The sequence below is a fragment of the Variovorax sp. CF079 genome (assembly GCF_900101545.1).
Taxonomy (GTDB): domain Bacteria; phylum Pseudomonadota; class Gammaproteobacteria; order Burkholderiales; family Burkholderiaceae_C; genus Variovorax.
The window spans coordinates 1-49,833 of the sequence record NZ_FMZU01000035.1 but is presented as its reverse complement, the minus strand read 5'-3'; the positions used below and the strand labels follow the sequence as shown (position 1 = coordinate 49,833).

The 49,833-nt window shown below is 65.1% G+C and carries 41 protein-coding genes and 3 pseudogenes; 27 read left to right on the top strand and 17 right to left on the bottom strand.

The features are described 5' to 3' along the window. From BLS74_RS34175 to BLS74_RS32025, 5 genes and pseudogenes are all read left to right on the top strand, one after another. Positions 1-130 (top strand): annotated as a pseudogene (locus BLS74_RS34175) (electron transfer flavoprotein subunit alpha/FixB family protein); the annotation flags it as partial. A 4-nt stretch (positions 131-134) separates the two neighbouring features. Beyond that, entirely contained in the window at positions 135-800 is a 666-nt protein-coding gene (locus BLS74_RS32040) for an alpha/beta hydrolase (protein ID WP_093111814.1), read from the top strand. 17 nt (positions 801-817) lie between these two features. Beyond that, on the top strand, positions 818-1,669 hold the full coding sequence (locus tag BLS74_RS32035) for an HpcH/HpaI aldolase/citrate lyase family protein (protein ID WP_093111812.1): 852 nt from the start codon (positions 818-820) through the stop codon (positions 1,667-1,669). Between the two features lie 6 nt (positions 1,670-1,675). Beyond that, positions 1,676-3,226, top strand: coding sequence for a citrate lyase subunit alpha (gene citF / locus BLS74_RS32030; RefSeq protein ID WP_093111810.1), 1,551 nt, complete (start codon positions 1,676-1,678; stop codon positions 3,224-3,226). A gap of 127 nt (positions 3,227-3,353) precedes the next feature. Next, the gene (locus tag BLS74_RS32025) at positions 3,354-4,172 is read left to right on the top strand and encodes an alpha/beta fold hydrolase (RefSeq protein ID WP_093111808.1); all 819 of its coding nucleotides are present in this window, start codon (positions 3,354-3,356) and stop codon (positions 4,170-4,172) included. 118 nt (positions 4,173-4,290) lie between these two features. Here the strand turns inward: BLS74_RS32025 and BLS74_RS32020 are convergent, their stop codons facing one another. Genes BLS74_RS32020 through BLS74_RS32010 form a run of 3 tightly spaced genes read right to left on the bottom strand, consistent with a single transcriptional unit; the run spans position 4,291 to position 8,183 of the window. Then, positions 4,291-6,138, bottom strand: a complete 1,848-nt coding sequence (locus tag BLS74_RS32020) for a tannase/feruloyl esterase family alpha/beta hydrolase (protein ID WP_093111806.1) — start codon at positions 6,136-6,138, stop codon at positions 4,291-4,293. A 28-nt stretch (positions 6,139-6,166) separates the two neighbouring features. Next, positions 6,167-7,189 carry an alpha/beta fold hydrolase gene (locus BLS74_RS32015; protein ID WP_093111804.1) on the bottom strand — a complete coding sequence of 341 codons (1,023 nt, stop codon included), beginning with the start codon at positions 7,187-7,189 and terminating at the stop codon, positions 6,167-6,169. A gap of 1 nt (position 7,190) precedes the next feature. Then, entirely contained in the window at positions 7,191-8,183 is a 993-nt protein-coding gene (locus BLS74_RS32010) for a Bug family tripartite tricarboxylate transporter substrate binding protein (RefSeq protein ID WP_244504120.1), read from the bottom strand. A gap of 92 nt (positions 8,184-8,275) precedes the next feature. Here BLS74_RS32010 and BLS74_RS32005 point away from each other — a divergent pair, with 92 nt between their 5' ends. The 6 genes from BLS74_RS32005 (at position 8,276) to BLS74_RS31980 (ending at position 14,540) form a co-directional block, all read left to right on the top strand. Continuing rightward, on the top strand, positions 8,276-9,280 hold the full coding sequence (locus tag BLS74_RS32005) for a LysR family transcriptional regulator (protein ID WP_170855794.1): 1,005 nt from the start codon (positions 8,276-8,278) through the stop codon (positions 9,278-9,280). Positions 9,281-9,429: 149 nt separating this feature from the next. Further along, positions 9,430-10,407, top strand: coding sequence for a Bug family tripartite tricarboxylate transporter substrate binding protein (locus BLS74_RS32000; RefSeq protein ID WP_093111798.1), 978 nt, complete (start codon positions 9,430-9,432; stop codon positions 10,405-10,407). Beyond that, positions 10,376-11,386: an SMP-30/gluconolactonase/LRE family protein gene (locus BLS74_RS31995; protein WP_139191801.1), complete on the top strand. Its 1,011-nt coding sequence runs from the start codon at positions 10,376-10,378 to the stop codon at positions 11,384-11,386. Before BLS74_RS32000 ends, BLS74_RS31995 begins: the two co-directional genes overlap by 32 nt. A gap of 40 nt (positions 11,387-11,426) precedes the next feature. Continuing rightward, positions 11,427-12,509 carry an NAD-dependent epimerase/dehydratase family protein gene (locus BLS74_RS31990; RefSeq protein ID WP_093111794.1) on the top strand — a complete coding sequence of 361 codons (1,083 nt, stop codon included), beginning with the start codon at positions 11,427-11,429 and terminating at the stop codon, positions 12,507-12,509. Positions 12,510-12,542: 33 nt separating this feature from the next. After that, positions 12,543-13,526: a Bug family tripartite tricarboxylate transporter substrate binding protein gene (locus BLS74_RS31985; protein WP_093111792.1), complete on the top strand. Its 984-nt coding sequence runs from the start codon at positions 12,543-12,545 to the stop codon at positions 13,524-13,526. A gap of 45 nt (positions 13,527-13,571) precedes the next feature. Further along, positions 13,572-14,540, top strand: a complete 969-nt coding sequence (locus BLS74_RS31980) for a D-2-hydroxyacid dehydrogenase (RefSeq protein ID WP_093111790.1) — start codon at positions 13,572-13,574, stop codon at positions 14,538-14,540. A gap of 80 nt (positions 14,541-14,620) precedes the next feature. Here BLS74_RS31980 and BLS74_RS31975 read toward each other — a convergent pair whose 3' ends face one another. From BLS74_RS31975 to BLS74_RS31950, 6 genes are all read right to left on the bottom strand, one after another. After that, entirely contained in the window at positions 14,621-15,760 is a 1,140-nt protein-coding gene (locus BLS74_RS31975) for a serine hydrolase domain-containing protein (RefSeq protein WP_170855793.1), read from the bottom strand. Next, positions 15,757-16,725, bottom strand: a complete 969-nt coding sequence (locus tag BLS74_RS31970) for a Gfo/Idh/MocA family protein (RefSeq protein ID WP_093111786.1) — start codon at positions 16,723-16,725, stop codon at positions 15,757-15,759. The genes BLS74_RS31975 and BLS74_RS31970 overlap by 4 nt, the downstream gene beginning before the upstream one ends. After that, complete coding sequence (locus tag BLS74_RS31965; protein WP_093111784.1) at positions 16,718-17,689, bottom strand: Gfo/Idh/MocA family protein; 972 nt, start codon at positions 17,687-17,689, stop codon at positions 16,718-16,720. The genes BLS74_RS31970 and BLS74_RS31965 overlap by 8 nt, the downstream gene beginning before the upstream one ends. 5 nt (positions 17,690-17,694) lie before the next feature. Further along, complete coding sequence (locus BLS74_RS31960) at positions 17,695-18,393, bottom strand: RraA family protein (RefSeq protein ID WP_093111782.1); 699 nt, start codon at positions 18,391-18,393, stop codon at positions 17,695-17,697. Between the two features lie 71 nt (positions 18,394-18,464). Then, positions 18,465-18,932: a cupin domain-containing protein gene (locus BLS74_RS31955; RefSeq protein ID WP_170855792.1), complete on the bottom strand. Its 468-nt coding sequence runs from the start codon at positions 18,930-18,932 to the stop codon at positions 18,465-18,467. A 45-nt stretch (positions 18,933-18,977) separates the two neighbouring features. Further along, positions 18,978-19,532: a cupin domain-containing protein gene (locus BLS74_RS31950; RefSeq protein ID WP_170855791.1), complete on the bottom strand. Its 555-nt coding sequence runs from the start codon at positions 19,530-19,532 to the stop codon at positions 18,978-18,980. A gap of 115 nt (positions 19,533-19,647) precedes the next feature. Here BLS74_RS31950 and BLS74_RS31945 point away from each other — a divergent pair, with 115 nt between their 5' ends. The 3 genes from BLS74_RS31945 (at position 19,648) to BLS74_RS31935 (ending at position 22,830) form a co-directional block, all read left to right on the top strand. Then, the gene (locus tag BLS74_RS31945; protein ID WP_170855790.1) at positions 19,648-20,733 is read left to right on the top strand and encodes a tripartite tricarboxylate transporter substrate binding protein; all 1,086 of its coding nucleotides are present in this window, start codon (positions 19,648-19,650) and stop codon (positions 20,731-20,733) included. Positions 20,734-20,786: 53 nt separating this feature from the next. Further along, positions 20,787-21,761 (top strand): LysR family transcriptional regulator, encoded by a 975-nt coding sequence (locus BLS74_RS31940; protein ID WP_093111775.1) that lies wholly within the window; start codon positions 20,787-20,789, stop codon positions 21,759-21,761. Between the two features lie 118 nt (positions 21,762-21,879). After that, the gene (locus BLS74_RS31935) at positions 21,880-22,830 is read left to right on the top strand and encodes a tripartite tricarboxylate transporter substrate binding protein (RefSeq protein WP_093111773.1); all 951 of its coding nucleotides are present in this window, start codon (positions 21,880-21,882) and stop codon (positions 22,828-22,830) included. A 436-nt stretch (positions 22,831-23,266) separates the two neighbouring features. Here the strand turns inward: BLS74_RS31935 and BLS74_RS31930 are convergent, their stop codons facing one another. The 6 genes from BLS74_RS31930 to BLS74_RS31905 form a co-directional block, all read right to left on the bottom strand. Continuing rightward, entirely contained in the window at positions 23,267-27,676 is a 4,410-nt protein-coding gene (locus BLS74_RS31930) for a LamG-like jellyroll fold domain-containing protein (RefSeq protein ID WP_093111771.1), read from the bottom strand. A 152-nt stretch (positions 27,677-27,828) separates the two neighbouring features. Beyond that, positions 27,829-28,686 (bottom strand): class I fructose-bisphosphate aldolase, encoded by an 858-nt coding sequence (locus BLS74_RS31925; RefSeq protein WP_093111769.1) that lies wholly within the window; start codon positions 28,684-28,686, stop codon positions 27,829-27,831. Between the two features lie 43 nt (positions 28,687-28,729). Then, the gene (locus BLS74_RS31920; RefSeq protein WP_093111767.1) at positions 28,730-29,710 is read right to left on the bottom strand and encodes an aldo/keto reductase; all 981 of its coding nucleotides are present in this window, start codon (positions 29,708-29,710) and stop codon (positions 28,730-28,732) included. After that, positions 29,707-30,738 carry an ABC transporter permease gene (locus BLS74_RS31915; protein ID WP_093111765.1) on the bottom strand — a complete coding sequence of 344 codons (1,032 nt, stop codon included), beginning with the start codon at positions 30,736-30,738 and terminating at the stop codon, positions 29,707-29,709. Before BLS74_RS31915 ends, BLS74_RS31920 begins: the two co-directional genes overlap by 4 nt. Next, positions 30,735-32,261 carry a sugar ABC transporter ATP-binding protein gene (locus tag BLS74_RS31910; RefSeq protein WP_244504118.1) on the bottom strand — a complete coding sequence of 509 codons (1,527 nt, stop codon included), beginning with the start codon at positions 32,259-32,261 and terminating at the stop codon, positions 30,735-30,737. The genes BLS74_RS31915 and BLS74_RS31910 overlap by 4 nt, the downstream gene beginning before the upstream one ends. Continuing rightward, on the bottom strand, positions 32,258-33,304 hold the full coding sequence (locus BLS74_RS31905) for a substrate-binding domain-containing protein (protein ID WP_093111763.1): 1,047 nt from the start codon (positions 33,302-33,304) through the stop codon (positions 32,258-32,260). The genes BLS74_RS31910 and BLS74_RS31905 overlap by 4 nt, the downstream gene beginning before the upstream one ends. A gap of 483 nt (positions 33,305-33,787) precedes the next feature. On the opposite strand from BLS74_RS31905, the gene BLS74_RS31900 reads away from it, so the two are divergent. After that, positions 33,788-35,554 (top strand): glycerol-3-phosphate dehydrogenase/oxidase, encoded by a 1,767-nt coding sequence (locus BLS74_RS31900; protein ID WP_093111761.1) that lies wholly within the window; start codon positions 33,788-33,790, stop codon positions 35,552-35,554. Positions 35,555-35,567: 13 nt separating this feature from the next. Further along, positions 35,568-36,219 (top strand): annotated as a pseudogene (locus tag BLS74_RS35680) (GntR family transcriptional regulator); the annotation flags it as partial. Positions 36,220-36,246: 27 nt separating this feature from the next. On the opposite strand, the gene BLS74_RS31890 reads toward BLS74_RS35680, so the two are convergent. Next, positions 36,247-37,893 carry a GMC family oxidoreductase gene (locus BLS74_RS31890; RefSeq protein ID WP_093111820.1) on the bottom strand — a complete coding sequence of 549 codons (1,647 nt, stop codon included), beginning with the start codon at positions 37,891-37,893 and terminating at the stop codon, positions 36,247-36,249. 401 nt (positions 37,894-38,294) lie between these two features. Between BLS74_RS31890 and BLS74_RS31885 the strand changes: the two genes are divergently transcribed. The 5 genes and pseudogenes from BLS74_RS31885 to BLS74_RS31865 all read left to right on the top strand — a co-directional run bounded on the left by BLS74_RS31885 (position 38,295) and on the right by BLS74_RS31865 (position 43,561). Further along, complete coding sequence (locus BLS74_RS31885) at positions 38,295-39,782, top strand: FGGY family carbohydrate kinase (protein ID WP_093111759.1); 1,488 nt, start codon at positions 38,295-38,297, stop codon at positions 39,780-39,782. Beyond that, the gene (locus BLS74_RS31880) at positions 39,779-41,542 is read left to right on the top strand and encodes a glycerol-3-phosphate dehydrogenase/oxidase (RefSeq protein WP_093111757.1); all 1,764 of its coding nucleotides are present in this window, start codon (positions 39,779-39,781) and stop codon (positions 41,540-41,542) included. The genes BLS74_RS31885 and BLS74_RS31880 overlap by 4 nt, the downstream gene beginning before the upstream one ends. Position 41,543: 1 nt before the next feature. Continuing rightward, the gene (locus BLS74_RS31875; protein WP_093111755.1) at positions 41,544-42,302 is read left to right on the top strand and encodes a GntR family transcriptional regulator; all 759 of its coding nucleotides are present in this window, start codon (positions 41,544-41,546) and stop codon (positions 42,300-42,302) included. 297 nt (positions 42,303-42,599) lie between these two features. Further along, positions 42,600-42,797, top strand: a pseudogene (locus BLS74_RS31870) (hypothetical protein); the annotation flags it as partial. Between the two features lie 56 nt (positions 42,798-42,853). Next, complete coding sequence (locus BLS74_RS31865; RefSeq protein ID WP_093111818.1) at positions 42,854-43,561, top strand: autoinducer binding domain-containing protein; 708 nt, start codon at positions 42,854-42,856, stop codon at positions 43,559-43,561. A 6-nt stretch (positions 43,562-43,567) separates the two neighbouring features. Here BLS74_RS31865 and BLS74_RS31860 read toward each other — a convergent pair whose 3' ends face one another. Continuing rightward, positions 43,568-44,191 (bottom strand): acyl-homoserine-lactone synthase, encoded by a 624-nt coding sequence (locus BLS74_RS31860; protein ID WP_170855789.1) that lies wholly within the window; start codon positions 44,189-44,191, stop codon positions 43,568-43,570. 307 nt (positions 44,192-44,498) lie between these two features. Here BLS74_RS31860 and BLS74_RS31855 point away from each other — a divergent pair, with 307 nt between their 5' ends. From BLS74_RS31855 to BLS74_RS31830, 6 genes are all read left to right on the top strand, one after another. Next, positions 44,499-45,446, top strand: coding sequence for a Bug family tripartite tricarboxylate transporter substrate binding protein (locus tag BLS74_RS31855; RefSeq protein ID WP_093111753.1), 948 nt, complete (start codon positions 44,499-44,501; stop codon positions 45,444-45,446). Further along, positions 45,443-45,817, top strand: coding sequence for a chorismate mutase (locus BLS74_RS31850; RefSeq protein ID WP_093111751.1), 375 nt, complete (start codon positions 45,443-45,445; stop codon positions 45,815-45,817). Before BLS74_RS31855 ends, BLS74_RS31850 begins: the two co-directional genes overlap by 4 nt. 233 nt (positions 45,818-46,050) lie before the next feature. Beyond that, positions 46,051-46,599, top strand: coding sequence for a helix-turn-helix domain-containing protein (locus tag BLS74_RS31845; protein WP_244504121.1), 549 nt, complete (start codon positions 46,051-46,053; stop codon positions 46,597-46,599). Between the two features lie 25 nt (positions 46,600-46,624). After that, positions 46,625-47,230, top strand: a complete 606-nt coding sequence (locus BLS74_RS31840) for a type 2 periplasmic-binding domain-containing protein (protein WP_093111747.1) — start codon at positions 46,625-46,627, stop codon at positions 47,228-47,230. Between the two features lie 576 nt (positions 47,231-47,806). Further along, entirely contained in the window at positions 47,807-49,201 is a 1,395-nt protein-coding gene (locus tag BLS74_RS31835; RefSeq protein ID WP_093111745.1) for an NAD(P)-binding protein, read from the top strand. A 138-nt stretch (positions 49,202-49,339) separates the two neighbouring features. Continuing rightward, entirely contained in the window at positions 49,340-49,783 is a 444-nt protein-coding gene (locus BLS74_RS31830) for a helix-turn-helix domain-containing protein (RefSeq protein WP_093111743.1), read from the top strand. Positions 49,784-49,833: the final 50 nt, after the last annotated feature.

Here is a 49,833-nt window from a genome sequence, read left to right as displayed (position 1 = left end):
CATGAAGGACTCGAAGGTGATCGTGGCGATCAACAAGGACCCGGAAGCGCCGATCTTCTCGGTGGCCGACTATGGGCTGGAAGCCGACCTGTTCAAGGCCGTGCCGGAACTGGTTGCATCGCTGGGTTAGGACGATGGACACGGCGGCGCACAGCCTTGAGCTTCGCCAGAGCGGCCCCCGGCTGCTGCAGGGCGCTGCGGGCGACATGGAGGTCATCTTCGATGTCCCCGTCCGTTCGCCAGTGGGCATGGCGATCGTGGCCCATCCGCAGCCACTGCTGGGTGGCCATGCCATGCACAAGGTGCCTCATTTGCTCGCCCGGGCGCTCTGTGAGGCCGGATGGATCGTCGCGCGGCCGAACTTCCGGGGCGTAGGGCGCAGTGCAGGCGCCCATGCCGCAGGCATCGGCGAGACGGAAGACGTGCTCGCGTTGCGCGAGCACCTGGTCGATGGTTACCCGTCGTTGCGCCTCGGACTGCTGGGCTTTTCTTTTGGCGCCTTCGTCCAGGCGCGCGTCGCGCGCGCACTTGCCGAGGGCGGAACCCCTGCGTGGCGGGTCTGCCTGGCGGGCATGCCGGCGGGCGAGGTCGCAGGGCAGCGCCACTACGACACGCCCGCGAATGTTCCCGATGCGCTCGTCGTCCACGGCGAGAGCGACGAGCGCGTGCCGCTGGCCTCCGTCTTCGAATGGGCGCGGCCGCGGGCGCAGCCCGTCGTCGTGGTGCCGGGCGCCGACCATTTCTTCACCGGACGCCTGCATATCCTGCGCGCCCTGGTGCTGTCCCATTTCGCAGGCTGAGCGGCCTGACTAGATCCATGACACCGAACAACTCCCTTGCCACGGCAAGAACCTTCCTGTTCGTTCCAGGCAACCGCCCCGAGCGCTTCGAGAAGGCATTCCAAAGCGGCGCGGATGCCGTTGTGATCGACCTCGAGGACAGTGTGCCGCCGGCGGCCAAGGCCAGCGCACGCGAGGCCATTGCCCGAGCCTGGCAGGGCCTCAGGAAGTATCCAACTCCGCTCGTGCTGCGCATCAATTCGGCCGACCAGCTGGGGGGACGCGAAGACCTCGGATGGCTGGCTCAACTGGAGGCGCCCGATGCGGTCATGGTGCCGAAGGCGGAGTCCGTGGGAACCCTGTCTCTCGTGGCTGGGAGCGCGCCTGCGGCGGCAATCCTTCCGCTCATTGAAAGCGCGGCGGGATACGCTGCACTTGATTCGCTTGCCGGCGCGGCGAATGTGCTTCGCCTGGTGGTGGGGCATATCGATTTCATGGCCGACACCGGCTTGCAGTGCTCCGAGGGGGAGCCCGAGCTGATGCCCCTGCGCTTCGCCATCGCCATGGCAACGCGTGTCCACAAGCTGGCACCTGCCGTGGATGGCGTCACCGTCGACATCGTGAACGAGGAACTGCTGCGCAGCGATACGCGGCGCGCGCTTCGGCTGGGCTTCGGCGGCAAGCTTTGCATCCACCCGAACCAGATTGCAATGGTTCACGAGGCAATGTCGCCCAGTGCAGCGGAGGTGGCATGGGCCGAACGCGTGCTTGCCGCAGATGCGGCCTCGGGTGGCGCGGCCGTGCAGCTCGACGGGCGCATGGTGGATCTCCCCGTCGTGCTCCAGGCCCGCCGCACGCTCGCGCGAGCCGGCGGCCGGCCGGGAGGGTGAGTTGCCATGAGCTCCCGCGAACTTCCTGCTTTCATCGAGGGATTCGGTCCGGTACGGCCGTTCCAAGGGCTGGTGCAGCCTCCAGCCCAGGTCACGCGGGCAGCGGCACGGGTCTGTCCCGCCGTCGCCGGCCGGGACAAGATGCTGCGCGACATCGAGGCAGCCTTCGATGCCTGCAACATCGGCCATGGCGCGACACTGTCGTTCCACCACCACCTGCGCAACGGCGACCAGGTGTTGAACCAGGTGCTTGCCGTCGCAGCGCGGCGCGGGTTGAAGGATCTCAGGATCGCCGCAAGCTCGCTGTTCCCGGTGCATGCGCCGCTTGTCGAGCACATGCGCAGCGGCGTTGTCTCGCGGCTCGCAACCGCCTACGTTGCCGGGCCGGTGGCCGTCGCCTTGTCGCAAGGGGCGTTGACGACGCCCGTCGTCATGCAGACGCACGGCGGCCGGGCGCGTGCGATCGAGTCCGGCGAACTGCATATCGATGTCGCTTTCATCGCCGCGCCGGCGGCGGACCGGCAGGGTAATCTGAGTGGCGCCCAGGGGCCGGCGGCATGTGGGCCGCTCGGCTATGCGATGGTCGACGTCCAGTACGCCGATCGTGTCGTCGCCGTCACGGACCACGTGCTTCCGCACCCGGTGTGCCCGATCGATATCTCTCAAGAACAAGTCGACTTCGTCGTCCGGGTCGATTCGATCGGGGACCCGGCGGGCATTCTCTCGGGCAGCACGCGGCCGACCACCGAGGCGGTGGGTTTGCAGATTGCCTCCACCGCCGCCCAGGTGATCAGGGCTTCCGGGCTGCTGCGCGAAGGCTTCTCCTTCCAGACCGGCGCCGGTGGCGTGTCGCTCGCCACCTCGATCTACGTGAAGTCGCTGATGATCGAAGGCAAGGTACAGGGTAGCTTCGGGGCGGGGGGAGTCACCGGCTACCTCGTCGACATGCTGGAGGCAGGGCTCTTCCGGACCGTTTTCGACGTGCAGTGCTTCGATCTGAAGGCCGTCGAGTCCTACAGGACGGACCGCAGGCATCAGGCGATGTCTGCGTCGCTGTACGCCAATCCGCACAACCGCGGTCCTGTGGTCGATCAGCTCGATGCGATGCTGCTTGGCGCCGCCGAAATCGATCTCGACTTCAACGTCAACGTGACGACCGGGACGGACGGCATCATCCTCGGCGGTTCTGGGGGGCACGCCGACACGGCGGCCGGCGCCAAGCTGGCTCTGGTGGCAACCCGACTCGCCGCGACCGCGGGGCCGAAGATCGTGGAACGGGTGGGCTGCATCACGACGCCCGGCGCGACCATCGACGCCGTGGTGACCGAAGCCGGCGTCGCAGTGCATCCGTCTCGCGAGGACCTTCGTGGCCGCTTTCGCGCCGCCGGACTCGAGGTGCTCGGCATCGAACAGCTGCGGGCACGCGCACTCTCGATTTCCAATGGCGCGCAGCTACGCGCTCCTGATCAAAAGGACACGCGCATCGTTGGCGTCGTCGAATACCGCGACGGCAGCGTGATCGATGTGATCCGTCAGAGTGCGAGAGCATCCCTCTAACGATAGGTTTGACATATGGAAAGGTTCCAGCGAACGGAATTTACAGAAGAGAAGTAGGGCACGACAGTGTTGCCACCCGTGGTGGCGCGATCAAGCGCTTCAGCCCATCGCAACACCAAGGAAAGACATGCCGACACACGATCAGATCGCAAAAGAGACCGTGACATTGCACGTGCAGGGCGTCGAGCTCGAAGTAGCCACGGTGCACCGAGCAGGCGAACTGGCACCGATCGTGTTCCTGCATGGATTCGGCTCGACCAAAGAGGACTACGTCGACATCGTCCGTCACCCGGCGTTCGCGGGACGTCCGTTCATCGCGTACGACGCTCCAGGCTGTGGAGCCACACGCTGCGGCGATCCATCGAAGGTTTCGATCCCTTTCCTCGTGGCAACCGCGAAGGCGGTGCTCGAGCGCTTCGGGATCGGTAATTTCCACCTCGTTGGGCATTCGATGGGAGGTCTGACAGCGCTCATGCTGGCTCATGAACAGTCGCATCGTCTGTTGAGCTTTGTGGACATCGAGGGCAATGTGGCCCCCGAGGACTGCTTTCTGAGCCGGCAGGTGGTCGACTATCCTGCGGACACTGCGGATGCCTTCTTCGAAGACTTCATCGAGCGGACTTGGCGCTCGCCGTTCTATTCGAGTGCGCTCTATGCGTCGAGTCTGCGTCACAAGGTGCGGGTGGAGGCGGTGCGCGGCATCTTCACGTCCATGGTCGAGTTGTCGGACCATGGTGACCTGATGACGAAATTCTTGTCCATGCCGTTCCCGCGGATGTTCATGTATGGTGAGCAGAACGCGTCCCTGTCGTACCTGCCGCATCTGCGCGCCAATGGCGTCAAGCTGGCAGAGATCTCCCGCAGCGGACATTTCCCGATGTACTCGAACCCTGTCGAGATGTGGGAGCGATTAGCCGGCTTTCTCACACCAGCATCGGCTGAATGAGGCCTTGCTCGGTGCTCGGCACCGACCCATGCGCCAGCGCGGCGCAGCAGCGTATCGACGCAGGACAAGCTGGCCGTAGTGCTGGTCCCATGTCGCCCCTCAAGGAGCGGCGCCACGTTCATTTGCATTCATAGTTGTTGGCCACCGCGAGCGAGCCGCTGCCCGAATAGCTCGCCTTCTGCGGATACAAACACAAGGGCATGCCCACGCTGCCATCGGAGGAGGCCAAGTTGATCCGCGTTGGCGCAACACCGTTCTCGACCCAGTTTCGAAGCGCGGCGAACAACTCGTCGCGTCCTCCCGCGGGCTGCGGCAGCGGCACCCGCCGGGCCGCTAGGTTGGCGCCGGTCGCGGAATCGATGGACGCGCTGCTCGCGAAAGTGCTGTCGTGCGCCAGGCCGGGGATGAGGAAGAGACGATTGAACGTCTGCACCTCGGCGTTGCCGCCCATCGCGGCGGAGACGCGGGTGAAGTAGTTGATCGAACCCTGCGGCATGATCTTGTCGTCGGCCAGGCCGTGGTAGGACAGGATCTTGGTGCCGGCGTCGCGCGCCCCGGCCAGGTTCGGATCGTCGGTGTTGATGGAGCTGAACTGCGGCTGCAAGACGATGCCCTGCGCATAAGCATTCGCGAGGCCTGCATAGTCCAGCGCCTTCCACTTGCTCGTGCCGTTGCCACTCGCGTTGGTGAAGCTGGGTCCGGCATAGCTCGGATCCTGGAACTCCAGCGCCACCTGGTCGGTCGCGATCGGGAACGGGTTGCTGCCGGCGAGCGACACGGCCAGGTTGGTGCCGCGCGTCAGGCCCCACCACAGGTGATCCGCGCTGCCGAGGGCCGTGCCGCTGCCGTTGTCGCCGGCCGGGTCCGGTGTGCTGCCGCTCGCCGTCTGGCCGTACCAGATCTGGTTGATCACGCGGGCTTCCGCCAGACTCACGCAGGACGCGCTGGTGCTCGCGCCGGTCACGCCGTTGCCGGCGACGCCCGCGCACAGCACATCGGCATCCTTGGTCGGGTCGTAGCGGCACTGCAGCGGGTCGAGCAGGAAGCCCAGGCCCAGGGTGTCGCAGGCCTTGACGGCCGCGCCGCTCGCGAAGTTCAGCTTCGCCGCGGCCATCGGCGCGCCGAGCTCGCGCTGCATCGCCACCTGCGGGTACAGCTCTGCAGTGATGAACTTGCTCCAGTTGAAAGCCGGCGCGCCGGCCAGGATGCCGTTGAAGTCCGCCGGATACTTCTGCGCGATCTTGTAGCCCTGGCGTCCGCCGGTGGAGAATCCGTCCCAGTAGGCATAGGCCTGCGCCTCGCCGTAGTAGGCCTTCACCAGGGCCTTGGTCTTGAGCGCCATCTCGTGCATGCTGCGCTCGGCGAAGTCCTGCCACAGCACGGTGTTGATGGTGCCGTCGGGGTTCATGGCGAAGGAGCCGTTGTTCAACAGTGCATGGCCGTGGTCGGAGGCGCCGATCGCGTAGCCGGCGTTGAGCGCCGGGATGAACTGGGCGCGCGAGCCGATCTGCGTGGTGTCGGCATGGACGCCGCCGGCCCAGCCGCCGCTGCCGAAGGCGCGGACGATCTTGTTCCAGGCGCTCGGCTTGGGCAGCCAGACCTCGATGCCGATGCCGGCGGAGGTCGAGGGCGCGCCGGCGGGGCCGGGGTTGCCGGGGCCCACCAGCAGCTTGACCAGGCAGGTGTCGATGCCGGCCACGGGCGGTGCGGGCGTGGCGGGCGTGTTGGCGAGCTTCAGGGCGTCGCCGGCCTTGAAGGCCTGGACCAGCGTGACGGTGGTGTGCGCGTCCGGCTTGAAGGCGGTCTTCATGTTGTCGTCGCAGCTCAGCGTCGTGGCTTGCTGTGGCGGAGCAGGGGGCGTGAAACGTATGCCACCGCCACCGCCGCCGCAGCCGGCGAGTGCGGCGAGCAGGCCGAGTGCGGCCCACGGCGCGGGGCGCTTCTTCGTGCGCGAGTCGTTCTTCATCGTCTTGTCTCCTGTGTTGTGTATTGGTCTATCGATTCACTGGCTTGGCGGGGTTGGCGAGCAGCCATCGCAGCTCGGGCTCGAGCCGGCGCCATTCGATGCCGGACGCCATGTGGCCGTAGGGGCTGTCCAGTTCGAGATAGCGGTGCACGCTGCGCGTGCGCTGCAAGAGCAAGCGCACCTGTGGATCGGGCGGGAAGATCGCGTCGGTGGTGCAGACGACGAACAGCAGCCGGGCGCGGATCTGCGCCATGCGCGCGCGTACGTCGAAGCGCTCGGCCGCGCCGGCCAGCACCACCATGCTGTGCGGATCGAAACGCGCAGCCCATTCACGGGCCGGCCGCTCGAGCGCGGCCTGGCGCTCCTGCGGATCGGGCATGCGGTCCTCGTAGAGCCGCTCCAGGCCATAGGAGCGCAGCGTCTGCAGGCGCATCTGCAGCAGGTCCTGGTACATGCCGCCGTGCTCGTAGTAGCGGCCGCCATGCCACTGCGGGCTTTCGGTGAACCGGGCGCGCACGGAAGCGGCGCTCAGGCCCGGCGGATGCGTCAGGCCCGACATCAGCACGCCGATGGCGTCGACCATGTCGGGGTGGTCGAGCGCCCACTGCAGCGCCTGCCAGCCGCCATAGGAGGGCCCGACCACCGCCTTCAGGTGCCTGACACCGAGTTGCGCGAGCAGGCGATGCTGCACGCCGACGATGTCGCCCAGCGTGATCGCGGGGAAATCGCCGCCCCATGATCGGCCCGTCGCCGGGTCGACGCTGGCCGGTCCGGTGGTGCCGAAGGCGGAGCCCAGCATGTTCGAGCAGACGATGAAGAAGCGCTCGGTGTCCAGCGGGCGCCCCGGACCGAGCAGCGGCGCCCAGGACCCTTCCGCGGTCAGGTGGCCCGGCGACAGCATGGAGGGACCGCTGGTGTAGCCATGCGTCACCAGCACGGCGTTGCGGCCGTCGGGCGCCAGCGTGCCGTGCGTGACGTAGCCGACGTGCACGGCGGGCAGCACCGGGCCTGACTCCAGTTCGAAGGAGCCGATCGAAAGCGTGTGGTTCATGTCAGTCGGGTCGGATGCCTGCGGTCTTGATGACGGCGGCCCACTTGTCGGTCTCGCTGCGCACGAAGGCGGCGTACTGGGACGGCCCGGAGCCGACCACCTGTGCGCCGATCGCCTCCTGCTTCGCTCGGAAGGGACCTTGCAAGACCTTCAGCGCCGCGGCGTGCAGGCGCTGCACCACCGCCTCGGGCGTGCCGCGCGGCGCGGAGAGGCCGGCCCATGCGGTCGCCTCGAAGCCGGGGAAGCCGGACTCGGCCACCGTCGGCACTTCGGCCAGCTGCGCGTTGCGCGCGCTGCCGCTGATCGCCAGCGCGACCAGCCGGCCGCTGCGCACATAGGGCATCACGGCGTCCTGGTTGAGGAACATCAGGTCGACCTGGCCGCCCAGCAGGTCATTGAGCGCCGGCGCGCCGCCGCGGTAGGGAATGTGGACCAGGGAAACGCCCGCGCGCTGTTTCAGCATCTCCATCGCGAGGTGGCCGGACGAGCCGTTGCCCGCGCTCGCGTAGCTCAGCTTGCCGGGCTGCGCCTTGGCGAGCGACAGCAGCTCCTTCAGGGACCCGGCAACACCGGGCCGCGCCACCAGCACATTGGCGCCGGAGACCACCTGGGTGATGTGCACGAAGTCGCGATTGATGTCGAGGGCCTGCCGGGGCAACAAGGTCTGGTTCGTCGCGTTGCCGATCCAGGACAGCATGAGGGTGTGGCCGTCCGGCGCCGCGCGCGCCACGGCATCGGCGGCGATGGCGCCGCCCGCGCCCGGCTTGTTGTCGACGATGACGGACTGGCCGAGCACCTTCGCCATGTCCTCCGCCAGCATCCGCGCGACCGCGTCCGAGGGACCGCCCGCCGGGGCAGCAACCACGAGCTGGATGGGACGCGTGGGGAAATCGGCGGCCTGCGCGTGCATCGACGGGCTGGCGCCGGCCATCAGGACCGCGCCGGCGACGAGGATTCCGCGGCGCCGGATGCCGCAAGAGGTCGTGCAGCTCACTCTGTCTCCTTTGTTCTGCAGGCGCATCTTGCAGAGTCCGGGCGGCGGCGCCCAATTAATAGTGGGTGGGAGGTATTAGACTGGGCGATACCTTGGAACAGTCCGCCTCCGTCCTCGTCAACCGGCTGCTCGCACGCGGAAAGTTCCGCCATGTGCAGGTGCTGCTGAAGCTCGCGGAGCTGGGCAGCGTGCAGCGCGCGGCCGATGCGATCGGCACCACGCAGTCCTCGGTGACGCAGATGCTGGGCTACCTCGAGCAGCTGCTGGACATCCGGCTCTTCGACCGGCATGCCCGCGGGGTCCGGCCCACGCCGGCCTGCGCCGATCTGCTGCCGGTGGCGCGGCAGGTGTTGCTGGGGGTGACGGAAAGCGCCGAGATCGTCACCGCCCGGCGCAGCGCCGGCCGCGGCAGCGTCCGGCTCATTGCCTCCGCGGCAGCCGTCAACGGGCTGCTGGTGGAAGCGATCCCGCAGTTCAACGCGCGCTGGCCGGACATCCGGGTGCATCTGCGCGAGGCCGAGAACGATGACCAGCTCCTGGCGATCACCAGAGGTGAGGTCGACCTTGTCGCCTGCCGCCAGCGCATGGTCAATCCCGAAGGGTGGCACTTCCATCCTCTGGTGCAGGATCGCTTCGCCGTGGTGTGCTCGGTGAATCATCGCCTGGCCCATGCCAAGCGCGTGAGCTGGAAGAGCCTCGGTGGCGAGACTTGGTTGCTGGCGCCGGCAGGATCCGTGGCAAGGGAGCAATTCGACGCACTCGCGGAGCGTTTCCCCGGTACGCCGAAGACCCATCCGCTGGTCACGCGTTCGGACAGCATGATGGCGTGGCTCTTGCGGCAAGGCGATCTGCTCGCGTTGCTGCCGCTGAGTTTTGTGCGGCCTCATCTGCTTGCACGCGAACTCGCCGAGATCTGGGTCAGCAGCGACATCCCGATGGAACCCCTCGGCTTGTTGAAGCCGTCGGTCGGCGCGAGCGAGGCCAGCGCAAGCCTGTGCGAATTCCTGGCCCGATTGTTCGAAGTCACTCCAGAGATGCGCGAGCAGGTTGGAGCCAGTGGCCAACATCTGCGTCAACCGAAGTCTTCACGAGACTAAGTCTTTTTTGAGCTGAGGGTGCAGCGGCTGGACTCAGCCGAATAACACATATGCGCGGTACATCGATCGCGCGGTCTCGAGTTCGATCACACTGATCTCAGCCGTTGTCGATCAAGCACGTCGTGCAGCTAGGCGGCCAGGAGACATGCATGCAAGCGTACAACCGTCGCACCGTACTGGCCGCCTTGGGCTCTTGCGGCCTGCTCGCAGTCACGCCCCGGCCGGCTGCACAGACGGCATGGCCGAGCAAGCCCATCACGCTCATCGTTCCTTTCGCCGCCGGGGTTTCGCCGGACGTGGTCGCGCGGCTGCTCGCGGACAAGATGGGACAGGCGCTGGGGCAGCCGATCATCGTCGACAACCGCGCCGGTGCGTCCGGGATCATCGGCGCGGAAGTCGCAGCAAAGGCGCCCGCGGACGGATACACGCTGTTTCTTCCGGTCGAGTCCATCCTGGGCGTGCTGCCCCACATCTACGCCAAGCTGAGATACGACCCATTGAGGGATTTCGTGCCCGTCACCCAGGTTGCGTACGGGCCTTTCTACCTGGTGACCGCGCCTGACCAGCCGTTCAAGACCTTGGCCGCGATGCTGGAGGCGGCGAAAGCGCAGCCCGACTTCCTGACCTACGGCTCCCTCGGTGTGGGTTCGGGCGCGCACATGCGCATGGTGATGCTCAGCAGCATGACGGGTGTGAGCCTGTTGCACGTGCCGTACAAGAGCAGCCCGCTTCCGGATGTGATGAGCAGGAACATCGCCATGGCTTTCGAGCCGGCGACGACGGCCATTCCCCTGGTCAGGAGCGGAAAGCTGCGCGCACTCGCCGTCACGAGCGCTACGCGTCAGGCGGCGCTGCCGGACGTGCCCGCCGTCGCCGAGATCGTGCCCAACTTCGACAACGATGGCTGGATGGCATTGGTTGCGCCTGCAGGCACGCCACCCGCCGTCATCGACCGGCTGAATGCCGAAGCCGTGAAGGCGCTGAAGGCCCCCGAGGTGCGATCCCGCATTGCCGACCTCGGTCTGCAGGCCGTCGGAAGCACTGCCGGCCAGTGCTCGGCGCTCATCAAGTCGGAGTTCGACAAGTGGGGCAAGATTGCCCGGCAATACCAAATTCGTGCGGACTGAGAATGCCATGAGCCCGATAGGTGACGTGCTGCGCCTGGATCCCCGCCTGGACGCGCTGGTGGACAGCGATGCGCAGGTCGAGAAGATCCTCAAGGATCAGGCCGCGTTTTTCGAGGGACCGGTTTGGGTGCAAACGCCGAGCGGCGGACACCTGATCTTCACGGACATCGCCAGCGATGCCATCCTCGCACTGGACTGCCGCACGGGCCTGCGCATCATTGCCGACTCATTCTTCGATTCTTCGCCGGCATCCTGCGTTCGCGAGATCGACCTTGGTTCCCGGCGCGTGCAGCTCAAGGGGCCGAACGGACTGGCGCTGGACCGGCAGGGGCGCATCCTCTATTGCGGTTACGGACCGCGGCACGTGGGCCGACTGGAGCCGGACGGCCGGCGGACCGTGTTGGCAGAGTCCTTCGAGGGCCGCCGGCTTAATACCCCCAATGATCTGGTCGTCAGGAGCGACGGCACGGTGTACTTCACCGACTCTTCTGCGGAAATGCGGGAACCCAAGGACGGTCGCTACCGTGGCGTTGCCACTTCCGCCGTGTACCGCATCGCGCAGGGAGGTTTGCAGATGCTGCACGGGGACTTCGACGCGGCCAACGGACTGGTGTTCTCTCCAGACGAGCGGTACCTCTACGTCAACGACACCCGCCGGAAGCTGATCTGGCGCTTCGACGCCGGGCGCGATGGTCCGCTGGGGCGCCGCGACCTGTTCGCCGACATGAATTCCGACGCTTCCCCCGGCGTGCCGGATGGAATGAAGGTGGACATGCACGGCAATGTCTATTGCACCGGGCCACGCGGCCTTTGGGTGATCGCTCCTGACGGAACCCATCTGGGGGTCATCCAGACACGCGAGCGACTGACCAATCTTGCCTTCGGCGGTGCCGAGGGCGACACGCTGTACATGACGGGGCCTTCCTACTTGTGGCGCATCCAGCTGAAGGTCAGAGGGGCCTCGCTGTCAGGCCCGTAGGCGGGCCTGGGCACCGCCAGCACCTTCCAACCAGGAGCAGATCATCAAACACCACATCCTCATCATCGGATCCACCGGGCTTGTCGGGGCCGCGGCCGTGGAGCACTTCAGCAGGATCCAGGACTGGCAGGTGACGGCGGTCGCCCGCCGCACCTTGCCGTTTCCCGACTCCGTTCGACAGCTGCAGATCGACCTCACCGACAAGTCCGCCTGCGTGGAGGGCCTGAGTGCCGTGCGCGGGGTCACCCACGTCCTCTACACCGCGCTCTATGAAAAGCCGAACCTCGTCGCAAGCTGGAGGGACGAGGAGCAGATGGCAACCAATCTTTCGATGCTGAGGAACGTGCTCGACGTGCTCGATCGCGCGGCCCCCGAACTGCGCCACATCACGCTGCTGCAAGGGGCCAAGGCCTACGGGCTGCACCTCGGGCCTACGCCGGTCCCATGCAAGGAGAGGGTGCCGCGGCATCCGCACAAGAACTTCTACTGGCTGCAGGAAGACCTGCTGCGCGAGCGCAAGGCTCATCGGGGGTGGACTTTCTCCATTCTTCGTCCTCAGCTCGTGCTCGGGACGGTGGCCGGCACGCCGATGAACATCGTGCTGGCCATCGGCGCCTTTGCCGCGATCCAGCGCGAGCTCGGCAGGCCTCTGTGCTTCCCGGGCGGCGCGTACGGTGTGTACGGCGCGAGCGATTCGCGCCTCATTGCCAAGGCCGCCGAATTCGTGGGTACGCACGAGATCTGCGGCGGGGAAACCTACAACATCGTCAACGGCGACGTGTTCGCCTGGAAGGACATCTGGCCGGGCATCGCGCGCCATTTCGGCATGGAGGCGGGCGAGCCCGAACCGCTCTGCCTTGCGGACGCGATGCCCCGGCACGAGGAGGTCTGGGGGCGGATCGCCAAGCGACACGCCCTGAAGCAGACCTCGCTGGCCAAGCTGCTGGACAGATCCTGGCAGTTCGCGGACCGGGCCTTCGGCTACGGGTTCGAGTACCCGCCCCATTCCGTGCTGGACGGTCTGAAGCTCAGAAGCCATGGATTCAACGAGTTCCTCGATACGGAGGACGCCATCGCCTACTGGCTGCGCCGGCTACAGGAAGAACAGGTCCTGCCGCATTGAAGCCCGCCTGCGGGCAAGAAGGAGACGCTAACCATGAGACCTCATTTCCGCATGAACCGGCGCTCGGCCATGGTCGCGATCGGCGCCGCCGTGGTCGGCGCTCCAAAGGCGATCCGGGCCCAGAGTCCATGGCCGAGCCGACCGCTTCGCATCGTCGTTCCCTTCGCCGCCGGCAATTCGGTCGACGTGGTCGCGCGGCTTCTTGGAGACCAGCTCTCCGTCGCGCTGAAGCAGCCGGTGGTGATCGACAACCGGGTCGGGGCAGCAGGGATCATCGGCACGGACAACGTGGCAAAGAGTCCGGCCGACGGCTACTCGTTGTTGCTCGGAGTCGATGCACTGATGGCAGTCATGCCCCACATCAACAGCAAGACGCCCTACGACCCCTTCAAGGACTTCCTGCCCGTCACGCAGCTCACGAGCGTGCCCTTCTACCTGATCACACCGCCCACGCGGCCCTATGACTCGCTGCAGCAGCTGATCGCTGCAGCCAAAGACAAGCCGGGCTCCATCACTTATGCGTCCTACGGCATCGGGTCCGCCACGCACATTCGCATGGAGTACCTGAACAACCTGGCCGGCACCACCATGCGGCACATCCCTTACAGGACCTCACCGCTGCCGGAGATGATGGGCGGCCTCGTCGAGATCGGCTTCGAGGCGGCAACCACGACCATTCCGCTTGTTCGCTCGAGGAAGATGAAGGCACTGGCGACCACCAGCGTCAAGCGTTCCACGGTACTGCCGGAGGTACCCACGGTGAGCGAGACCCTCGCGGGCTATGAGGCGGACGGCTGGCATGCGCTCTTCGTGCCGGCCGGCACGCCGGGCGAGATCGTGGCGAGGCTGAACGCGGAGGCCGTGCGGATCATGCACAGCACCGAGATGAAGGCCCGGCTTTCTGACCTCGGCCTGGAATGCATCGGCAGTGCCATGCAGGACTTCCGCCGCTTTCATCAATCCGAGTACCTCAAGTGGGGAAAGATCGCCAAGGAGAACGACATCCGCTTCGAGTGAGCTGCCCAGCCGAGCACGCAATCCTTCATCTTCTCCAGCATTCCCATGAACATCGTTTTCCTCGACCGCGCCACGATTTCGCCCCAGACCGTGCTCAGAAAGCCCGACTTTGCCCATCACCTGCAGATCCACGATCGGACCTCGCAGGACCAGCTCGCCGAGCGCCTGGCCGAGGCCGATATCGTGATCGTCAACAAGGTGAAACTGGGCGCCCGATCGATCGCGGCCGCGCCGCGCCTGCGTTTGATCGCAGTGGCCGCGACCGGCACCGACAACATCGATCTGGTCGCTTGTGCCAGGCGCGGGATCGCCGTCAGCAACATCCGCAACTACGCGGTTCACACCGTCCCCGAGCACACCTTCGCACTGATCTTCGCCCTGCGTCGCAGCATCTGCGCCTACCGGGATGCGGTCCGCGCCGGCCGCTGGCAGGAGGCAGGGCAGTTCTGCTTCTTCGATCATCCGATCCGGGATCTCGCCGGCTCGACGCTGGGCATCATCGGCGATGGTGCACTGGGCCAGGCGGTCGCGGCCGTGGGGCGGGCCTTGGGCATGGACGTCCTGTTCGCTGCCTACAAGGGGCGTGCGGACATGGGCCCGCTGTACACGCCCTTCGAGCAGGTGCTCGAACGCTCCGACGTCCTCACGCTGCATTGTCCACTGATGCCGAGCACGCGCAACATGATCGGTGCCGGCGAGTTCCGGCGCATGACTCGCCAGCCCTTGCTGATCAACACGGCGCGCGGCGGGCTCGTCGACGAAAGCGCCGTCGGCTCCGCACTGGACGCCGGGCAGATCACCGGCGCTGCCTTCGACGTCGTCAGCGTCGAGCCGCCTCCGCCCGACCATCCGTTCACGGGGTTGCTGGACCGGCCGAACTTCCTGCTGACTCCGCACGTGGCCTGGGCGAGCGACGAGGCGGTGCAGGGCCTTGCCGATCAGCTCATCGACAACATCGAGGCTTTTGCCAAAGGCACGCCGGTGAACCTCGTGCAGGCCGAGCAAGGGTCATAGCGGTGGCGACGCCGGGCTGGCTCGGCCTTTCCCAACCGGGCCCGGCGTGTCTCATGGCGAGTGACGCGACAGGAGCGCTGTCATCCGGCGCGCAGACCGGCATACAGACAACGCTCATACCGGCCGACCAATGCAAGCACGCTTGGATCGAGGAAGGGCAGGCTCTGCGCGAACGCGACGGCTGCGAGACCTGCTTCAAAGTCGATCCAGAAGAAGGTGTTGGCGATGCCGGCCCACGAGATGCTGTTCGCCGACCGGCCGCCCGGTTGTGCCTCCAGATGGAGCAGGCCGAAATGGCTCCACTTCTTTGTGCCGGGCGACATGACAAGATCGCTGCTGCGCTCCGGCGCGCAGGTGGGAAGGTCGCGTACCTCGAGCAATCCGATCTGGTTGCGGCGGGCCTCGGCGACGGTCTGCGGCTGCAGCACCTCCTGCGTGCTGCCCTGCGCCGCACGCAGGATGGACTGAAGAAGCCGCAGCACGTCCCGAGGCGTGGCGTACAGTCCCGCTCCCCCGGCATCGAAGTCGCGATCCGGATTCGATGCGTTCGGCGCGCTTGCGAGCGAGCCGTCCGCTTGACGGGCGTACAGGGCAGCCCGGATCGCATCGGCCCGGGGCGCGAATCCAGTCGAATGCATCTGGAGGGGCTCGAACACATGGGCGCGCAGGTACTCGCCGAGGCTGCAGCCGGCGATGCGCTCCACCAGCAGACCTGCCCAGTCCATCCCGATGCCGTAGTTCCACATGTCCCCGGGCTGGAAGAGCAGCGGCCGCTCGAGCGAGCGCCGCAGCCCGCTGCGCGCGGCGGGCAGGTTGTGCAGCAGCACATGTTCTGCGAGAGGCCGGCTCCATGTCTCGTACCCGAACCCCGCGGTGTGCGTCATGAGGTGCTGCACCGAGACGCGTGTCGTGGCGGGCACGAGCCCGACCTCCGTCAGGACCTCGAGATCGCGGAAGAAGGGCAGGTAGTCGGCGGCCTCGTCCTCGAACCGCAGCCGTTTGCGCTCGACGAGCTGCAACACCGCCACGGCAGTCGCGAGCTTGGTGATGGAGGCGATCCAGAAGGTGGTGTCCAGCGACATCCTTTCCGACGAGCCGAAGGCGATATGCCCCGGAGATGCGAGGTCGAGCAACGCATTCGGCCCGGCAGCTGCGCACACGATGCCCGGCAACCCGCTCTCACGCAGTGCCGGCCGCAGTTGTTCCTCGAACCCGTTCACAGCTGCTCCTCTTGGCTTGTTGCGAGCGAACGGCAAACGCCCTCCATCACGGCCGCGGTCCACACCATCTGCTCGGGCGAGATGGGGTAGGGCCGTTCGAGCTCGATTGCCTGCGCGAACGCGTCCAGCTCCAGGCGGAGTGCATCGACCTTTGCCAATTGCCGGCGCTGCGGTGGCTGCCCGGCGCGGTACAGCACCATCTCCTCGTCGTTGAGGATCTCCAGCGAAGCGTCGCTGCCGAAGAGGTGCATGCGCCAGAAGCGGGGTGTCGTCTGCACCATGGAAAGGGTGGCGGTTACGCCATTGGCGAAGGCGAGGAACACGTTGCACGCGTCTTCCGGCGGTGTTCTTGCTTCCATGCCGGAGACCCTTGCGGTGACGCTGTCCGGCCTTCCGAGCAGGGAGATCGCCAGATCGAGAAGGTGAATACCGGTGCCGGTCATTCCAGCCGCGGGGGATTCCGCGGCCTCGGAGCGCCAGGCGGCGAAGCTCTTGCGGGCACTTTCATTGCTCGAGTGGGCTTCGAGATGGAGCACCTGACCCAGCAGCCCTCGGCTGAGCGCGTCCTGCAGGTAAGCGATGGCAGGCATGAACCGGCGGTTGTGCCCCACCGCGAGCGTCACTCCTGCCGCGGCGCACGCGTCCACGCATTGCTGGGCGCCGTCGCGAGTGAGGGAGAGCGGCTTCTCGCAGAAGACGGCCTTGCCGGCGCGTGCGGCGGCAACGACCTGCTCGACATGCAGGGAGTGAGGCGTGGCCACCACGATCGCCTGGATCGAGGGATCGCAGAGGACTTCCGAATAGCTCGAGCTGAGCGCCACGCCGAGCGGCTCGGCGACGGCGGCGCGCTTGGCGGGGTCCGGAACGACTGCCTTCACGAAGCGAAGGCGCTCGCTCTTGCCCTGGACTGCCGAGACCAGTGCCTGGCCCCACCAGCCGAGCCCCAGGATAGCGGCATCAACCATGTTGGATCTCCTGGGTGCGTAGCTGCTCCACGATGCCTTCCAGCGCGCCGGCGCAGTGGATCATCTGTTCGGCCGTCACGGGATAGTGCGCAGAACCGCCGCAGCTGTGCGCGAACGCCTCCAGCTCGCTGCGCAGCGTGTCGATCTCGCGAAACCGGGTGACGATGGGAGCCTGGTCACGGCGGTACAGGCGAAGCTCCGTGTCTCCGCGGGCTTCGACCGATCCCTCCAGGCCGAACACGTGAACTCGCCAGAAGCGCGGGGTCGGCCGGATCGTGGTCAGCACCCCGGAGACGCCCCCGCCGAACTCCATCAGGACGCTGAGTGCATCGCGTGCTGCCTGCCCTGCGGACGAGTGCGCGCGGTACTGAACCCGAACCACGTTCGCCTTTCCGAACAGCGCCGTCATGATGTCCAGCGCGTGGATGCCCGTGCCGGTCATTCCCGCGCCAGGGCTTTCCAGCGGGGAAGCCCTCCATGCGCCGAAGTCGGGGCGGGTCGTGTTCTCGTTGCTCCAGTGCCCTTCGATGTGCAGAAGCTTGCCGAGTTCGCCGCTCCTGACGGTCTCGATGAGGCTGCTCACATTGGGCGCGAATCGCCTGTTGTGGCCGACGGCCAGCGTGACGCCGTGCTTCGAGCAGGCAGCGATCGCGCGTTGCGCATCGGCGGCAGTGAGCGCCAAGGGCTTCTCGCAGAACACGTGCTTGCCAGTGGCCGCCGCGAGCTCCACCTGCTTGGGATGGAGCGAGTGCGGCGTGGCGATGACGACGCCGTCGATGCGGCTGTCCCGCACGAGGGTTTCGAAGGAGTCGGTGAGTTCGAGGCCCAGCTCCTTGGCGACATCGGCCCGTTTGGCGGGATCGGACACGGCGGCGGCGACAAAGCGCACCGCGTCGCTTTTCCCCTGCACGGACCGGACCAGGCGCTGGCCCCACCAGCCCAGGCCGGCAATGCCCAGCAGCATCGGCTTCAATGGATATGCCCCTGCTTGAGAACGCGGCGCATCAGGTCCGGCGAGAAGTCGGAGGCGTCGCAGAGCTCGAGCGTGCGCCGCTCCTTGGCGGCAATGCGTTCGACCGCCTCCGGCAGGCGCTTGACGCAGTCGCGCGGAACGACGACGGCGCCATGGTGGTCCGCGTGAACGATGTCGTCATGGCGCACATCCATGCCGAGCACCGAGACGGGCTCGCCGAAGCTGACCAGATGGACGTGTGCATGGCTCGGGCCGAGGCAGCCGCCCAGCATCTTGAAGCCCGGTGCCCAGGCATCCGTATCGCGGAAGGAGCCATTGGTGACGCAGCCGCGAGCCCCCAGCCGGAGGTGAACCTTGGAGTGCACTTCGCCCCAGAAGGCACCGGCGCCGGGCTGGTCGTCCAGGTCCTGCAGGACCACGATGGTCGGGAGTTCCCTGGCGTGCACGTAGTCGTACCAGTCGAAGCGGTCTGCCGCCGGCTGGGCAGGCTTGCTGCGTGCGCGAATCGTGCCGACGCGCGCCGCACCGATCATTGGCTGGAACGGACCGTCCAGGGGCACGCCCGGCCGGGTCGTGTAGGCGGTGAGCGGCACTTCCGGCATCAGCAGTTCCAGGGCGTTGCAGATGGTCGGCGTATCCCAGGACGCGAGCAGGTCGAGGTCGTCGAGGTTGAAGAGGGCGGTGCTATCGGCCATGTGAGCTCCTTGTTTCGCGATGGTGCGGTTCGTACGGTGCGGTTTGTACGGTGCGGTTTGAGATCGGTCGCTCAGGTGGCCAGCGCATTCTCTTCCGCCACCACCGTGGCGTGCCAGATCAGCGGACCTCCGGCGTCGTGGCCCGTGACGATCGTGAGCATGAGGGCCTCGGTGTCCGCGTCGTTGCGAAAGCCGCGCATCGCGCCGCCCTCGACCGACACGCAATCCCTCGGCTGCGCGGAGATGGCATGCTCCTGCGCGTCGTCGTCGATCCAGTAGATGGTCATGGCCCCTTCGACGGGAATGAACACCTCCTGTGTGGGATGCGAATGCATGCGCGATCCGCCGCCGGGCGGGATCCTGACCCAGTTCATGACGTACCGGTGGTCGCCGGCGATGGCCGGAGGAAGCGGGTTCTCCGACGAGCCGCGGCCGATCAGCTTCAGGTTCTCCTTCGCGCCACCCGGCAGCCGAGTGTCGAGAAAACCGGCCTTGTTGCCCTTGAGCTCTGCGAATCGTGCAACCTGAACCTTCGTCATGTCTCGCTCCTTGTCGGAAAAACGCGCGGCCACCGCCGCTGCCATCTATTGGGCCGAAGCTTCCTGGGCCAGCTTGCCGTCGGCGTCCAGGTACACACCCGTCTTCGCCGCGCGTTCCAGCACGGACGGATGCCAGCGCACGCTGCCGCCGCCGGAAGCGCCCCCGTCCACGATGGCGAGCATCAGGACGGCGCGGTCCGAGTCGTTGCGAAAGCCGCGCATCAGCCCTTCGGGGATCGAGACACAGTCGAACTGCTGCAGAACGGTCTCCTGCTCGCCGGTCTCGCCCCAGTAGATGGTCAAGGGCCCGTCGACCGGAATGAACAGCTCGGCACCGGAGCCCGGGTGATCATGCAGATTCGAACCCCCGCCGGGCGGGATCAGCACCCAGCTCATGTTGATGTTGTGCGCTGCGGCGATCGCCGGTCGCATGTCCGGGTTCTCGAAGATGCCTTTGCCTGCCGCGACCAGCTTGAAGTTCTGCTTCTGTCCGCCCGGCAGGCGCGAATCGACGAACGCGGTCGTGGTGCCGGACAGCTCGCGGTAGCGCGCGATCCGCTGTTCCAACTGTTCCTTGCTGATGGATGTAGCTTGCTCCATGGTGTGACTCTGTACTGTGATATCGGAATGTGGGCGCTGCTTTCCAGCGCTGCGATGATGAGGAAGCATGTCATCTATTCGCCGATGATTCATGCGGTGCTGTCATAAGAGTCATGTGCTGAAAGGAAGGCGGCCACGTCGGATCGGCGCAGAATCGGACGACGGGAATGCGCTGTGCTTCGTCCTGGGGCGTGCGAAGCATTGCCGGGCACCGGGTGATGACCAGAACAATGGAGACACGGCGATGAAACATCTGATTCGCTTCATTCTTGCTTCGTTGATCGGGGTGGCGTCGGCCGCCGCCGCGGAAGCGAACTACCCCGACAAGCCCATCACGATGGTCGTGTCCTTTCCCGCCGGCGGCGGGGCCGACGCGGCTGGCCGCCTGCTGGCGCGGCACCTCGAGCGCAAGCTCGGCCAGCCGGTGGTGGTGGTGAATCGTCCTGGTGCCGGCGGCGAGATCGGCTTTGCCGCCATCGCTCGCGCCAAGCCGGACGGATACACCATCGGCGTCGTGACGGCTCCCAATGTCGTGGTCCTGCCGATCCAGCGCGCCGCCCAGTACAAGCTCTCGGATCTCCAGCCGATCGCCAACCTTGTGGAGGATGTGGGGGTCTTCTTTGTCCGCAAGGATCACCGCTTCCAGACCATGAAGGACCTGGTGGCCGAAGCGAAGAGCAAGCCCGACAGCATCAACCTGGCCACCACGGGCAACGGGGGGCTTCCGCATTTCGCCTTGCTGTCGCTCCAGAAGAACGCCGGAGCGAAGCTGATGGCGGTGCCTTACTCGGGAACGGTCCCGATCCGGCAAGCGGTGCTGGCAGGCGACGTGGATGTCGGCTTCATCACCATCGCGGATGCCGCTTCCGACCTCGACGGGGGCCTGGTGCGTTCCCTCGGTCAAGCCGCGGAGCATCGCGCGCCCACCGCAGCGCAGATGCCGACGCTGCGCGAGCAGGGCGTGGACGTGGTCATCAGCGCGCTGCGGGGCATCGCAGCGCCCGCGCGCACCCCGGCGCAGGTGGTGCGCGTTCTGGCCGAGGCGATGGAGGTTATCGTGCGCAGTCCGGAGTTCCAGAAGGAAGCCGCCGCCCAGAAGCTGCCGCTGCGGTACATGGGACCCCAGGATTTCAAGGGTGAGCTGGAGCGGCTGGACCGCGACTATCGGGCCCTCTGGCGTGTTTCGCCCTGGGAGAACTAGGAAACAGGGGCAGAGCGCTATCATGCCGGCCCGCATTTGGAGCTTGCACGGCAATGGCGAACGGTACCGGTCAAGGCAGAACGAGGCAACAGAACGCGAGGAAGATCACCGAGCGGGCCCAGTTGATCGCCGGGATCGAGCTGATCCTCGCGATCGAGCGATCGGGGTCGATCAGTGAAGCAGCCGCGAGCCTGGGACTGTCGCAGCCCGCCGCCTCGAGGCAACTGTTCGCCTTGGAGGAGATGGTCGGCGTTCCATTGTTCAAGCGAACCACGCGATCCATCTCCACCAGCGATGCAGGCCATCTGCTCGTGGATACCGGCAAGGACATGTTGCGTGCGGCCGACCTGTTGCTGGATCAGCTGCGCCAGTCGAATTCCAGTCCCCGCGTGCTGAAGGTGACGACCGGCCCCATGTTCGGCAAGCAGCATATCCTGCCGCACCTCCAGTCCTTCCGGGACGCGAACCCGGGCGTGGAGATCCGGCTTACGCTGACCGACGAGAAGGTCGATCTCGTGCGTGACGAGGTGGACCTGCTGCTTCACATCGGGCACCTGCCGGATCGACGCCTGGTGGCGGCGAAGATCGCAAAACAGCGCCGAATCCTCTGTGCTTCTCCGAGCTACGAATCCAAGCGCGGCAAGATCCAGAGTCCCGAGGACCTGGCCAGGCATCCGTGCCTCATTCATACCCGCCTGGCCCCGACGGGCATCTGGCACAGCTGGTCCGGCAGGAACATGCGCACCATCCGGGTCGCCGGGCCGCTGGCAGCGAACAGCTCGGACATCCTCGCGGAGGCTGCGGCGAGCGGTATGGGCGTGACGCTGCTGGCCAGTTGGGCCGTGCAGGCCGACCTGCGCAGCGGCAAGCTGGTCGAACTGCTGCCGCAATGGCGCATCGACAGCGACATGGAGCCGCGCGACATCAGCTTTGTCTGGATTCCCGAGCTGTCGAAGTCGAAGCAGTTGCGAAGTTTCGTCGCTTACTTCACGCAGAAGTTCGGTAGGCCGCCCTACTGGGACTCGTGAGGGGCCGCAGCCGGGTACCAGGGCACACGCATAGGTGTTATGTCGGAAATGGCACTGCTTCGATCGCCGGCGTTCGCATACTGGCAGCGTATCCCGCCTGGAGTCGAAGGAGACAAAAATGCTGCGCAGCCTGCTCACCAGCCTGGCGCTCGCCCTTGCGGCAGCGGCCTGGCCGGCCCACGCCACCTATCCGGATCGCCCCGTCACGCTCATCGTTCCGTTCGCGCCGGGAGGAGGCGCGGACGCGATGGGCCGCGCCATCGGCCTGTACCTGGAAAAGCGCCTGAAGATGCCGGTGGTGGTTGCCAATCGCCCCGGTGCCGGCGGACAGATCGGGTTCACCGCCATCGCCAAGGCGAAGCCTGATGGTTACACGATCGGCATCATCACCGCGCCGAACGTGGTGGTGTTTCCGCTGCAGCGCTCCACACAGTACAAGCTGTCCGAATTCGCGCTCATTGCGAACCTGGTCGAGGACGACGGCATGTTCTTCGTGCGCAAGGAGAGCCCTTTCAAGTCGATGCCCGACGTCGTGGCCTATGCCAAGGCGAATCCCGGCAAGGTGACGGTGGGAACGACAGGGGAGGGCAGCTTGCCGCACCTGGCGATGCTCGCACTCGAACAAAAGGCGGGCATCCAATTGACGGCGGTTCACTACGCCGGTGCAGCGCCGACTCGGATGGGCATCCTGGCCGGTGACCTCGATATGGCTTACGTCACGGCGGTGGACGGTGCAGGAGATCTGCGCGCTGGGACGGTCCGCGCCCTGGGTGTCACAGCCCGCAAGCGTCTGGACTCGATACCGACCGCGCCAACGCTTGTCGAACAAGGGTATGACGTGGTGACCGGTGCATCGCGCGGTCTGGCTGCGCCTGCCGGCACGCCGGAGGACGTTCTCAAGCTGCTGCGCAGCGCCGTTGCCGACGCCTCGAAGGATCCTGCATTCGTCGAAATCGCCCACAAGCAAGGCATGCCCCTTCACTACATGGACCACGAGACGTTCGCGAAAGACCTCTTGCGGCAGCAGCAGGAATACAGTGTTGTCTGGAAGGAGCGCGCGTCCAAGTAGCTGGCGTGTGCGGCCGGGTCCAGCGTTGCCTTGGTGCGCGTCCTTTCAGGCAGCGAGCGGCTTGGTCGCTCGACAGGCCCAAGGAAGGCTCTAGTCAGCGATTCTCAAGATCGGAAGACGCAACACAATCGCTGATGTTAGAAACATCAACTGGTTGCACGTCAGAGCCCGCCCCTGTTTTTCCTGATGTCCGTGCAGCCGTTGTGCCCGTCGTCGATGAGGAAGGAGCACCCGCCGAGGACTGAGGAATGGATTTGACAGGAGAGGAGCTTTCCCCACCTCCGCCACCTCCACATCCACTTGTGAAAATTGCGGCACATAACATGACGACCTGCAACCAGCTCTTTCGAAAGACCATCGTTTCGACCTCTTTCACAATGGGTGAACAGAACATCTGGATACCTCTCATCTATTCAATGTCGATTGCCAACCCTGTTCACTGCGCAGCAGTGCTGGTCGGCGACGAAGAAGGTGGCGCAGTCGAGCCAACACTCGCATCATCTTTAGGTCCATCCAGGGACCGAAGATATTCGACCAGTGCATCCACATCTGCAGGCGACAAGTTCGATGCATTGCTATTTCCGTGACCGGAGACGATCAGATCCTTTGTCGTTGCCTTCTGGCCATTGTGGAAATTGGACGCATTGCTCCAGATCCCATGCAAAGTTGGCGTGTCGAACCCTGCACCCGCGAGCTTCTTGCCACTGCCTTTGCCCGAGCTGGGTTGAATAGTCCCTACATCGTGCCGTTGTCCATCACGCATAGCGAGACCGGAATGGCAAGTGATGCACTGCAGGTCACCGAATAGTTTCTTACCCTGCAGGGCCGTCATGCTCAATGCTCCATCGGCGTTGCGTACCGGACTGCGCATGTACTTGTCTAGCGAAGCAAGGTATGCAGCCAAATCGTCCAGCTCGGGGCTCTTGCCGGCCTTCCGCGCTCCCAACGGGTTGGCCGTGACCCCGAAGTCCGCTTGAGTCATGAAGCCAGTCCCCCCGAACTCCCGACGAATGTCGTTCTCGAAGTCCTGGACTTCATCGAAGTTGGCACTCCAATGCAGATTGCCATGGCCCAGTCCGGCGCGCCCTAGCAGGGAAATGGTGCGGCGCATGCCTTCACCGCGCTGAGTGAAGTCCCATACCATCCCGTCATCTCCGCCATCCACATGGCAACTCGCGCATGAGATGTAGCTTTCGTTGGACATGCGGATGTCGCTGGCGTTGTAGAAGAGCTTCTTGCCGCGCAGCACGGATGCCTTCAACGGCTCGGTCGCGACTGTTGAAACGTAGTGAAGCAACGGAGCGTCAGCGTTCTTGCCGGAGTAGATCGTGCTCACGTCATACGCAGATACCGAACGATCGAGGAAATTGTTGGTGAACAACAACTTGCGCTCAGCATCGATGTACAAGCCATGCGGCGTACTCCGCATCCGAGTGATCTGAGCCCCCCGACTACCGCTGTAGGCATCGGCGACCGTTACCGTATTTCCCTCCATCTGGGCAACGAAAACGAAGTCGCCCAATGGCGAGAAGACTGCCGCTCTCGACGGCGGCTGATTGTCGAAGTCGATCTGACTGGCGGGGAGGTCTTCACCCTTGGCAAGGTCCACCTGATTGAGCACGGAGCGCACCGTTTTATCGTGATCCAGCTTCCGGCCGTCTCGGCACTGGCCACGCAGAATATTGTCTTTCTTAGAAGGCAAGACCGCGCGCAAGCCATCTGGCGAGATCACGACCTGATGCAGGTAGTTGGGAACACCGCGCGCACCTGCTTCGGTATCAACGGTGGTGGTATCGACCCGCAGCACAATCGTGCGTCGAGTATTCATCCCGGCCAGATCGACCTCGTACAGTTCACCCCCGCTGCGTTTTGACTTGAAGCGCGTGACATAGGCCGTTCTGGCGTCCCCCGTCACAGCGATGCCGCGGCCGCCGCCGGGTGGTAGATCGAGGGAGCTGCGCCTCTCACCTGTTGTCGGATCAAAGCTGATGAGCTTGGACTTGCTCTCCAATGTCAGCAACCCCATTACGCCGCCCGGCGCGAATACCACGCTATGCGGCCCGCTGCCGTAGTCCAACGCGACGGTAGTTGAAACTGCACCGGTCACCGCATCCAGTGCGACCAGCTTGTCTTCGCCCTGAACCGCCACCCAGACGCGTCCATCCGGCCCCACAGCCACAGTACGCGGCTCCTCCCCGACGCGGGTCTCCCACTTCTTGACGAGCTTCCGGGGATCTCGCGCATCCACCGCCGCCACTGTTCCGCTGTCGGAATTGACGCTGTAGATGTAGGCTCCGCGGCCCGTGATGTTGGTGCTGTGCACGGGTGCATTGGCAGTCAAAGGAGCAGTCACAGCCAACACGAAACTGTACCGAACTTCCACCCCATCACTCTGTTTAACGGTCAAGATCACGCTGTAGTGTCCGGGCCGATTGAACAAGCGCGTGTACTTCGGATCGCTGGAGAACGGCGTACTTTGCCCATCGTCGAAGCGCCAGCTGTACCGCGCACCCTTGCCCCCCATCAACGGAGGATCGAACGCCACTTCATTGCCATAGAGCACGGGTTTCATCCCCAATTGTCCGATCACGACCTGCTCGTTCATCTTCTTGACCTCGTCGTCGGTCAGCACCCGGTCGTAGACACGCACATCAGCAAGCTCACCCTTGAACCAGTCCGGACTGTCTTGAAGTTGACCTAGAAACTTGAACTTGTTCTGCAGCCCCATCGCACCCTTGATCCCACTTCCGGTGAACTTGGTACCGTCGACAAACATGGTCATCGCGCCGGAGCTGGAATCGCGAGTCATGATCACGTGATGCCACTTGCCGTCATTGATCGGTGACCCCGACTTGACACCCGGATTGGTCTGCGAGTAGTTACCCACCGTCAGCCTCAGGTCGCCCTTGCTGTCAATCCAACCCCAGAAAACATCATTGTCGGCAGCCGCTTGGTCGCGCCCGAAGATGCCCGGCGCCAGCCATTGGCTGTCGACTCCTTTCTGCGAGGTCTTCATGTAAAAGCTCACCGAGGCGGTTCCACCGAGGGTTGTGGCCGCAGAGTCGCTTTGCAGCGGGATGCCGCCGGCGCGCGAACTGAAATCCATACCAATGCGTCCATAGACATCCTCGCCACTCGTGGGGATGCCGTTGTTCTTCCCGATGGTGTCGTCCAAGCTCCCATTGAGCGGCCAGTGGTTGACCATCCCTGCATCGACCGCATTGCGGGTCGTAAAACTGAAGGTGTAGTCTTCCACCAAGGCGTTCCCGGCATAGTCCTTCAACCCGCCTTTCCTGAGTACCACCTCGTAGGTCGTTTCCAGGCTGAGCGGCTCCCTGGGCGAGAAGTTGATGATGCCGAGCTGGGCACTGTAGAAGCCTTCTATCGCCGGGCTATTCCCGACAGAGGGCTTGGCCGGTTTGACACGGACAATGAAGTTTTGAGCGTTTACGGTCTCGGGCCGGATGTTGTCAGTCAGCGCTATGCCGATACGCGTAGTCAGCGCTGTGTTCTTCTCGTCGGCGCGTGGCGAGATCTGACGTACCTTTGGCGCTGTCGTATCGGGGCCTGTCGCATGCGGCACGAAGCCGCTACCGTTGCCATGGTCGTTGCCGACATACACCAGGTTCCCCAGGAAAGTCACCTGGCCATGGTCTGAGTGGTCTCGCTCCGTCTTGTCCTCGAACAGGCTTCCAGAACCAACCTCCTTGTAGTTCTTGGGGTCGCGGACATCGATCTTGTGAATATAGTGTTGCGCTCCCTGCATCACGTAGTCGTCCTGCGTAGCGCAATACAACTGCTGATTGATGACCAGCGCGCTGTTCTCGAGAACGATGTTGTTGCGATCACTGATATCAAGGGTGTGCATCTTGGCGCCATCGTTGCGCATGGAGCCATGGACCTTGACGCCATCGAAGCAGGTCGCGTAGTAGAAGGGCAGCGCTCCTTTCGTAGCGAGCAGCCGGGGATTCAGCGGGTCGGAGATGTCCAGGCTGGATATGCCCTTGTCGGTCGCCTCCATGGAAGTGATCACCATGTGATTGCCCATGGTGAAGATCGGCCCCACATTGAAGCTTCCCAGTTCGCTCGTAGGTACAGGATTGGGACGGTCTTGGCCTCGATCGGCGTACTTGGGATTGGCCGGATCACTCGCATCGATGATGTGGATCCCATCGTCCGATGACGCGACATACACATAGGGGGCCTGCCACCAGAGTTGCCAGCTCACATCGAAGTAGTCCCCGGCATTCACGCCCTTGAGTTCGAGGCGCTTGGTCGGCTTGATATCTTCGATGTCCGTGAAATCCCAGAACTCGATGCCCTTGATGCTCGGGACGACGACGTACACCTTGCCCTTGATGGTCGAGGTGCCGATCGCGTGCGACTCCCGGAACTGGCTGGTCTTACCCTCCGGTTCATAGATCTTCTTCTTCAGCTTGATCTTCTGCGGGTCCGAGACGTCATAGACCAGAAATCCCCCTGGCCCACCCCCGCTGTCAGGCGTGAACATGGTGACGAAGTAGCCATTGAGCATCAGGCCCACGTTGGTGCCGAAACGCTTTGCCGTCTTGTACTTGTTGGGCACATCTCCGCCTTCACCATCCCGGACCATGTAAAGCGGCTTGAACAGCTCCTCCTTCTTGAAGGAAGGGTTGCCAAGACCAGGCCCCTGGGGGATCTGGGGAGAGGCCCTGTCGAGCTGATTGGCGAGATCAGTGAAGGCTGTCAGTGCGCCAGACGCCATGTTGGCGACCGTCGTCACCGGATTCGTACCGGTGATGCCGGCATGGGTGAGCAGGCTTACAAACACCAGCAGGATCACCAAGGTCAACTGTCGGATCTTCATTCTTGCCCCATTTCTTCTTGCGCCGTCGACACCCGTTCTTCAATCAACTTCGTCTCGATCAACTGCGCTCGCGCTGTCGAGAATGATCATTGCCTTCTCGAGCCGGCTTTTCGCCTCCGCGCAAAGCGGCCAGCGCTACTTTGCTTTCGGGCTCACTCTTGGGACACGCCGCCCGATTCGTAGATGTCCCAGGCCGCCTCGGCGCTCGCGCCGCGGTGGATCATGGCCATCAGCGCACTGACCACCGCTGACGGATTGGCGTGCTGGTACACGTTGCGTCCATAGACCATGCCGACGGCGCCCTGGTCCATCAGCACGCGCGAACGCGCGAACACCTGCCGCAGGTCTTCGCGCCCGCCGCCGCGCACGAGCACGGGGCAGCGCGCGGCCTGCACCACGCGATGGAAATCCGGGGGGGCGCTGGTCGGGTCGGCCTTGACGATGTCGGCGCCCATCTCGCGCGCGAGGCGCACCAGCGTGACGATCTTCTCGGCGTCGCCGTCGACCATGTAGCCGCCCTGGTCGCTGTGCGGGCGCATCGCCAGCGGCTCGATCATCAGCGGCATGCCGTAGCGGTCGCAGTCGGCGCGCACGCGCGCAATGTTCTGTACGCACTGGCGGAACAGTTCGGGCTCGTTCGGCAGCATGAACAGGTTGACGACCACGCAGGCCGCGTCGCGCTGGATGGCTGGCAGTACCGGGTCCTTCTCGTTCTGCAGCACGGCCCACATCACGCGGTGCGCGGTGGCGTTGTAGGGGTTGCCCATGTCCAGCCGCATCACGAGCGCGGGCTTGTTGCTTCCCGGGCGGTCCTGCAGCAGGTCGGCCTGGCCGTAGTTGAGCTGGATCGCATCGGGCGCGGCGGCCACGAGCTTGTCCATGACCTGGGGCATGTCCTCCAGGCCGTTGAGGAACGAGGGCTCGTTGCACACCCCGTGGTCGAGTGCGATGTCCAGGCAGCGGCCGTTGTTCAGCAGCCGGTTGAGCCGCGCGTCTTTGTCCTTCGACATGGGGAAAGAACTCCTTGTTGGCAGAAATGAAGTGAGGAGGGTGTCAGGCGAGCGCGACCAGGTGGCGTTTCGCCGCGGCGTCGATCAGGCGCAGGGCGTCGTCGCCCAGTTCGAGCGAGCCGGCGCCGGCGTTTTCAATCGCCTGCTGGCGCACGCGCGCGCCGCACAGGGCCACCGAGACGGTGCCGCGCGCGATGGTCCAGGCGATCATCAGCTGGCCGAACGAGCAGCCGAGCCGCGCGCGCAGCGGGTCGAGCTCCTCGAAGAAGGCCTTGAGCTTGGAGCGGTTGGCCTCGTTGAAGCGCGGGTTGGTCGCGCGCTGGTCGTCGCCCTTGAACTCGCGTTCGGGATCGATGGGGCCGGCGAGCAAACCAAGCGCCAGCGACGAGTAGCCCAGCACCGCGACGTTGTGCTCGCTGCACAGCGGTGCCAGCGTGGTCTCGATCTCGCGGTCGATCAGGCTGTAGCGCTCCTGCGCCGCATCGACCGGGCCGTAGCGCAGGTACTCGGCGAGCGTTTCGGGGCTCACGTTGCTGACGCCGATGGCGCGGATCTTTCCCTGCTTCTTGAGCTTGAGCAGCGCGTCCATGGTTTCGACCACGGGCGTGGTGCTGTCCTGCCAGTGCGTGATGTAGAGGTCGATGTAGTCGGTCTGCAGCCGCTTCAGGCTTTCTTCGGCTTCATGGGAGATCGATTCGCGGCCGAGGTAGCGGTACACCGGGTGGCCGTCTTCCTCGAAGAAGTGCGTTCCCTTCTGGGTGTGCCAGACCAGGCCGCACTTGGTCGCGATCACGGCCCCGTGGCGGCGCCCCTTGAGCGCGGTGCCAACGATGCTTTCGGAGCGGCCGAGGCCGTAGGCCGGCGCGGTGTCGATCAGGTTCACGCCCGCGTCCAGCGAAGCCTGGATCGCATGGACGGCGGCCGCGTTGTCGCCGCCGCCCCACATCCATCCGCCCATGGCCCAGGTGCCCAGTCCGATGGCCGAGCATTCGATGCCGGAAGGACCCAGCGTTGTCTTCTTCATCGCGTTGTCTTTCTCGTGTTCAGGAGGTGGTCGATGGTCACGGCGGCGAGCAGGATCAGGCCCTTGATGACGTCCTGCCAGTAGGGAGACACGTCGAGCAGGATCAGCGAGCTGGTCACCACCGACAGCAGTGCGAGGCCGAGCACCGCGCCCAGCACCGTGCCGGAGCCGCCCTTGAGACTGGCGCCGCCGATCACTGCGGCGGCGATCACGTTGAGCTCCATGCCCATGCCGAAGGTCGGCGTGGCGGCGCCGAAGCGGGCCGTGTAGATCACGCCGGCCAGGCCTGCCGATGCCGAGCACAGCACCGTGACCCAGAACTTCACGCGTCCGACGCGGATGCCCGAGTACAGCGCGGCCTTCTCGTTGCTGCCCGTGTAGAACACCCGGCGCAGCAGCGTCGAGCGGCGCAGCACGAAGTCGCTCACCACCACGATCAAGAGGAAGATCAGGATTACCGCCGGAATGCCGAAGAGCGTGCCCTGCCCGATGAACTTGAACTCGCCCGGCAGCGAGAACAGCGATTGCGGCGTGCCCTGCGTGAGCGCGAGGCACAGCCCGCGCACGATCACCATGAAGGCCAGCGAGGCGATGAAGTGATTGAGCCCGATGCGCGTCACGCAGCCGCCGATCATGGCGCCGATCAGCCCGCTCGCGCCGATGGCCACCAGGCTCGCGACCCACGGGTCGACGCCCATCAGGAAGAGCTTGCCCGTCACCACCATCGCGAAGCAGACGACCGAGCCGACCGAGAGGTCGATCCCGCCGACGATCAGCAGGATCGTCATGCCGACCACCACGATGCCTTCGATGGAGAAGGACAGCAGCATCGCGCGCACGTTGTCCCAGGTGAGGAAGTAGGGCGATGCGAAGCTCATCGCCACGCACAGCACCGCGATGATCAGAAGAAGCCCTGCTTCGCGCATGCTCGTCAGTTTGTTCGGCAGCTTCACCGGGTCTCCTGTTCGACGGGGTTGAACGCCGGCCAATGCCGTGCCCCCCGCGCCGAGTCTCGATGGAAAGTTCATGCCATCTCCTGTTCGCAGAGTCCGGAGGCGAGCCGCAGCAGGGCTTCCTCCGTCATTTCGTTCGGTTTCAATTCGCCCGCCAGCTTGCCGTCGCGGATCACCAGGGCCCGGTCGCACAACCCGATGATCTCGGGCAGCTCCGAAGAGATCACGATGATGCCCACGCCCTGGTTCGCGAGCTCGCGCAGGATGTGGTGGATCTCGGACTTGGCGCCGACATCGACGCCGCGTGTCGGCTCGTCCATCAGCAGCACCACCGGCTTGGTGGCGAGCAGCTTTGCGATTGCCACCTTCTGCTGGTTGCCGCCCGAGAGGCTCGACACCTCGATGGCGACGCCGTCCGATTTGAGGTTCAGCTTCGCGCCGAGCTCGCGGGCCAGCCGGTGTTCGGCCGAGCGCTGCAGCAGCCCCCAGCCGGAGCTGACGCGTCGCAGCGCCATCGACGACACGTTCTGTGCGATCGGAAGGTCGAGGAACACGCCGGCTTCCTTGCGGTCTTCGCTCAGGTAGGCGATGCCTTCGCACAGCGCGTCGCTGTACTTGCGGATCGTGAGCGCCTTGCCGCACAGGCGCACCGTGCCGCGTTTCGCGAGGCGCAGGCCGCACACGGTTTCGGCCAGCTCGCTGCGTCCGGCGCCCATCAGCCCGGCGATGCCGAGGATCTCGCCGCGCTTCAGCGCGAAGGAGACGCCGTGTACACGCTCGCCGTCGGCGATGTCGGTCACTTCGAGTACGGGCTCGGAGGACCCGGTGACGGTCTGCTTGGGCGGGTAGTAGTTGCCGAGGTCGCGCCCGACCATGCGGCGGACCAGTTCGTCCGGCGTCATGCCGGCCAGCGGGCCGCAGTGCACGCTGCGCCCGTCGCGCAGCACGGTGACGCGGTCGCCGTGCGTGAGGATCTCGGCCATGCGATGGCTGATGTAGATGATGCCGATGTCCTGCGCCTTGAGGTCGTGCAGCACGCGGAAGAGCGCAGCCGACTCGTTGTCGGTCAGCGCGGCCGTGGGCTCGTCGAGGATCAGCACCTTGCAGTCCAGCGTGAGCGCCTTGGCGATCTCCACCAGTTGCTGGCTCGAGATGCTCAGGTCGCGCACCAGTGCGCCGGGGTCGATGTCCTGCCCCAGCCGCCGCAGCGCCTTGCCGGCCCGCTCGTTGAAGCTGGCGTAGTTCATCCACGCCTGCTTGCCGGCGTTGATCTCCGGCATGAAGATGTTCTCGGCCACGGTCGCGTCGGCGCACAGGGCGATCTCCTGGTGCACCAGGCCGATGCCCAGGCGCATCGCATGCGCCGGGCCGTCGATCACGACCTTCTCGCCGTTCAGGACGATGTCGCCTTCGTCGGGGCGGTGGATGCCGTCGATGATGTTCATCAACGTCGACTTGCCCGCGCCGTTCTCGCCGCACAGGGCGTGGATCTCGCCGGCCTGCAGCGAGAAGTCCACGCCCGAGAGCGCGCGCGAGGCGCCGAAGCGCTTGCTGATGCCGCGAAGTTCGAGCAGCCGCGAAGAGCCCGCAGCGCTCACTCGCCGATTCCCTTGGTGCCGCGGCGCGCGAGGTACTTGCCCCAGTAGAAGTCGTCCGCGTTCACCTTGCTGACCACGGCGAGGCCGTTGTCCAGGAAGGGCACCGACATCGGGTTGGCGCCGTTGCGCTTGGCGTCATTCATCGGATCGATGAGCGACGGGTTCTTCGCCAGGAACAACATCATCATCCCCATGTAGCCCTGCATGCCCTGGTTCGGGTTGATGGAGCCGAACACGTCGCCCGACTTGATCATGTCGAGGATCTTGGCGTTGACGTCGCAGCACATCACCTTGATGTTCTTCTTGGTCTCGACCTTGGCCTGCGCCGCGCCGAGTGCCGAGTTGGCTTCGGGCATGAACAGCGCACCCAGGTTCGGATTGGCCTGCGCCAGGCTCAGCACCGCCTGGTAGGCCTTGTTCGGGTCCTGGTTGCTGGCGGCGCGGCCGACCAGCTTCATGCCCGGGTGCTTGGTCGTCATGCGGTTCACGAAGGCCGCGATGCGGCGGTCGTGGTTGTCCTGGCCCGGGTTCTCCAGCACTGCGTATTCGCCCTTGCCGTTGAGCGAGGTCGCGATGGCGTCGGCCGCCTGCGTGCCCTCGCGGTCGTTGTCCGAGGTGACGAAGGACGTGCGCTTCGAGTTCGGCGAGTCGGCCGCGAAGGTGACGACGGGGATGCCCATTGCCGCGGCGCGGTTGATCGGCTCGATGAACGGATCGGGGTTCATCGGGTGCAGCAGGATGCCCGCGGGCTTGCGTGCCAGCTCCTGCTCGAACGATGCCAGCTGCTTGTTGACGTCGTACTCCGGCGTGCCGGTGTAGCGGGTGCGAACGCCCAGCGTGCGGCCGAGCTGTTTCATCATTTCGTAGACCGGAAACCAGTACTCGACGCCCGACACCATGACGTTCATCACGTAGACGTCGCTGGCATTGCCGCGCAGGCCGGCGCCCGCCGCGGGGGCTGCGGATTGCTGTTGCGCGAATGCGCTGGCGCCGGCCAGGCCGATACCGGCGGCAGCTGCGGACCTCAGGAAATTGCGCCTCATTCTTTGTCTCCTTACGTTGGCTGGAAGAGCTTGCGACCTGCTGTTCAAGCAGATCTTTGGGACTCGGTGTCACGATGGCTGTTATGACAGGCTAATGTACACTTGGCCCGTTTATCTCGATAACTAGGGGAAACGATACTGGTGATGAGTTTTGTTCCGCAAAGCTGTTATGACATGAAGCCAAACATACTGATCATTGACATGGGCTCGAGCAGCGCTGAAAGCGCTGGCACCGGAGGCTGGCAGCGGCCGCACGCTGGCGACATCCGGCCTCGCAGTGCCGCGTTCGCGTTGGCTCCGCCGGCGAATGCGAGGTGGGTGCGCAAGCGATCCACGCCGCCCGGTCGGCCCTTTGCTCGCGCCGTGTGACCAGATCGCGCCGGACGCGGCCAACGCGGCGGCGCACACGGATTTTTATCTTGCCCTCAACGAACTGGTCGACCGCATGTCGCCCACGTTCACCTACCTATCTGGCGAAATCCAATGAAGCATTCCGATCTGCCCTTCGAGCGCCCGGCGTCTCTGTCTGGCCGGCATTTCTCGACAGTGATAGTCGGCGCGGGCATCGACGGCGTGGGCGTGTTCCGCGACTTGTCTCTCCAGGGCGTAACCTGCCTGATCGTGGACAAAGGAGACTTCGGCGCCGGCGCAAGCGGTGCACCGTCCCGCATGATCCACGGCGGTTTGCGCTATCTGGAGAGCGGCGACTTGGCGCTGGTGGCGGAATCCACCCGCGAGCGCAACCTGTTGTTGCGCAACGCGCCTCATCTGGTTCAACCGCTTAAGACGGTCGTGCCCCTGGCGAGCCGGTTTGGCGGCTTGTTGAGCAGCGCGCTCAGATTTGCCGGCGTGAAGCAGGCGCCGCGCACGCGAGGCCTGTTTGCTGTTGCGTTCAGTTTGCGTCTGTACGACTTGCTGGGGCGACGGCAGCGCGTCATGCCGGGACACCGGATCGACCATGTGCAGCCCCAGGATCGCACCTTGTTCCGCTCGACCGTGCGATGGCTTGCGACCTACTTCGATGCCTGGATTAGACATCCCGAGTGGCTCATTCTTGAATTGATCGCAGATAGCCACCGCGACCAACCTCAGTCCAGAGCTACGAACTACTGTCGGCTCGTGGGCTGCGAGGGAAAGTCCTTGACGCTGTGCGACGAGCTGACCGGCGAACGGGTACGGGTCAGCGCCGATACGGTGGTCAACGCCGCGGGAGCCTGGCACGACCATAGCGCGGCCGCGCTGGGCGGCGCGGGCTCGCGCGTGATGGGCACCAAAGGCTCTCACCTGGTACTCAAACATCCCGCGCTGCGCGATGCACTCGACGGCCGAATGGCCTATTTGGAGGCGGCGGATGGCAGGGTATGCATCGTCTATCCCTTTCTCGACCGGGTGCTTGTGGGGTCCATCGACATACCGGTGGATGACCCGGATCAGGTCGTCACCGAACCAGACATCGACTATCTGCTTGGCGTTTTGCGCGAACGTTTTCCGCGCTTGAGCTTCGATCACGATGATGTGGTGTACACCTTTGTCGGCGTGCGCCCCCTGGCTCGCTCCGGCGCCGATAAGCCCGGGCAGATCTCGCGCGAACACTCGGTGCTCGTCGATCCGTCAAGTGCGACGCGCGCGATCCCCATGGTTCGCCTCGTCGGCGGAAAGTGGACGACGTTCAGGTCACTTGCACAAGAGGCGACGGACGAGCTCCTGCGGCTGCTCGGGCGCCCCCGGATCGGGTCGACCGAGGAATTGCCCATCGGCGGCGGGGCCGAATGGCCGACCGATCCGCTGCAAGCAGATCGCTTTGTCGAATGGACGATGGCGGTTTCCGGTGTGAGCCGCCGGCGGGCTTCGGAGCTCACGACCCGCTATGGCTCGAAGGCGCTTGTGCTGGCTGAGCGCTTCGCCGCGAATGGCGATCTGCCGCTGCGACACGCGCCCCACTACTCGGCCTCTGAGATCCGCTACCTTTGCCTTGAAACGGGCGTGGTCCACCTGTCCGATCTGGTGATCCGCAGAACGCTGCTGGCCATACGCGGGGAAGTCACCGATGGCATGCTCGCCGAGATCGCCGATCTCGCCGCCCAAGCCCTGGATTGGGACGCGATCCGCCGAAACGAAGAACTGCGGACCTGCGGTACCACCTTGCGAGATCGGCACGGCGTTCGGCTGGCCGCAGAACACTCTCCATCCCGAATCGACGGACGAAGCACCCTGGACCCGCGCACCAGCATTCGCCGAAATCTGCCATGAACAACCCGACTGGCTGTTTGCCGCACTCGATCGCAACTCCCCATCCCCGCTGCGGACCCAGTTCAGGGATGCCGTTCGCGTCCAGATTCTGGGCGGCGAATTGGAGATCGGTGCCAAACTCCCGTCCGAGGCCGAGCTCGGCGAGCCATATGGCATCTCGCGCATCGTCGCGAGAGAGGCGCTGGCTGCTCTGGTCCGAAGCGGCTCGATATACAAGATCAAAGGCCGTGGGGCTCTTGTAAGCCGGCCCGCGAGCGCGACGAGGATTCGTGTCGACCGTTCTCGGTTTCTCCGACGAGATGTGGAGCGCAAGGCGCGCTCGGTGCGCACTCAGGTGTTAAGCCAAGAACTGCGTTTGCCGCACGAAGACGAAGCGCGGTCACTGAGACTGACCGAAGGGATGCAGGTGGTTGCATAAGCGCCTGCGCAGTGTCGATGGCGAGCTGTGATTGCTTGTGGAAACGGTCGTGCCTGCGGACCAGGCGCCCAGCCTGCACCGCATCCGGTTGGAAGATCGATCCCTCTACGACGTGCTGCGACGGTAGTACGGGCTTCGCATTGTTCGGGCCGAACGGTGGATCGATGCCGCGGTGCCTGACGCATCAACCTGCGCCCTTTTGAATCTGCCCGAACCCGAGGCCCTGCTGCGCACTCGCACCATAGCCCTTTGCACATCGTCGCGGGAGAACGCTTCACTCACGCGCATCCGCCCGAACCCACCCGGCCGCCTTTTCTGCCATCATCAAAGTCGGGCTGTTGGTGTTGCCGCTGGTGATGGTCGGCATCGCGCCGGCGTCGACAACGCGCAATCCGGCGATCACGCCACCGCGTCCGTCGCGCACGCGCAGCCGCGAATCCAGCACCGCCATCGGATCGCTGTCAGCGCCCATCTTGGTGGTGCCGACGGGATGGAAGATCGTGGTCGCGATGTCGCCGGCCAGCCGCGCCAGCTCCTCATCGCTCTGGTACTGCGTGCCGGGCTTCCATTCCTCGGGCTGATACTTTGCGAGTGCAGGCTGGGCCGCAATCCGGCGCGTCACGCGAAGCGAGTCGGCCGCCACCTTGCGGTCTTCGTCGGTGCTCAGGTAGTTCGGGGCGATGGCCGGCGCATCCTGGTAGCGATTGCTCTTGATGCGCACCGTGCCCCGGCTGGTGGGGTTGAGGTTGCACACGCTCGCGGTGAAGGCCGGAAAGCTGTGCAGCGGCTCGCCGAAGGCGTCGAGCGAGAGCGGCTGCACGTGGAACTCAAGGTTCGGGTGCTCATGCGCGGGCGAGCTGCGCGTGAACGCGCCCAGCTGCGACGGCGCCATGCTCATGGGGCCGCTGCGCTTCGTCAGGTACTCCAGGCCGATCCTTGCCTTGCCGAGCATCGACGAGGCCAGCACGTTGAGCGTCGGTGCGCCATTGATTTTGAACACGGCGCGGATCTGCAAATGGTCCTGCAGGTTGGCGCCCACGCCCGGCAGGTCGGCCAGCACCGGGATGCCATGCTGCAGCAGCAGATCGGCCGGGCCGATGCCCGAGAGTTGCAAGACTTGCGGCGAGCCGATGCTGCCGCCGCAAAGCACCACTTCCTGCGTGGCCTGCACAGTGACCATCTCGTGGCCGTCCCACACCTGCACGCCGGTGCAGCGCTGGCTGCCATCCATCTGTGTTTCGACGATGAGCTTCGTCATATGGGCATTGACCCACATCTCGAAGTTGGGCCGGCCGTAGCAGGTGGGCCGCAGGAAGGCCTTGGCCGTGTTCCAGCGCCAGCCGTCATTCTGGTTGACCTGGAAGTAGCCCACGCCTTCGTTGCTGCCGCGGTTGAAGTCGCTGGAGTGGGGGATGCCCGCTTCCTGCGCAGCAAGCGCGAAGGCGTCGAGGATGTCCCAGCGCAGCCGCTGCTTCTCGACCCGCCATTCGCCGCCCGCGCCGTGCAGTTCGTCGGCGCCGAGGTAGTAGTCCTCGTGCTGCTTGAAGGCCGGCAGCACGTTCTGCCAGCGCCATTCGTCGTCGCCTGTGAGCGCAGCCCATTGGTCGTAGTCGCGCGCCTGGCCACGCATGTAGATCATGCCGTTGATGCTGGAGCAGCCGCCCAGCGTCTTGCCGCGCGGGTAACGCAGCGTGCGGCCGTTGAGGCCGGCGTCGGGCTCGGTGGTGTAGAGCCAGTCGGTGCGCGGGTTGCCGATGCAGTACAGGTAGCCGACCGGAATGTGGATCCAGTGGTAGTCGTCCTTGCGGCCAGCCTCGATCAGAAGCACGCGCTTGCTTTTTTCGGCACTCAGGCGGTTGCACATCAGTGCGCCGGCGGTGCCGCCGCCGATGACGATGTAATCGAATGAGGAACTCTTGATCTCGTTGCTCACAATAGGCTGTCTCCGGCCAGACTTCGCGCGTGCGCAAAACCTTGCCGCGCATCACTGGCCTCAAATTTTCAGTCTCGCTAGACCGGTGAAGGAAGACTCACTCGACGCCCGACACCATGACGGGGGCTGCGGATTGCTGTTGCGCGAATGCGCTGGCGCCGGCCAGGCCGATACCGGAGGCAGCTGCGGGCCTCGGGAAATTACGCCTCATTCTTTGTCTCCTTACGTTGGCTGGAAGAGCTTGCGACCTGCTTTTCAAGCAGATCCTTGGGACTTCGGTGTTACTGTAGATGTTATGACAGGATAGAATGTACACTCAGCCAGTTTGTCTCTATAACTAGGGCAAATGCTACTGGCGACGCGCTTTTATTCCGCGAAGCTGTTATGACATGAAGCCAAACATACTGATCGGCATCGACATGGGCTCGAGCAGCCTGAAAACGCTGGCCCTCGAAGCCGGAAGCGGCCGAACCGTCGCCTTGTCCCGAATGCCCTTGCCGCACGACCGGCTGCCCGGAGGCGGCTGCGAGGTGGGCGCCGCAGCGATCCGCACCGCGCTGACCCACGTGCTGCGCGATGTTGCCCACCAGCTCGGCCCGCGCGCGGCCGAGGTTCGCGCCATGGCATGCACCGGCCATGGCGCCGGCCTCTATGCGCTCGATGCCAGCAACGAACTCGTGGGTGGCCGCGCCGTCGCATCGACCGACCAGCGCGCCGATGCCCGTGCGCGCGAGCTGTCGGCGAGCCACGGTGCGCGGCTGTTCGAGGACGTGGGCTGCGGCCCGTGGCCCGGGCAGCCGACGGTGATCGCCGCCGAGCTGCTGGGCGCCGATGCCGTGCGGCGCGGCGAACTGCGCCGTCTGCTGTTCGCCAAGGACTACCTCGGCTTCCTGCTGACCGGCGAGATCGCCACCGATGCCAGCGATGCGAGCACCGCCGGCCTGGTGTCGCTGGCCACCGGCGGCTGGTCGCAGGCGGCCTTCGATGCATCGGGCCTTGCGGGCCTCGGGCCGCGCGCCTTCGGCCCCATCGTGCCGAGCGGCACCGTGATCGGAAAGCTATTGCCCTGCGAGGCTGCGCTGTGCGGATTGCCTGCGGGCATTCCCGTCGCGATGGGCGCCATCGACCTGCTCGCCTCGATGACCGCGATCTGCGCGGAAGGCCGCGGCCGCGCGGTGTCGGTCTTCGGCACATGGTGCGTGAACGCGGTCATCGGGCCGGAGATCGAGCCCAAGCCCGCTGTCGCTGCCATCGTGAACTTCGGCCGCAAGAACGAGCGGCTCTACATGGAGAACAGCCCCTCATCGATGGCCAACATCGCCTGGCTGGCCGGCGTGCTCGCGCTGCCCGATGCGCGCGCGGTCGTCGACCTTGCCATGACGGTGCCGCTGGGCGCCAACGGCCTGCGCTTCCTGCCCTTCGTCAACGGCGGCGGTGGCGTGACGGCGGGCTTCGTGGGCCTCAAGAGCCACCACACGCGCTCGGACATGGCACGCGCCGTGGTCGATGCCGTGGCGGCTCTGCATGCGCGGCACACGGCGCGCCTCGCGGCGGGCGGCCTCGCCGTTTCGGCATCGACGGTGCTGGGCGGCGGTGCGAGCGATGCGCGCCTCGTGCACCTGCTCGCCGCCTTTCTGGGGCGCCCGGTCGAGCGCTGCGCTGACGACGAGACCGGCGCACGCGGCGCCGCGCTCTATGCCGCCATGTCGCAGGGCCTCGACGACGCGGCGCAGGGCAGTGCCTTGCTCGCGCCCTGTGACGTCATCGAACCCGATGCAAGGGACGCACGCGCCCATGCGGATTTCAACGCCGATTTCAAGGAACTGATCGACAGCATGTCACCTGTCTTCACCCACATCGCGGGCGGTGCGCAATGAGCGCATGGCAACTGCCCTTCGTGCGCCCGGCCTCTATGTCGGGCCGCCATTTCTCGACGGTGATCGTCGGCGCCGGCATCAACGGCGTCGGCGTATTCCGAGACCTCTCGCTGCAGCGCGTAGACTGCCTGATCGTCGACAAGGGCGACTTCGGCGCCGGCGCCAGCAGCGCGCCCTCGCGCATGATCCATGGTGGCCTGCGCTACCTGGAGAACGGCAGCTTCTCGCTCGTGGCCGAAGCCACCCGCGAGCGCAACCTGCTGCTGCGCAATGCGCCGCACCTGGTGCGCCCGCTCAAGACCGTCGTGCCGCTCGCCAACTTCTTCGGCGGCCTGATGAGCAGCGCGCTCAAGTTCTTCGGTCGCACGCCGCCGCAGCGCACACGCGGCCTGCTGGCCGTGGCGCTGGGCCTGCGGCTCTATGACCTGCTGGGGCGCCGCCAGCGCGTGATGCCGGGGCACCGGATCAGCCGCGTGGCCTCGACGGACCGCAGCCTGTTCCGCGCGGCGATACGCTGGACCGCGACCTTCTTCGATGCGTGGATCAGCCACCCCGAATGGCTCATCCTCGAGTTGATCGCCGATGCCTGCCGCGACCAGCCGCGCTCCGCGGCCGCGAACTACTGCCGCGTGGTGGGCTGCGTGGGCAACATCCTCACGCTGCGCGACGAGATCACCGGCGCGCACGTGCGCGTCACCGCCGACACCGTCGTGAACGCCACGGGTGCCTGGCTCGACCGCAGTGCGGCGGTGCTCGGTGGTGCTGGCCCGCGCGTGATGGGCACGAAGGGCTCGCACCTCGTGCTCGACCATCCGGCGCTACGCGATGCGCTCGACGGCCGCATGGCCTACTTCGAGGCGGTGGACGGGCGGGTGTGCATCGTCTACCCGTTCTTCGATCGCGTGCTCGTGGGCTCCACCGACATCCCGATCGAAGACCCGGACCAGATCGTCACCGAGTCCGCCGAAGTCGACTATCTGATCGATGTGCTGCGCGAGGTTTTTCCGAACATGACCTTCGGGCGCGACGACGTGGTCTACACATTTGTCGGCGTGCGGCCGCTCGCGCGTTCGGATGCCGACAAGCCAGGGCAGGTCTCGCGCGACCATTCGGTGGTCGTCGACCTGCCGAACGCCACACGCGACATTCCCATCGTCGGTCTCGTCGGCGGCAAGTGGACCACTTTCCGTTCGCTGGCCGAAGAAGCGACCACCGAAGTGCTGCAGCAGCTGGGTCGCTCGCGCACGGCCTCGACCGAGCTGCTGCCCATCGGTGGCGGCGCGGATCTGCCCGCCGATGCGCCGGCAACCGAACGCTTCATCGAACGGATGATGGCCGCCTCCGGCATGGGCCGCACGCGCGCGCTGAATCTGCTGAGCCGCTATGGCTCGAAGGCGCTGCCGCTGGCACAGCGCCTTGCGGCGTCGGGTGACGTGCCGCTGCGACACGCGCCCGATTACTCGGCCGCTGAACTGTCCTACCTGTGTCTCGAAACCGGTGTGGTGCATCTCGACGACCTCGTGATTCGCCGCACGCTGCTGGCCATTCGAGGCCTTGTCACCGATGCCGCGCTCGCCGAGATCGCCGGCGTCGCGGCGGAAGCGCTGGGCTGGGATACAGTGCGCGCGCACAACGAACTGCGTGCCTGCGCGACCGCTCTGCGGGAGCGCCATGGCGTTCGACTCCAGGCGGTGGCTCCCGACGCGGAACCCGCCTTCGATGCATCATTGATGACCAGCTCAGCCCTCGGCCAATCTTAAAGTGAACAGTTCCAACGACATGTCGAGCGTGCTCGACCGCACATCCGAATCACCGCTGTGGGCGCAGTTCCGCGACGCGATCCGCCTGCAGATCCTGCAGGGCGTCCTGCCCATCGGCGCCAAGCTGCCTTCCGAGGCGGAGCTCGGCGACCAGTTCGGTATTTCGCGCATCGTGGTGCGCGAAGCCCTGGCCGACCTGGTGCGCAACAACCTGATCTACAAGATCAAGGGCCGCGGCGCCTTCGTGTCGGCGCGCGAGCGAGACGAGGATTTCGTCTCGACCGTGCTGGGCTTCTCCGACGAAATGGAACGCAAGGGCCGCTCGGTGCGCACGCAGATCCTCACGCAGGAGCTGCGCGCGCCCACCGAGCAGGAGGCCGCCGCTCTGGGCCTCACCGGAGACAACGCTCAGGTCGTTGCGCTCAAGCGCCTGCGCAGTGTCGATGGCGAGCTGCGCCTGCTGGTCGAGACGGTGGTGCCGGCGGACCTGGCACCGGGGCTGCACCGCACGCGGCTGGACGATCGCTCGCTCTACGACGTGTTGCGCCGGCAGTACGGCCTGCGCCTGGTGCGTGCCGAACGCTGGATCGATGCGGTGCTGCCCGATGCGGCGACCTGCGAACTGCTCGCCCTGCCGCAACCCGAGCCGCTGCTGCGCATCGAGTCGATTGCCTACGGTGCGAACGGCCGGCCGCTGGAGCACTACCGCGCGCTGCACCGCTGCAAGACGAGCCGCCTGCACGTGCAGACGACGGCCTGACATGGCCACGGCATCGAGAAACTCGCGCTTGCGCGCCTTTCTCGTCGACAGGTTCAGGCACAAATGAAATCCTGAACTCGCCCGATGTCATCGAGCGGCTTGAGAAGCAGACCATCGCCCCGCTAGGCGGCACACCAGCCGACATGGGCAAGTTCTTTGAAGCGGAACTGCGTTTCTGGAAAGACGCCGCAAGGGCGGCGAAGGTTCCGCCGAGTCAGCAACCTCGAATTCAGGAAGGAGACATCATGAGGATCCGCGCTTCTGTCAAACGGCTCGTCGACTACAACGTTGGGATGTGCGTCAAGAGGGATGGCAGGCATGAAGGACTCCAAGGTGATCGTGGCAACCAACAAGGACGAAGAGGCGTCGATCGTCAGCGTGGCCGATTGCGGCCTGGTTGCCGACCTTTTCACGGCCGTGCGGGAACCGGTCAAGACGCTTTTGCGGCGCCCGAGGCGGCGCGCAACGACTTTGTCTGATAGTTTCAAGTCATAACTATTGGCGCACGGCCGCTGCATTCGCCGCAGATCCTGGACATGGCGAGGGCTGTCATGAAGGCATGGACGGAAGATCTTGTTACGGGCATCAGTCGCGCGCATGGTGTGGACGACCTGTTCGCCCAAATCTGCAAAAGCGCCAGGAGTCTTGGCTTTGAGCGCTGCGCATACGGCTTGCGACGGCCCTCGCCTTTTACGCGGCCAAGAATATTCCTGCTGAACGACTATGACCCGCGTTGGCGTCGTCGCTACGAGGAGGCCGGCTACCTTGCGGTCGATCCCACGGTGCTTCACGCAACCAGGAGCCTGACGCCAATCGTGTGGTCCGATGCGCTCTTCTGCGAGACGCCGGCGCTATGGGCCGAAGCGAGATCCTTCGGCCTGTGCGTCGGCTGGGCGCAATCGTGCTTCGACGCGGACGGTTCGGTGGGGTTGCTGTCCTTGTCGAGATCACACGAACGGCTGACGGAGAAGGAGCTCCGCGCGAAGGACATGCCTCTGCGTTGGCTGGTAAACGTCGCGCAGATATCGCTTTCTTCCGCGCTCACGGCCATTGCGTCTGGCGAGCCTCCTCGCTTGACCCGGCGCGAGAGGGAGGTCATGCAGTGGACGGCAGACGGGAAGACTTCCCTCGAAGTCGGGGACATCCTTGGAATCTCGGTCGACACGGTCAACTTCCACGTCAATAACGTGCTCGTGAAGCTCGGGACCGCGAACAAGACCGCCGCTGTTGCACGCCTGGCCGTGCGCTTGTTTCACTGAATTCACCTATGCGTCCCTCTTGGTCGAACTGGCGTCCGACTGTTGAGAGTGCAACGGGCGCCCCCCGCTGCCCGGGATGTCGGTGTATATCCAGCAGGCAAAGACCTGCTGTTCGCCGACGAACCGCGGCGCTGCCGCGCGGCTTGCACTGATGCGATATCGCCGCAGAAGACGTTCGATCCCGAGTGGAGAAACCGTGATGAGTCGGCCCACCCCGGCGCCGGCGGCCGCCGACATTGCGGCCCGCAGCAAAGCCACCGCCAATGGCGACGAGTATCGACCATCTGCGTGCGGATCGATCGAATCGAGATCCACCGCAGCGAATCTCGACAACTCCCAGATGTCCGGAGATCGCGGGACTTCCGCGTCCCCCATCAGCTCGGGAAAGACCTCGCCGAGCAGGTACGGCCGTTCGGTCGGCAGCAGCCGTGCCGTGCCAACCAGCGTGATAGCGTCGCGCAGCGCTACCAGATAAAGGGTGTCGGGCCGATCGAACTGGTCGTATTCCATTCCTTCGGGCGAAGGTAGCGGCCAGCCCAGGCGCTCGACAAAGACTTTGTGCCGGTAGCGCGCCATCCGGGCCATCAGTTCGGCGCCTAGGCTGATGGGCGTGCCCGCCAGAATTTCCACTTTCTGATCCCGTTGAATGTCATGAGGCCATTCCAGCGGAGCGCGCCGGCGTCGGAAACTACATGATCTGGCAGGTTGCCAACCGGCGGCGGGTTTGACCTGTACCACACCCGATTTGCGCGGGATGCAAGGCTCCCGGGAGGGACGTACGGCGGCCCACCCTTGCGTCGCATGCAAGCGTTGAAAGCGCACTCAAAGCGGGAAATGATCGGCGCAACGAATCGAACTCAGGTGACCTTCCTTGCGACCGACTCCTTCTCTCCTCCGCTTCCTGCGCAGCTTTCTGGGTGCGCTTGTTCTTGTTGCGATGGCCAGCGGCTCCGGCGCGCAAACTGCCGCCAAGCCCGAGCCTGCCGACAAGTGGCCGACCAAGCCCCTGCGCATCATCGTGGGCTTCGGCGGCGGGTCTTCGCCGGACCTGGTCGCCCGAACGCTGGCCGAGCCGCTGTCCCGAGCGCTGGGGCAGCCCGTGATTGTGGAGAACCATCCTGGCGCGAGCGGGAACATCGCCGCCAACCTGGTGGCCAAGGCCGCTGATCAGCACACGATCGGCATGCTGATCAACGGCAACATGACGATTGCCAAGCTGGTGACGCCTTCCACTCCCTACGATCCGCTCACGGACCTCGCCCCCATCAGCCTGATCTGCACCGCGCCGCTGCTGCTGACGGCGCACGTCGATGCGCCGGGGCGGGACGCGCGCGACTTCTTCGCCGCTGCGCGCACTGCAGGCAACCGCTGGAGCTACGGCACGCCAGGCATCGGCACGGTGGGTCATCTGGCCATGGAATTGCTCAAGACCCGTTCGGGCATCGCACCGATCCACGTGCCCTACCAGGGCAACCCGCAGGTCATCAGCGGACTGATCGGACGCGACATCCAGCTCGCACTGCTTCCGCCTGGCCTGGGCGCGGCTCAGGTTCATGCCGGCAAGCTGCGCGCCATCGGCGTGACCTCGGCGACCCGCAGTGCGCTGGTGCCGGAATTTCCGAGCCTCGAAGAGGCGGGCATCCACGGGTTCCAGATCGAGATCTGGACCGCCGCCGCCGCGCCGGCCACGCTGCCCAAACCCATCATTGCCCGGCTGTCGGCGCTGCTCAGCGAGATCACGCGCTCTCCCGAGGTGAGGCAGAAGCTGTTCCAGCAGGGCTACCAGGCGGTTGGCACGACAGCCGAAGGCTTGGCCAGCCGAATCAAATCGGACACGGACCTTTTGCGCGGCATCATCGTGGCGCAGGGTGTGAGGGCGGAATGAACACCTCGCCTCTACCCACAACACCGTGCCAACCCGCCGGTAATCCCCATGAGGTCCTCGAAAGGCTGCGTGACGAACTCGACGTGATCGACAAGGCATTGCTGGCGGCCATCCGCGACCGCCTCGCGTGTTGCCGCCAGATCGGTCTTCACAAGAAGCGCAATGGAATACCCATGATGCAGGCTGGCCGAATTGGAGTCGTCCAGCAGCGTGCATCGTTGTTCGCCCAGCAACACGGACTCAACGGGGAGTTCTTGCGGCAGCTCTACGAACTCATCATCGAGGAGGCATGCCGGCTCGAAGACGCCATCATTCAGTCCGACGGCAGCGATCTGGACCAACGCATCGTTGTAGCCGTGAAGCAAAGCTGAGGCGGGTTGAGCGTCAACTTCTTGTCTCCGGACTCGGGTTCGACCATTCGAGTGGCAGGTGTCGTGTGTCTTGGTCGGCGCCAGGTGAGGGCCACGCTGCAGTGGAGGCGGATGCCATGAGAAGAAAGTCCCCGGCGTCGCCGCTCCCGACGACGAGAAGAACAAGCATCCCGATTGCGCTGTCACCCCAACGCGGCATCCCCGCTCCCGCCCGCAGCAGGTCTGCCTCGCGACTGGGCGAGCAGATCAGGGCGTTGCGCGTTGCCTCCGGTGCCTCGGGGGGAGAGCTCGCGCGAACCTGCGGTATCTCCCGCTCGATGCTCTCGCGCGTTGAGCGTGGCCTGGTGTCTCCATCTGTCGAAACGCTGGATCGCATCGCCCACGGGCTGGACGTTCCGCTCTCGCGCTTCTTCTGCGAGCCGGGGAGCCGCTCGGACATGTCGTTCGTGCCGGCCGGCCAGGGCATCGTCGTCGAGCGCCTCGGCGCCGGGACGGACTGCCGCCACGCGTTGCTGGGTCACGTTCTGTCAGGCAATCTGCTCGTGGAGCCTCATTTCGTCACGCTGCTGCCGGACGCGCAGCCGCACGCCGGTACTCAACACGCTGGCTTGAAGTTCCTGTACATGATGTCCGGGCGCGTGCGCTACCAGTACGGCACCAGGCTGCTTGAACTTGGCAAGGGCGACGCCTTGCTCTTCGAGGCCGGTGCGCTCCATGGTGTCGAAGCAATCATCGAGGCACCGGCATGCTACCTGGCGATCATCCTGACCCTTCGCGACTAGACTGCCGCAGCACCGCTTCAAATTCATGTCCACCTTCGTCACCCTGGGTCCGCCGAACAGCAACCATGATTTCGTGCTGCGGCGCTATCTGAGGGCGCACGGCCTGCTGGATCTTGAGCGCGTTCGCATCGAGCTTGTCGATGACTTCCACCAAGGTGCCCGGATGTTGATCGATGGTCGCGCGGACTTCATGTTGCAGTGCGCCGTGCACCCGTCGGCGGCTGAGATCACCGGGGCTTTCCGGCGGCAGGTGTTCGTGGTCGACGCGTTCATCTCGCGCAGCAGGCCCATGTCGCTACTAATGGCGCAGGATCACGACGCTGGGCAGTTGCCGCGCCGCGTAGGGCTACAGCCCGCCACGCGAGAATATGCCGACCTGTCCCGGTGGTCGGAGGCCGTGCTTGAACCTACGGTCACGGCCGTGGGCGAGGGCCTGCTGGCGAAGAAGTACGAGGCCGGCATTGCGTTCTCTTCGCTGCTCGAAGAGTACCCAGGGAGATTCCAGGTCCTGGAGGACGTCGGTGCCATCTGCGATGCGTGGGTGGTGTTCGGGACAGCGGCCGTGGATAAGGGCAAAGCTGTAGTGTGGACGGACAGCCCGGTGGCGCGTCTGTATCGCGACGCGGCCTAGCGTACCGGGCGCGCGTTGCCCCGGACCAACTCTCCCCAGCATTTGGTCGACCATCTTGATGGCATCGACCGCCTTCACAAAACCGTGCTGCAACAAAGCCAGATTGATCACCGACGTCGCGACCGTCGATGGCGAACCGGTGCGGGAGCGACTCGCGCTGACAATGGAGCCGGTTGGCCTGCGGCTTCGGCTGCGCGCCCGGGCGCACTGAGAGCCGAGGGCGGCTCGACGATCCCGCAGTCGGTAACAACTCAGCATAGACCGACCTGCGCTGCGATGGAACACGCTCCCTCTGGAAGTGAGGGGTCCTTTTAGGAGTTCGTCTGCCAGAACGTCCGCACTGCCAGCGGTTGCGGTCTTTCCTGTCCGCCACCGGAACTCACGGACTCATCCCCTGCGGTCGTCCACTACCGCGCCGATCGGAACGAAAACGACGAACAAGCAATGAAAGGGGGATGCGGCGCTGGAATGCGAAGGTCCTCGCATGTACAAGCATTGACGACCGGTTGTGCTCGCAGTCGAATCGAGGTTTTCCGGCGGCTCTAACCCCCGGAAGCAAATGGAAGGAGGCGGCATATGGCTCCTCAGGCTTTGGAGACTGACTACCTGGTGGTCGGCAGCGGCGCAGCCGGTATGGCGTTCACCGACTCGCTCGTCAGCGAAACCGACGCCCAGATCGTGATGGTGGACCGCCGCTCGGCGCCCGGGGGACACTGGAACGACACCTACCCTTTCGTTCGCCTGCATCAGCCGTCGCTCTACTATGGCGTGAACTCAACACCACTCGGCAGCGACGCCATCGAACTGCGCGGGCCCGAGGCGGGCCAATACGAGCGAACGAGGGGCTCCGAGATTCGCGCGTACTACGCGCGTGTCATGGAAAAGCGATTGACCGCTTCAGGCCGGGTCCGCTTCTTCCCGAATTGCGAATACGTCGGCAAGCAGCGCTTCGTGTCGCGCCTGTCGGGCGCTACGTTCGACGTCAAAGTGCGCAGAAAGCTGGTCGACGCCAACTATCTCTCGCCATCGATTCCCGCGCTCACTCCCGCGCCGTTCGGCGTTGGCGACGGCGTGTCCGTGATTCCAGTCCACCGCCTCGTCGATGTCGTCGACAAGCCTGACCGCTACGTCATCGTCGGTGCCGGCAAAACCGCCCTCGACGCCTGCGTCTGGCTCCTTAGGAACGGTGTCGAGCCGGGCGACATCCAATGGGTGAAGCCACGCGAAACGTGGCTGCAGAACCGCAGCTACACGCAGCCCGGCGAGCTCGTTGGCACTTTGCTCGAAGGCATCTCGTTGCAGATGGAAGCTGCCGCCCAGGCAACCTCGATCGACGATCTCATCGACCGGCTGGAAGCGGCTGCACAGATGCGGCGAGTCGACCGCAGCGTGCGACCGACGATGTACAAGGGCGCGACCATCGGCGACTGGGAGATCGACCTGCTCCGGCGCATCGAGGATGTCATCCGCCTCGGCCACGTCCGCAGCATCGAACGCGACCGCATCCTGCTGGAGCGGGGCAGCGTCGCGACCAGTCCCCGGCACCTGCACGTGCACTGCGCGGCGCAGGGCGTGCGGTATCCGCCTGCGTTGCCGATCTTTGCGGCGGACCGCATCACATTGCAGCCGGTGCGCATGGGCCTCATTCCCTTCAACGCAGCGCTGGTGGGGTTCGTCGAGGCACGCCGCGACGACGACGCGGAGAAAAATCGTCTGTGCCCTACCAACCCATTTGCGAACACGCCGCTCGACTGGGCTCGCGGAACGCTGGTCCAGATGGGAGCCGATCGCGCCTGGTCGAAGGAGCCCGACCTCCAGGCCTGGCTCGAACGCTCGCGACTGAACCCGATGCGCGGACTGCGCGCTCATGCTGACGAAGAACGGGTGCAGCGGGCATCACAGAGATTCGCCGCCAACGTTGGGCCCGGCCTCAAGCGGCTTGCAGCGATCGTTGGGCAGACTGCAGCATAGACGCGCCCGAAGACGCGGCCCCCGCGCCCCGCAAACGCGGTCGTTCGGAACAGTGTTGCCTTGCTAGTATATCAACACGTAAATAACGGAACATGAATACACTCCGTCTATCCCCGTTGGGGTTACGAAGGAGTGCTCATGCGCCAGACCGAACTGCACTTGACCGAGAAGGATCGGGCGGTCATCGACGAGATTCGAAGCAAGGGAATCCATCATTCGCGCGAAGTGAACCGGGCGCACGCACTGTCGTGCCTGGATCGCGGTGTTCCCGAGGCGCAGATCATGGACGTGCTGGGGATCGGACGCACGGCGCTGTGGCGCACTCGGTCGGCATATCTGCAAGGGGGCGTCGATCTCGCCGTGTTCGACGTTGCACGCTCAGGTCGACCGCGACAGTACGACACCGATGCCGAGGCGCGAGTGACGGCGCTGGCATGCTCGGCTCCACCCGAGGGTCGCCAGCGCTGGACGATCGTCGAACTCGAACGTGCCGCGCGCCAGGAATTGGGCCTTGGCAACGTCAGTCGGGAAACCGTACGGCGCATGCTCAAAAAAACGATCTCAAGCCCTGGCGACGGCTGATGTGGTGCATCGGCACGCTCACCGAAGAGTACCGCTGCCGCATGTACAAC

Coding starts and splice junctions, on each gene's coding strand:
- BLS74_RS32040 (WP_093111814.1), top strand. CDS start 135: ATGGACACGGCGGCGCACAGCCTTGAGCTTCGCCAGAGCGGCCCCCGG.
- BLS74_RS32035 (WP_093111812.1), top strand. CDS start 818: ATGACACCGAACAACTCCCTTGCCACGGCAAGAACCTTCCTGTTCGTT.
- citF (WP_093111810.1), top strand. CDS start 1,676: ATGAGCTCCCGCGAACTTCCTGCTTTCATCGAGGGATTCGGTCCGGTA.
- BLS74_RS32025 (WP_093111808.1), top strand. CDS start 3,354: ATGCCGACACACGATCAGATCGCAAAAGAGACCGTGACATTGCACGTG.
- BLS74_RS32020 (WP_093111806.1), bottom strand. CDS start 6,138: ATGAAGAACGACTCGCGCACGAAGAAGCGCCCCGCGCCGTGGGCCGCA.
- BLS74_RS32015 (WP_093111804.1), bottom strand. CDS start 7,189: ATGAACCACACGCTTTCGATCGGCTCCTTCGAACTGGAGTCAGGCCCG.
- BLS74_RS32000 (WP_093111798.1), top strand. CDS start 9,430: ATGCAAGCGTACAACCGTCGCACCGTACTGGCCGCCTTGGGCTCTTGC.
- BLS74_RS31985 (WP_093111792.1), top strand. CDS start 12,543: ATGAGACCTCATTTCCGCATGAACCGGCGCTCGGCCATGGTCGCGATC.
- BLS74_RS31980 (WP_093111790.1), top strand. CDS start 13,572: ATGAACATCGTTTTCCTCGACCGCGCCACGATTTCGCCCCAGACCGTG.
- BLS74_RS31970 (WP_093111786.1), bottom strand. CDS start 16,725: ATGGTTGATGCCGCTATCCTGGGGCTCGGCTGGTGGGGCCAGGCACTG.
- BLS74_RS31965 (WP_093111784.1), bottom strand. CDS start 17,689: ATGCTGCTGGGCATTGCCGGCCTGGGCTGGTGGGGCCAGCGCCTGGTC.
- BLS74_RS31960 (WP_093111782.1), bottom strand. CDS start 18,393: ATGGCCGATAGCACCGCCCTCTTCAACCTCGACGACCTCGACCTGCTC.
- BLS74_RS31955 (WP_170855792.1), bottom strand. CDS start 18,932: ATGACGAAGGTTCAGGTTGCACGATTCGCAGAGCTCAAGGGCAACAAG.
- BLS74_RS31950 (WP_170855791.1), bottom strand. CDS start 19,532: ATGGAGCAAGCTACATCCATCAGCAAGGAACAGTTGGAACAGCGGATC.
- BLS74_RS31940 (WP_093111775.1), top strand. CDS start 20,787: ATGGCGAACGGTACCGGTCAAGGCAGAACGAGGCAACAGAACGCGAGG.
- BLS74_RS31935 (WP_093111773.1), top strand. CDS start 21,880: ATGCTGCGCAGCCTGCTCACCAGCCTGGCGCTCGCCCTTGCGGCAGCG.
- BLS74_RS31930 (WP_093111771.1), bottom strand. CDS start 27,676: ATGAAGATCCGACAGTTGACCTTGGTGATCCTGCTGGTGTTTGTAAGC.
- BLS74_RS31925 (WP_093111769.1), bottom strand. CDS start 28,686: ATGTCGAAGGACAAAGACGCGCGGCTCAACCGGCTGCTGAACAACGGC.
- BLS74_RS31920 (WP_093111767.1), bottom strand. CDS start 29,710: ATGAAGAAGACAACGCTGGGTCCTTCCGGCATCGAATGCTCGGCCATC.
- BLS74_RS31915 (WP_093111765.1), bottom strand. CDS start 30,738: ATGAACTTTCCATCGAGACTCGGCGCGGGGGGCACGGCATTGGCCGGC.
- BLS74_RS31905 (WP_093111763.1), bottom strand. CDS start 33,304: ATGAGGCGCAATTTCCTGAGGTCCGCAGCTGCCGCCGGTATCGGCCTG.
- BLS74_RS31900 (WP_093111761.1), top strand. CDS start 33,788: ATGAAGCATTCCGATCTGCCCTTCGAGCGCCCGGCGTCTCTGTCTGGC.
- BLS74_RS31885 (WP_093111759.1), top strand. CDS start 38,295: ATGAAGCCAAACATACTGATCGGCATCGACATGGGCTCGAGCAGCCTG.
- BLS74_RS31880 (WP_093111757.1), top strand. CDS start 39,779: ATGAGCGCATGGCAACTGCCCTTCGTGCGCCCGGCCTCTATGTCGGGC.
- BLS74_RS31865 (WP_093111818.1), top strand. CDS start 42,854: ATGAAGGCATGGACGGAAGATCTTGTTACGGGCATCAGTCGCGCGCAT.
- BLS74_RS31855 (WP_093111753.1), top strand. CDS start 44,499: ATGGCCAGCGGCTCCGGCGCGCAAACTGCCGCCAAGCCCGAGCCTGCC.
- BLS74_RS31850 (WP_093111751.1), top strand. CDS start 45,443: ATGAACACCTCGCCTCTACCCACAACACCGTGCCAACCCGCCGGTAAT.
- BLS74_RS31840 (WP_093111747.1), top strand. CDS start 46,625: ATGTCCACCTTCGTCACCCTGGGTCCGCCGAACAGCAACCATGATTTC.
- BLS74_RS31835 (WP_093111745.1), top strand. CDS start 47,807: ATGGCTCCTCAGGCTTTGGAGACTGACTACCTGGTGGTCGGCAGCGGC.
- BLS74_RS31830 (WP_093111743.1), top strand. CDS start 49,340: ATGCGCCAGACCGAACTGCACTTGACCGAGAAGGATCGGGCGGTCATC.